The 56,952-nt window shown below is 72.2% G+C and carries 46 protein-coding genes and 1 pseudogene (2 of these 47 only partly in view); 21 read left to right on the forward strand and 26 right to left on the reverse strand.

Annotation, left to right across the window (positions count from 1 at the left end):
* From QMZ92_RS00515 to QMZ92_RS00540, 6 genes are all read left to right on the forward strand, one after another.
* Positions 1 to 337, forward strand: the 3' portion of a protein-coding gene (locus QMZ92_RS00515; RefSeq protein ID WP_283295199.1) for a hypothetical protein. Its footprint begins 1,364 nt before the window's first position; only the last 337 of its 1,701 coding nucleotides appear in the window; its start codon lies off the left edge, out of view; it ends in the stop codon at positions 335 to 337.
* 166 nt (positions 338 to 503) lie between these two features.
* Positions 504 to 1,346 carry a nitrilase-related carbon-nitrogen hydrolase gene (locus tag QMZ92_RS00520; protein ID WP_283295200.1) on the forward strand — a complete coding sequence of 281 codons (843 nt, stop codon included), beginning with the start codon at positions 504 to 506 and terminating at the stop codon, positions 1,344 to 1,346.
* On the forward strand, positions 1,343 to 2,623 hold the full coding sequence (locus QMZ92_RS00525; RefSeq protein WP_283295201.1) for an aspartate aminotransferase family protein: 1,281 nt from the start codon (positions 1,343 to 1,345) through the stop codon (positions 2,621 to 2,623). The genes QMZ92_RS00520 and QMZ92_RS00525 overlap by 4 nt, the downstream gene beginning before the upstream one ends.
* An 18-nt stretch (positions 2,624 to 2,641) precedes the next feature.
* Positions 2,642 to 4,045, forward strand: coding sequence for a dihydropyrimidinase (gene hydA, locus QMZ92_RS00530; RefSeq protein ID WP_283295202.1), 1,404 nt, complete (start codon positions 2,642 to 2,644; stop codon positions 4,043 to 4,045).
* A gap of 24 nt (positions 4,046 to 4,069) precedes the next feature.
* Positions 4,070 to 5,071: a TIGR03842 family LLM class F420-dependent oxidoreductase gene (locus QMZ92_RS00535; RefSeq protein WP_283295203.1), complete on the forward strand. Its 1,002-nt coding sequence runs from the start codon at positions 4,070 to 4,072 to the stop codon at positions 5,069 to 5,071.
* Positions 5,072 to 5,125: 54 nt separating this feature from the next.
* Positions 5,126 to 6,667 (forward strand): NCS1 family nucleobase:cation symporter-1, encoded by a 1,542-nt coding sequence (locus QMZ92_RS00540; RefSeq protein ID WP_283295204.1) that lies wholly within the window; start codon positions 5,126 to 5,128, stop codon positions 6,665 to 6,667.
* Between the two features lie 107 nt (positions 6,668 to 6,774).
* Here QMZ92_RS00540 and QMZ92_RS00545 read toward each other — a convergent pair whose 3' ends face one another.
* On the reverse strand, positions 6,775 to 7,569 hold the full coding sequence (locus QMZ92_RS00545; protein WP_138052252.1) for an SDR family NAD(P)-dependent oxidoreductase: 795 nt from the start codon (positions 7,567 to 7,569) through the stop codon (positions 6,775 to 6,777).
* Between the two features lie 56 nt (positions 7,570 to 7,625).
* On the opposite strand from QMZ92_RS00545, the gene QMZ92_RS00550 reads away from it, so the two are divergent.
* Positions 7,626 to 9,053, forward strand: coding sequence for an amidase (locus tag QMZ92_RS00550; protein WP_283295205.1), 1,428 nt, complete (start codon positions 7,626 to 7,628; stop codon positions 9,051 to 9,053).
* 5 nt (positions 9,054 to 9,058) lie between these two features.
* Positions 9,059 to 9,673, forward strand: coding sequence for a TetR/AcrR family transcriptional regulator (locus QMZ92_RS00555; RefSeq protein ID WP_283295206.1), 615 nt, complete (start codon positions 9,059 to 9,061; stop codon positions 9,671 to 9,673).
* 120 nt (positions 9,674 to 9,793) lie between these two features.
* Here the strand turns inward: QMZ92_RS00555 and QMZ92_RS00560 are convergent, their stop codons facing one another.
* The gene (locus QMZ92_RS00560) at positions 9,794 to 10,396 is read right to left on the reverse strand and encodes an ATP-binding protein (RefSeq protein ID WP_283295207.1); all 603 of its coding nucleotides are present in this window, start codon (positions 10,394 to 10,396) and stop codon (positions 9,794 to 9,796) included.
* A gap of 189 nt (positions 10,397 to 10,585) precedes the next feature.
* On the opposite strand from QMZ92_RS00560, the gene QMZ92_RS00565 reads away from it, so the two are divergent.
* Positions 10,586 to 11,185: a TetR/AcrR family transcriptional regulator gene (locus QMZ92_RS00565; protein ID WP_283295208.1), complete on the forward strand. Its 600-nt coding sequence runs from the start codon at positions 10,586 to 10,588 to the stop codon at positions 11,183 to 11,185.
* A 215-nt stretch (positions 11,186 to 11,400) separates the two neighbouring features.
* Here the strand turns inward: QMZ92_RS00565 and QMZ92_RS00570 are convergent, their stop codons facing one another.
* From QMZ92_RS00570 to QMZ92_RS00585, 4 genes are all read right to left on the reverse strand, one after another.
* Positions 11,401 to 13,173, reverse strand: coding sequence for an ABC transporter ATP-binding protein (locus tag QMZ92_RS00570; RefSeq protein WP_283295209.1), 1,773 nt, complete (start codon positions 13,171 to 13,173; stop codon positions 11,401 to 11,403).
* A complete protein-coding gene (locus tag QMZ92_RS00575) occupies positions 13,170 to 13,826 on the reverse strand; it encodes a hypothetical protein (protein ID WP_283295210.1) in 657 nt (218 codons plus the stop codon). The genes QMZ92_RS00570 and QMZ92_RS00575 overlap by 4 nt, the downstream gene beginning before the upstream one ends.
* Positions 13,826 to 15,655 carry an alpha/beta fold hydrolase gene (locus tag QMZ92_RS00580; protein WP_283295211.1) on the reverse strand — a complete coding sequence of 610 codons (1,830 nt, stop codon included), beginning with the start codon at positions 15,653 to 15,655 and terminating at the stop codon, positions 13,826 to 13,828. The genes QMZ92_RS00575 and QMZ92_RS00580 overlap by 1 nt, the downstream gene beginning before the upstream one ends.
* 160 nt (positions 15,656 to 15,815) lie before the next feature.
* Positions 15,816 to 16,028 (reverse strand): hypothetical protein, encoded by a 213-nt coding sequence (locus tag QMZ92_RS00585; protein WP_283295212.1) that lies wholly within the window; start codon positions 16,026 to 16,028, stop codon positions 15,816 to 15,818.
* Between the two features lie 852 nt (positions 16,029 to 16,880).
* On the opposite strand from QMZ92_RS00585, the gene QMZ92_RS00590 reads away from it, so the two are divergent.
* From QMZ92_RS00590 to QMZ92_RS00625, 8 genes and pseudogenes are all read left to right on the forward strand, one after another.
* Positions 16,881 to 18,071, forward strand: coding sequence for a hypothetical protein (locus QMZ92_RS00590; RefSeq protein WP_283295213.1), 1,191 nt, complete (start codon positions 16,881 to 16,883; stop codon positions 18,069 to 18,071).
* A 471-nt stretch (positions 18,072 to 18,542) separates the two neighbouring features.
* A complete protein-coding gene (locus QMZ92_RS00595) occupies positions 18,543 to 19,400 on the forward strand; it encodes an inositol monophosphatase family protein (protein ID WP_283295214.1) in 858 nt (285 codons plus the stop codon).
* A gap of 86 nt (positions 19,401 to 19,486) precedes the next feature.
* Positions 19,487 to 19,774, forward strand: a pseudogene (locus QMZ92_RS00600) (peptidase E); the annotation flags it as partial.
* Positions 19,775 to 19,938: 164 nt separating this feature from the next.
* A complete protein-coding gene (locus QMZ92_RS00605; RefSeq protein ID WP_283295215.1) occupies positions 19,939 to 21,360 on the forward strand; it encodes a phytoene desaturase family protein in 1,422 nt (473 codons plus the stop codon).
* A gap of 66 nt (positions 21,361 to 21,426) precedes the next feature.
* A complete protein-coding gene (locus tag QMZ92_RS00610; protein WP_283295216.1) occupies positions 21,427 to 21,948 on the forward strand; it encodes an O-acetyl-ADP-ribose deacetylase in 522 nt (173 codons plus the stop codon).
* Between the two features lie 373 nt (positions 21,949 to 22,321).
* Complete coding sequence (locus tag QMZ92_RS00615) at positions 22,322 to 23,650, forward strand: LCP family protein (RefSeq protein WP_283295217.1); 1,329 nt, start codon at positions 22,322 to 22,324, stop codon at positions 23,648 to 23,650.
* 597 nt (positions 23,651 to 24,247) lie between these two features.
* Positions 24,248 to 25,729 (forward strand): AlkA N-terminal domain-containing protein, encoded by a 1,482-nt coding sequence (locus QMZ92_RS00620; protein WP_283295315.1) that lies wholly within the window; start codon positions 24,248 to 24,250, stop codon positions 25,727 to 25,729.
* 18 nt (positions 25,730 to 25,747) lie between these two features.
* Positions 25,748 to 26,242, forward strand: a complete 495-nt coding sequence (locus QMZ92_RS00625) for a methylated-DNA--[protein]-cysteine S-methyltransferase (RefSeq protein WP_283295218.1) — start codon at positions 25,748 to 25,750, stop codon at positions 26,240 to 26,242.
* Positions 26,243 to 26,360: 118 nt separating this feature from the next.
* On the opposite strand, the gene QMZ92_RS00630 is transcribed toward QMZ92_RS00625, so the two are convergent.
* The 7 genes from QMZ92_RS00630 to QMZ92_RS00660 form a co-directional block, all read right to left on the reverse strand.
* The gene (locus QMZ92_RS00630) at positions 26,361 to 27,116 is read right to left on the reverse strand and encodes an SIR2 family NAD-dependent protein deacylase (RefSeq protein WP_283295219.1); all 756 of its coding nucleotides are present in this window, start codon (positions 27,114 to 27,116) and stop codon (positions 26,361 to 26,363) included.
* A gap of 121 nt (positions 27,117 to 27,237) precedes the next feature.
* Complete coding sequence (locus tag QMZ92_RS00635) at positions 27,238 to 27,729, reverse strand: NUDIX domain-containing protein (protein WP_283295220.1); 492 nt, start codon at positions 27,727 to 27,729, stop codon at positions 27,238 to 27,240.
* Between the two features lie 246 nt (positions 27,730 to 27,975).
* Positions 27,976 to 32,094, reverse strand: a complete 4,119-nt coding sequence (locus tag QMZ92_RS00640; RefSeq protein ID WP_283295221.1) for an SAV_2336 N-terminal domain-related protein — start codon at positions 32,092 to 32,094, stop codon at positions 27,976 to 27,978.
* A gap of 4 nt (positions 32,095 to 32,098) precedes the next feature.
* Positions 32,099 to 33,085, reverse strand: a complete 987-nt coding sequence (locus QMZ92_RS00645) for an AAA family ATPase (protein WP_283295222.1) — start codon at positions 33,083 to 33,085, stop codon at positions 32,099 to 32,101.
* Positions 33,082 to 35,259, reverse strand: a complete 2,178-nt coding sequence (locus QMZ92_RS00650; protein WP_283295223.1) for a VMAP-C domain-containing protein — start codon at positions 35,257 to 35,259, stop codon at positions 33,082 to 33,084. The genes QMZ92_RS00645 and QMZ92_RS00650 overlap by 4 nt, the downstream gene beginning before the upstream one ends.
* A 3-nt stretch (positions 35,260 to 35,262) precedes the next feature.
* Positions 35,263 to 35,646 carry a CU044_2847 family protein gene (locus QMZ92_RS00655; protein ID WP_283295224.1) on the reverse strand — a complete coding sequence of 128 codons (384 nt, stop codon included), beginning with the start codon at positions 35,644 to 35,646 and terminating at the stop codon, positions 35,263 to 35,265.
* Between the two features lie 58 nt (positions 35,647 to 35,704).
* Entirely contained in the window at positions 35,705 to 36,781 is a 1,077-nt protein-coding gene (locus QMZ92_RS00660; RefSeq protein WP_283295225.1) for an ADP-ribosylglycohydrolase family protein, read from the reverse strand.
* A gap of 595 nt (positions 36,782 to 37,376) precedes the next feature.
* Between QMZ92_RS00660 and QMZ92_RS00665 the strand changes: the two genes are divergently transcribed.
* On the forward strand, positions 37,377 to 38,510 hold the full coding sequence (locus QMZ92_RS00665) for a glycerate kinase (protein WP_283295226.1): 1,134 nt from the start codon (positions 37,377 to 37,379) through the stop codon (positions 38,508 to 38,510).
* A gap of 321 nt (positions 38,511 to 38,831) precedes the next feature.
* Complete coding sequence (locus QMZ92_RS00670; protein ID WP_283295227.1) at positions 38,832 to 39,644, forward strand: SAM-dependent methyltransferase; 813 nt, start codon at positions 38,832 to 38,834, stop codon at positions 39,642 to 39,644.
* Positions 39,645 to 39,801: 157 nt separating this feature from the next.
* Here the strand turns inward: QMZ92_RS00670 and QMZ92_RS00675 are convergent, their stop codons facing one another.
* Complete coding sequence (locus QMZ92_RS00675; RefSeq protein WP_283295228.1) at positions 39,802 to 40,704, reverse strand: helix-turn-helix domain-containing protein; 903 nt, start codon at positions 40,702 to 40,704, stop codon at positions 39,802 to 39,804.
* Positions 40,705 to 40,796: 92 nt separating this feature from the next.
* Positions 40,797 to 41,030, reverse strand: coding sequence for a DUF397 domain-containing protein (locus QMZ92_RS00680; protein ID WP_283295229.1), 234 nt, complete (start codon positions 41,028 to 41,030; stop codon positions 40,797 to 40,799).
* Positions 41,031 to 41,197: 167 nt separating this feature from the next.
* Between QMZ92_RS00680 and QMZ92_RS00685 the strand changes: the two genes are divergently transcribed.
* Positions 41,198 to 41,743, forward strand: coding sequence for an ATP-binding protein (locus tag QMZ92_RS00685; protein WP_283295230.1), 546 nt, complete (start codon positions 41,198 to 41,200; stop codon positions 41,741 to 41,743).
* A 292-nt stretch (positions 41,744 to 42,035) separates the two neighbouring features.
* On the opposite strand, the gene pssA is transcribed toward QMZ92_RS00685, so the two are convergent.
* The 9 genes from pssA to QMZ92_RS00730 form a co-directional block, all read right to left on the reverse strand.
* The gene (gene pssA / locus QMZ92_RS00690; protein WP_269727530.1) at positions 42,036 to 42,905 is read right to left on the reverse strand and encodes a CDP-diacylglycerol--serine O-phosphatidyltransferase; all 870 of its coding nucleotides are present in this window, start codon (positions 42,903 to 42,905) and stop codon (positions 42,036 to 42,038) included.
* Positions 42,892 to 43,539 (reverse strand): phosphatidylserine decarboxylase, encoded by a 648-nt coding sequence (locus QMZ92_RS00695; RefSeq protein WP_109296894.1) that lies wholly within the window; start codon positions 43,537 to 43,539, stop codon positions 42,892 to 42,894. The genes pssA and QMZ92_RS00695 overlap by 14 nt, the downstream gene beginning before the upstream one ends.
* 182 nt (positions 43,540 to 43,721) lie before the next feature.
* Entirely contained in the window at positions 43,722 to 44,927 is a 1,206-nt protein-coding gene (locus QMZ92_RS00700; protein WP_283295231.1) for an acyl-CoA dehydrogenase family protein, read from the reverse strand.
* A 3-nt stretch (positions 44,928 to 44,930) separates the two neighbouring features.
* Positions 44,931 to 45,455 carry a MaoC family dehydratase gene (locus QMZ92_RS00705; RefSeq protein WP_283295316.1) on the reverse strand — a complete coding sequence of 175 codons (525 nt, stop codon included), beginning with the start codon at positions 45,453 to 45,455 and terminating at the stop codon, positions 44,931 to 44,933.
* Between the two features lie 5 nt (positions 45,456 to 45,460).
* Positions 45,461 to 46,426 carry an HpcH/HpaI aldolase/citrate lyase family protein gene (locus QMZ92_RS00710; RefSeq protein WP_283295232.1) on the reverse strand — a complete coding sequence of 322 codons (966 nt, stop codon included), beginning with the start codon at positions 46,424 to 46,426 and terminating at the stop codon, positions 45,461 to 45,463.
* A complete protein-coding gene (locus QMZ92_RS00715; RefSeq protein ID WP_283295233.1) occupies positions 46,423 to 48,435 on the reverse strand; it encodes an ethylmalonyl-CoA mutase in 2,013 nt (670 codons plus the stop codon). The genes QMZ92_RS00710 and QMZ92_RS00715 overlap by 4 nt, the downstream gene beginning before the upstream one ends.
* Positions 48,436 to 48,451: 16 nt before the next feature.
* On the reverse strand, positions 48,452 to 49,789 hold the full coding sequence (gene ccrA / locus QMZ92_RS00720; protein ID WP_283295234.1) for a crotonyl-CoA carboxylase/reductase: 1,338 nt from the start codon (positions 49,787 to 49,789) through the stop codon (positions 48,452 to 48,454).
* A gap of 888 nt (positions 49,790 to 50,677) precedes the next feature.
* The gene (locus QMZ92_RS00725; protein ID WP_283295235.1) at positions 50,678 to 51,508 is read right to left on the reverse strand and encodes a TetR family transcriptional regulator; all 831 of its coding nucleotides are present in this window, start codon (positions 51,506 to 51,508) and stop codon (positions 50,678 to 50,680) included.
* 292 nt (positions 51,509 to 51,800) lie between these two features.
* On the reverse strand, positions 51,801 to 53,582 hold the full coding sequence (locus tag QMZ92_RS00730; protein WP_283295236.1) for a 3-hydroxyacyl-CoA dehydrogenase family protein: 1,782 nt from the start codon (positions 53,580 to 53,582) through the stop codon (positions 51,801 to 51,803).
* Between the two features lie 678 nt (positions 53,583 to 54,260).
* Between QMZ92_RS00730 and QMZ92_RS00735 the strand changes: the two genes are divergently transcribed.
* Positions 54,261 to 54,836, forward strand: a complete 576-nt coding sequence (locus QMZ92_RS00735) for a HEAT repeat domain-containing protein (protein WP_283295237.1) — start codon at positions 54,261 to 54,263, stop codon at positions 54,834 to 54,836.
* Here QMZ92_RS00735 and QMZ92_RS00740 read toward each other — a convergent pair.
* Positions 54,785 to 55,243: a GNAT family N-acetyltransferase gene (locus QMZ92_RS00740; RefSeq protein WP_349307694.1), complete on the reverse strand. Its 459-nt coding sequence runs from the start codon at positions 55,241 to 55,243 to the stop codon at positions 54,785 to 54,787. The two genes, QMZ92_RS00735 and QMZ92_RS00740, sit on opposite strands and share 52 nt — an antisense overlap.
* 280 nt (positions 55,244 to 55,523) lie before the next feature.
* On the reverse strand, positions 55,524 to 56,952 hold the 3' portion of the coding sequence (locus QMZ92_RS00745) for an alpha/beta hydrolase (RefSeq protein WP_283295238.1). It continues 161 nt past the right edge of the window; 1,429 of the gene's 1,590 nt are visible here — the last part of the coding sequence; its start codon lies beyond the right edge, outside the window; it ends in the stop codon at positions 55,524 to 55,526.

Consider the following 56,952-nt stretch of genomic DNA (forward strand, 5'->3'; position numbering starts at 1 on the left):
GCTGCCGCCGGAGCGGCTGGCCGAGGCCGCCGGCGCCCTCGCCGGGGCGGGCCGCGACGACGACTGCGGCCGGTTGCTGCGCCAGGGCGTCGCCCGCCCGGCCCGCGAGATCGCCGACGCCGTCCTCGCGCTCGCCGACGCGGGCGGCCGCCGCGAGGCGGACGCGCTGCTCGCGGCCTTCCTCCGGGTCCGCACCCCGGAGGAAGGCGCGCGTATCGCCGCCGCCGACCCCCACCGCCTCGTCCCGCAACTGCTCTCCGCCGCCCGTGCGGTGTCGCCCGGCCGCGAGCGTGATCTGGTGCACGCGCTGCGGGTTGCCGGTCTCATCAGCGCCTGAAAAAGGGCGGCATGCGCTGTATGTCGACCGCTCGGGTGCGAAACATGATCGACACTGCGGGTTGACGACGATGGTCTTGCCCCGGTGTGTGGCGGGGCTTACGTTCTCCTCCTACGCATCGCGTCTACGTGCGTAGAGCTCTGACGTCTTGTCGAAGGAGCAGATCATGACCAACGTCGTACGCGCCGCACTCGTCCAGGCCACCTGGACCGGCGACACCGAATCCATGATCGCCAAGCATGAGGAGCACGCCCGTGAGGCGGCCCGGCAGGGTGCCAAGGTCATCGGGTTCCAGGAGGTCTTCAACGCCCCGTACTTCTGCCAGGTGCAGGAGCCCGAGCACTACCGCTGGGCGGAGCCCGTCCCGGACGGACCCACGGTGCTGCGCATGCGGGACCTCGCCCGGGAGACCGGGATGGTGATCGTCGTCCCCGTCTTCGAGGTCGAGGACTCCGGCTTCTACTACAACACCGCCGCGGTGATCGACGCCGACGGCAGCTATCTCGGCAAGTACCGCAAGCACCACATCCCCCAGGTCAAGGGATTCTGGGAGAAGTACTACTTCAGGCCCGGCAACGCCGGCTGGCCGGTCTTCGACACCGCCGTCGGCAGGGTCGGCGTCTACATCTGCTACGACCGCCACTTCCCTGAGGGCTGGCGTCAACTCGGACTCGCAGGGGCACAGTTGGTCTACAACCCGTCGGCCACCTCCCGGGGCCTCTCCGCGTACCTCTGGCAGCTGGAGCAGCCCGCGGCGGCCGTCGCCAACGAGTACTTCATCGCCGCCATCAACCGGGTCGGCCAGGAGGAGTACGGCGACAACGACTTCTACGGCACGAGCTACTTCGTCGACCCGCGCGGCCAGTTCGTCGGCGAGGTCGCCAGCGACAAGGAGGAGGAACTGGTCGTCAGGGACCTCGACTTCGACCTGATCGACGAGGTGCGGCAGCAGTGGGCCTTCTACCGCGACCGCCGGCCCGACGCGTACGAGGGGCTGGTCCGGCCGTGAGCGACCTGTACGAGCGGCACCGCGCCGTCATCCCCGACTGGGTCGCGCTGTACTACCGGCAGCCCGTGGAGATCACCCATGGCGAGGGCCGGCACGTCTGGGACGCGGACGGCAACCGCTACCTCGACTTCTTCGGCGGCATCCTCACCACCATGACCGCCCACGCCCTCCCCGAGGTCACCAAGGCGGTCAGCGAGCAGGCCGGGCGGATCATCCACTCCTCGACGCTCTACCTCAACCGTCCCATGGTGGAGCTGGCCGAGCGCATCGCCGCCCTGTCGGGCATCCCCGACGCCCGGGTCTTCTTCACCACCTCCGGCACCGAGGCCAACGACACCGCCCTGCTGCTGGCCACCGTGTACCGCAGGTCCGGTCAGATCCTGGCCATGCGCAACAGCTACCACGGCCGTTCCTTCTCGACCGTCTCCATCACGGGCAACCGCTCCTGGTCGCCGACGACGCTCTCCCCGGTGCAGACCCTGTACGTGCACGGGGGGGTGCGCACCCGCGGTCCCTACGCGGGGCTCTCCGACGCCCAGTTCACCGAGGCGTGCGTCGCCGACCTGGAGGATCTGCTCGGCCACACCCACGACGTGGCCGCGCTGATCGCCGAGCCCATTCAGGGGGTCGGCGGCTTCACCTCCCCACCGGACGGGTTGTACGCCGCGTTCCGCGAAGTCCTCGACCGTCACGGGATCCTGTGGATCGCCGACGAGGTGCAGACCGGCTGGGGCCGGACGGGCGAGCACTTCTGGGGCTGGCAGGCGCATGCGCAGAACGGCCCGCCGGACATCCTCACCTTCGCCAAGGGCATCGGCAACGGCATGTCACTGGGCGGCGTGGTGGCCCGGGCCGAGGTGGTGAACTGCATCGACGCCAACTCCATCTCCACGTTCGGCGGTTCACCCGTCACCGCGGCCGCGGGCCTCGCGAACCTCTCGTACCTGCTGGAGCACGATCTGCAGGGCAACGCGCGGCGCGTCGGCGGACTGCTCATCGAACGGCTCCGCGCCATCACGGCCGGGGTCCCCGGTGTGCGCGAGGTGCGCGGACGCGGACTGATGATCGGCATCGAACTGGTCCGGCCCGGCACGGACGAGGCGGCTCCGGAGGCCGTCGCCGCCGTGCTCGAAGCCGCACGCGAAGGCGGACTGCTCATCGGGAAGGGCGGCGGCCACAGCACCAGCGTCCTGAGGATCGCACCGCCGATGTCCCTCACCGTCGCCGAGGCGGAGGAAGGCGCCTCGATCCTCGAACGCACCCTGCGCAGCATCTAGTCCACGCGAGGGAAGACCATGAGCAACCGCACACTGATCCGCGGCGGACTCGTCCTCACGGCCGCCGACGAGACCCACGCCGACGTCCTGGTCGAGGACGGCCGCGTCGCCGCCCTCGCGGCCCACGGGTCCACCGCCGCCGGGAGCTGGACCGCCGACCGCACCATCGACGCCACCGGGAAGTACGTCATCCCGGGCGGGGTCGACGCACACACCCACATGGAGCTGCCGTTCGGCGGCACCTTCGCGTCCGACACCTTCGAGACCGGCACCCGGGCCGCCGCCTGGGGCGGCACCACCACCATCGTGGACTTCGCCGTCCAGACCAGGGGCCAGAACCTGCGCGAAGGACTCGACGCCTGGTACGCCAAGGCCGACGGCAACTGCGCCGTCGACTACGGCTTCCACATGATCCTCTCCGACGTCAACGAGTCCTCGCTGAAAGAGATGGACCTGCTCGTCGAGGAGGGCGTCACCTCCTTCAAACTGTTCATGGCCTACCCCGGCGTCTTCTACAGCGACGACGGGCAGATCCTGCGGGCCATGCAGCGCGGCACCGCCAACGGCGGGCTGATCATGATGCATGCGGAGAACGGCATCGCCATCGACGTCCTCGTCGAACAGGCCCTGGCGCGCGGCGAGACCGACCCCCGCTACCACGGCGAGGTCCGCAAAGTGCTGCTGGAGGCAGAGGCCACGCACCGGGCCGTCCAGCTCGCCCGGGTCGCCGGCGCGCCGCTGTACGTCGTCCATGTCTCGGCCGAGGAGGCAGTAGCCGAACTCGCCGCCGCCCGGGACAAGGGGCTGCCGGTCTTCGGCGAGACCTGCCCGCAGTACCTGTTCCTGTCGACCGACAACCTCGCCGAACCGGGCTTCGAGGGCGCCAAGTACGTCTGCAGCACTCCACTGCGGCCGAAGGAGCACCAGGCCGCGCTGTGGCGCGGGCTGCGGACCGACGACCTCCAGGTCGTCTCCACCGACCACTGCCCGTTCTGCTTCTCCGGCCAGAAGGACCTCGGCCGCGGCGACTTCTCCAAGATCCCCAACGGGCTGCCGGGCGTCGAGAACCGGATGGACCTGCTGCACCAGGCCGTACTCGACGGTCACATCTCGCGCCGCCGCTGGATCGAGATCGCCTGCGCCGCGCCCGCCCGGATGTTCGGCCTCTACCCGAAGAAGGGCACCATCGCGCCGGGCGCCGACGCCGACATCGTCGTGTACGACCCGCACGCGGAGCAGGTCCTCTCGGCCGAGACCCACCACATGAGCGTCGACTACTCGGCCTACGAGGGCAGGCGGATCACCGGGCGGGTCGAGACCGTGCTCTCGCGGGGCGAACTCGTCGTCGATCGAAGGGAGTTCGTCGGCCGGGCCGGCCACGGCGTGTTCACTCCCCGCTCGACCTGCCAGTACCTGAACTAGCGGAACCCGACCCAGGAGGTCTCGGTGGACTTCGGACTCGTCCTGCAGACCGACCCGCCCGCTTCGGCGGTCGTCGGTCTGATGCGGCGCGCGGAACGCAACGGCTTCCGCTACGGCTGGACGTTCGACTCGGCGGTGCTTTGGCAGGAGCCGTTCGTCGTCTACAGCCAGATCCTGGAACACACACGGAAGATGCACGTCGGCCCGATGGTCACCAACCCCGGGACCCGGACCTGGGAGGTGACGGCCTCCACCTTCGCCACCCTGAACGACATGTTCGGCAACCGCACCGTCTGCGGGATAGGCCGTGGTGACTCCGCGATGCGGGTGGCCGGCCGCAAGCCCAACACCCTGGCCCGGCTGGGCGAGGCGATCGGGGCCATCCGCGATCTCGCCGAGGGGCGCGAGGCGGTCGTCGACGGGCAGCCCGTACGCATCCCGTGGGTGCGGGACGGCCGGCTGCCCGTGTGGATGGCGGCGTACGGGCCGAAGGCGCTCGCCCTCGCCGGGCAGAAGGCCGACGGCTTCATCCTCCAACTCGCCGACCTCTACCTCACCGAGTGGATGGTCAAGGCGGTGCGGGAGGCGGCCGCCGACGCCGGCCGCGACCCGGACGCGATCAGCATCTGCGTGGCCGCGCCGGCGTACGTGGGCGACGACCTCGAGCACGCCCGCGACCAGTGCCGATGGTTCGGCGGGATGGTCGGCAACCACGTCGCCGATCTGGTCTCGCGCTACGGGGAGCAATCGGACATGGTGCCGGAGGCCCTGACCGCGTACATCAAGGAGCGGCAAGGGTACGACTACAACCACCATGGCCGGGCCGGGAACGCGTCCACGGACTTCGTGCCCGACGAGATCGTCGACCGGTTCTGCCTCCTCGGCCCGCCGTCCGCGCACATCGAGAAACTGCGGGCGCTGCGGGACCTGGGCGTCGACCAGTTCGCCGTCTACAACATGCACGACGCGAAGGAAGCGACGATCGACGCCTACGGCGCGGAGATCATCCCCGCACTCGACCGCTGACGGGCACCGAACTCCCCCACGCGACCGCCCGACCTCTGCTGAAGGGTCAAGGCCATGACCGCGACCGTTCCCCCGGCGTCCTCCCCGCCCCCTTCCGACTCCGGCCGGCTCACCGACGCCCACGGCCGGGTGGAACTCGCGCCCGGCGCGGTCCCCGCCGGAGGCCGCTTCGTCAACGACGACCTGCTTCCCGTACCGCTTGCCAAGCGCCACTGGACCACGTACAACTTCGCGGCGCTCTGGGTCGGGATGGCCCACAACATCCCGTCCTGGCTGCTCGCCTCCGGGCTCGTGGCGCTCGGCATGGACTGGAAACAGGCCGTGTTCACCATCGCGCTGGCGAACGTGATCGTGCTGTTCCCGATGCTCCTGACCGGTCACGCCGGTCCCAAGTACGGCATCCCCTTCCCGGTGCTCGCCCGCGCTTCCTTCGGGCTGCGCGGTGCCAACCTCCCCGCACTGATCAGGGCCGCGGTCGCCTGCGCCTGGTTCGGCATCCAGACCTGGATCGGCGGGCAGGGCATCTTCGTCCTGCTCGGCACCGTCTTCGGCGGCTGGACCGAGGTTGCCGAGATCGCGGGCCAGCCCTGGACGCTGTGGCTCTGCTTCGTCATCTTCTGGGCCTTGGAACTCGCCATCATCCACCGGGGCATGGAGACGCTGCGCCGCTTCGAGAACTGGGCGGCGCCGTTCGTCATCGTCGGCGCACTGGTGCTGCTGGTCTGGATCGCGATGAAGGCCGGCGGCTTCGGGCCGCTGCTCGACCAGCCCTCCGAGCTCGGCTGGGGCGAGGACTTCTGGCCGGTGTTCTTCCCCTCCCTCATGGGAATGATCGCCTTCTGGTCCACCCTGTCCCTGAACATCCCGGACTTCACCCGCTTCGGCGCCGGCCAGCGCGCCCAGGTCTGGGGCCAGACGCTGGGACTGCCCACGACGATGACGCTGTTCGCACTGCTGTCGGTGTTCGTCACCTCGGGTTCCCAGGCCGTCTACGGCGTGCCGATCTGGGACCCGGTGCAGCTCGCCGCGAAGACGGACAACGTCTTCGGCCTGCTGTTCGCCCTGGTGACCGTGCTGATCGCGACGATCTCCGTCAACATCGCGGCGAACGTCGTGTCCCCCGCGTACGACCTGGCGAACCTCGCCCCGCGGTTCGTCAACTTCCGCACCGGGGCGCTGATCACGGGTGTCGTCGGCGTGCTCATCATGCCGTGGAAGCTGACCGAGACGCCCGAGCTCTACATCTTCACCTGGCTCGGTCTGGTGGGCGGGCTGCTCGGCACGGTCGCCGGCATCCTGATCGCCGACTACTGGATCGTCCGCCGCACCCGTCTGGAGCCGGCGGACCTCTACCGCCCGGAGGGCCGCTACTGGTACTCGTCCGGCTGGAACTGGCGTGCCGTCGCGGCCTTCGCCGCCGGCGGGATCCTGGCCGTGGGCGGTTCCCACTCCGCCCCCGGGAAGGGCCCGTTCCCCGCGGAGGGGCTGATCCCCTTCCTGAAGCCGCTCGCGGACTACGGCTGGGCGGTGGGACTCGCCGCCTCGCTGCTGCTGTACACGCTGCTGATGCTGCCGGAGCGCGAAAGGCACCGCTGAGAGGACATGACCCGGGGGCCCGGACCGCTCCCCAGCGGTGCGGGCCCCGGGCGTCGGTAACGCCCGCCCCGTACGGGGGTGGTATACGGGGCGGGCCGGTGGCGGCCTCAGCGCTTGTCGCGCTGGGCCGCCACGACGGTGCGGACCGTGCGCTCGGCTCCCCCCGAACGGCGCTGGACTCGCTCGGAGAAGCCGGGGAACTGGCCGCCGATCGCGCTGAGGATCCTCATCTCCGGCGGTGCGACGTTCACTTCGGCCCGGTTGCGCTCGATGGCGCGCACCACCCCGGTGACGACCTGACGGGGTGAGACGGTGCGCATTCCCGCGGGCGGCTCGGCGCCTGTCGCGGCGAACATCCCCGCGTCCCGGACGAATCCGGGCTGCACGAGCGACACTCCGACCCCGTGCTCGTGCAGGTCCTGCCGCAGCCCGAGCGCGAAGCCCCGCAGGCCGAACTTGGTTGCGTTGTAGAGCGCGGAATGCCTGGTCGCCGTCTTGCCCGAGATGGACCCGACGAACACGAGATGGCCCCGGCGCGCCTCGACCATGGCCGGGGCGAGCAGCCGGGCCAGCATGGCCGGCGCGCGGAGGTTGACCGCCAGGGCGCGGTCGATCTGGCCGGGGGCGTAGTCGAGCAGTTCGCCGCTGGACGGCAGAGCGGCGTTGGCCAGGAGGATCTCCGTCCCCGCCGCTTCTGCGGCGAGGCGTTCCACGTCCTCGGGGTCGGCAAGGTCGGCGACGACGGCGCGGGCTCCGTACTCCTTCGCCAGCGGCTCGAGCGCGTCGCGCCGGCGCCCGGTCAGGATCAACCGGGCGCCCCGCCGGGAGAGTTCGGCGGCCAGCGCGGCGCCGATACCGCCGGTGACACCGGTGAGGAGAACGGTTGATCCGTTGATGCGCATCTGGTTACCCTCCAGTTCTGTTCGTTCGAACGAACGATAAGGAGCACAGGGTGGTCATGTCCACAGCGGATTTCTCCGGCCTCGCCGAGCAGGCCCGGAAACTGAAGGAAGGCCAGACCACCTCGGTGGAACTGGTCCGGGCGGCGCTCGGGCGCATCGAGGCCAGTCAGCCCACCCTCAACGCCTTCCGGCACGTCCGCGCCGAGTCCGCCCTCGCCGAGGCCGAGGACGCCGACCGGCGCCTCGCGGCGGGAGAGCGGGCACCGCTGCTCGGCGTACCGCTCGCCGTGAAGGACGACACGGACGTGGCCGGGCTGCCCACCCACTTCGGCTGCCGGGGCGAGCGGGCCCCCGCGGTCGCCGACGGAGAGGCCGTACGGAGACTGCGCGCGGCCGGCGCCGTCATCGTCGGCAAGACCAACTCCTGCGAGCTCGGACAGTGGCCCTTCACCGAGGGTCCGGCCTTCGGCGCCACCCGCAACCCCTGGTCCACGGACCACACCCCCGGCGGTTCCTCGGGCGGCTCCGCGGCCGCCGTCGCGGCGGGTCTGGTGCCCGCGGCCCTCGGCTCGGACGGCGGCGGCTCCATCCGCATCCCGGCCGCCTGGACCCATCTCGTCGGCATCAAGCCGCAGCGTGGCCGCGTCTCGCTGCACCCCCAGACCGACGCCTTCCACGGACTCACGGTCAACGGCCCGCTGGCCCGTACCGTGGCCGACGCCGCGCTGCTGCTCGACGCCGTCCAGGGCCCCCACCCCGAGGACCTGCACCGGCCCGACGCCGTGGACGCCTCGGCCGCCGCCCGCCGCGAACCCGGCCGGCTGCGCGTCGCCCTCGCCTGGCGGCCGCCGCTCACCCTCAGCGGCGCCCGGCCCCACCCCGAGGTCCGGCGCGCCGTCTCCGACCTCGCGGAGGCCCTCGCCCGACTCGGCCACCACGTCGAGGAGGCCCGGCCCCGATACGGGCTGATGGGCCTCGGCTTCGTCTCCCGGGGCACCGCGGGCGTGGCCGAGTACGCCGCCCTCCACCCCGAACCGGCGCTGCTCGACCCGCGCACCCGCACGGCGCTGCGCAACGGCAGACTGCTCGGCGGGCCGATCGTCCGGGCCGCCCGCGCCCGTGAGACACGCCAGCACCGCCGTATCGGCGCGCTGTTCGACACCTACGACGTGCTGCTGACCCCGACCACCGCCGCACCCCCGCCGCGCATCGGCACCTTCGACGGTCTCAACGCCTGGCGCACCAACGCGGCGATCGCCGCCGTCTGCCCGTACGCCTGGCCCTGGAACGTCCTCGGCTGGCCGGGCGTCAACGTCCCCGCGGGATTCACCTCCGACGGCCTCCCCGTCGGCGCGCAGCTGCTCGGGCCGGAGGGCACGGAGGAACCGCTGATCTCGCTCGCCGCCCAGCTGGAGGCCGACCGGCGATGGTACGAGCACTGCCCCGACCCGCTGAGGCCGAGGAGCGCCCCGGTGGAACAATGACGCGCATGCCCAGCCAGACCAGCGCCTCCGCGGAGCCCGCCGCACCTGCCATACCCCCGACCCGGCAGCGCATCATTCGCGCCGTCCTGCGCATCATCGGCCAGGACGGCATCGCTGCGGTCACCAACCGGCGGATCGCCAAGGAGGCCGGGGTCTCCCTCGGCTCGGTCACGTACCACTTCGCCAGCCAGCACGAACTGCTGCGTGAGTCGCTGCTGCATTTCGTCCGTGAGGAGACGCGCCGCTTCACGGAACTCGCCGACACGGGTGAGGCGGACGGCGTCGACGTCGACGGCGCGGCCGCGCTGGCCGCCCAGGTCGCGGACGGCACGGTCTTCGACAGCGAGCACATCGCGCCCTTCGAGCTCTACATCCAGGCGGGCCGCGACGAACGGCTGCGCGAGGCTGCGGCCGAGTGCTTCGGCGCGTACGACCGCCTCGCCGTCCAGATCCTCACGGCCCTCGGTGTGCCCGAGCCCCAGCGTCTCGCCGCCCACACCGTCGCCCTTGTCACCGGACTCCAGCTCCGCCGCCTGGCCACCGGCTCACCGGCCGAGGAGCTCACCGACGCCCTGCTCCTGCTCGTCCGCGGCGCGCTGAGCGAGGACGCGGGGCACTGAGCGAGGGACGGGACGCGGCCGGGCCGACCGGACACCGGAGGTCATCCGACCGCAAGGGACTCCGCGCATCCCTTCGTGGTCCCCTCGACGCCTCCGTACGAGGCGCCGCGGCGTGCTGCGTCAATCGGCTTCCGGCGCGGTGGCTGCCAGTTCGAACCACGTCGTCTTCCCTGTGGCAGTGAGGCAGCTCCCCCAGGTATCGGCAAGCGCGTCGAGGAGTCCGATACCGCGTCCCCCTTCGTCCCAGCCGTTGGCCGCGCAACGTACCGGGCCGTCGCTGTTCGTGTCCTCCACCTCGCAGCACAGGCGGCCGCCGCAGACCGCCAGGTTGAGCCGCAGGGGGCCGCGAGTGTGGCACACGGCGTTGGTGACCAGTTCGCTGACCAGTAGCTCTGCGGGCGCCTCCAGGTCGTGGAGGGCCCAGTCCGCCAGCTGTGCGACCACGAGACGCCGCGCCCGTGGGACCGAGGTCGGTTCCCGCCGCAGGGGCCAGGAGGCTTCTCGGTCGCCGGCGCGTGCGCGGGGGGCGTCCAACGGCAGCAGCGGTTGCAGGGCGCGGGACCAGAGAATCTGCTGTCGGGCGGTCCATGAGAGCGGCCGGGGCGAGGGTCTCCGAGCGAAGGGCGATGTCCTCTTCGGGCTCCGTCCATGCCGACGGAGGGGGAGTCGGTCGCACAGCTCCTTGCAGGATCCTCGTGTGTGGCCGTTGGCCCGAGAGGCCATGGGAACCAGTCCTTTTCGTGCTGCCTGCGGTACCGGGCGTGCCGGTGGACGGGGCGGGGGCTGTACCTCGCCATCGCACTGAAACTCGCAAAATAACTGTAGCGGGTATTACGCTCCAATGGGATGGAAAGGGATTTATCGGGCGCATGCCGCCCGGTTCGCCGTGCGTCCCCCAGCAGAGGAGGCGCGATGCCACGCTCGCCAGACCTGGCCAAACGGCGTGAACTGCTCGACAGGATCCGTGCCTATGTCATCCGCAACGGCCTGTCCGGGCTGTCGCTCCGCCCTCTCGCCAAGGCCCTGGGCACCAGCGACCGCATGCTCCTCTACTATTTCGGCACCAAGGAGCGCCTGGTCGCCGAAGTCCTCGCCGTGGACGAGGACCGTCCTCTGTCGCGCGTTCGTGATCGGCTCGAATCGACAGGGCCGCCAGAGGACGCCGCTGGCGTGCGTCGCTTCATGGAAGAGGTGTGGCAGGACTTCACCGCCCCTGGCCTCCGGGCGGCATTCCCTCTCTACCTCGAGGTGATGGCGGACAGCCTGCTCCATCCCGAGCGGTACGGGCCGGTGATGCGCGACACCATCGGCCAATGGACGGATCTGCTGAGCTCCGTCCTCCTCGGCATCGGCGTGCCGGAACACCGCGCCCGGAGCCACGCCGTCCTCCTGACCGGCGCCGTCTTCGGACTCCTCATGGCGCCGATGGCCGACGCACGCTGGGACAGCGCCACCACGGCCTATCGCGACCTTCTCGACAGCCTTGAGCCCGTCTGGCGCGCCGCACGATGATCTTCCACCCCCCGTCCCGCTTGCCGTTCCTGCCGGGTGAGGCTGCGGGCCCGTGCCGGACTCGCCCCGTCCCACGGTCCGGGGACCGCTCCACCTGCCGGAGACCTGCCGGCGCTCGTGAACCGGCAGGCAGCCGCGCTGCGGAGTCGCCGGCCTTCCGACAGCGGGGCGGCCGGCGTCGGCGGTGACACATCCCAGCGCGACGAGCCTCTCCGTCATCCGGCCTCGAAGGGTCGCCCGGCCAGGGCGTGCGCTTCCGGAACCGGTGCGAACTGCCGTACGACGAGCCGTCGGTAGAGGTCGTCGCGTCGCATCAGGTCCCGATGTGTGCCGACGGCGCGCACCCGCCCGGCCTCCATGACGACGATCCGGTCTGCCTCCACGACGGTCGACAGGCGGTGCGCGATGGTCACGACGGCGCGATCCCGGGCGATGGAGGCGACGGCCCCGCGCAGTTCCGCCTCGGTGTCGGCGTCCAGGTTGGCGGACGCCTCGTCCAGGAGGACGATGGAGGGCCGCGACAGCAGTGCCCGGGCGACGGCCAGGCGCTGCCGCTCCCCGCCGGAGAGTCCGTGACCCCGTTCGCCGAGATCGGTGTCGAGCCGATGGGGGAGGGACTCGACCGCCTGGTCGAGCCGTACCAGCCGCAGCGCTTCGGCGATGTCGTCCTCGCTCGCCGAGGGGCAGGCGTAGATCAGGTTGTCGCGGACACTGCCACGCATCAGCGGGTGGTCCTGCTCCACATGTCCCGTCAGTCGCCGCACCCGGTCGAGCGGCATCGAGGCGGCGTCCGCGCCGTGGAGGAGGACGCGCCCGGAGTCGGGCTCGTAGAATCGCTCGACAAGTCGGAAGAGGGTGCTCTTGCCGGCGCCCGACGGGCCGACGATCGCGGTGAGTCCGCGCGCGGGCACGCCGAACGACACCTCGTGCAGTGCGTTCCGTCCGCTTCCGCCGTAGTGGAACGACACCCCCTCGAATTCCACGGCGTCATGCCCGCTCCGAGGTCGTACCCGCGTGGCGGGGTCCGGGGGCCCGCTCTCCTGCGGCAGGTCGGCGAGCTCCCCGAGGCGGTCGATCGCGGCCCGGCCCTGCTGGAGCCGTCCTATGGAGGTGAACGTCGTGAGCAGCGGTGAGACCAGGTAGAAGAGGTACATGATGAAGGCGGTCAGTGCGGCGAGTGAGAGGTCGCCAGTGGCGACACGGGCCATGCCCCACGCCACGACCGCGGTCAGAGCGACCTGCGAGCCGACGTTGATCGCCGGGCCCAGGCCCGCGGACAGGACGGAGACCCGGATACCGGAGCGCCGGGCCCGTCCGGCGAGACCGTCGAGGGTGTCCGCCTCGCGGGCCTCGGCACACGAGGACTTGACCGTCGACATGATGCCCAGCACGCGTGCGACGGCGGTGGCGTAGCGGCTGGTGTCGGTGCGGTTCGCCACCGCCTGCTTCCTGATCCGGCGGGCCAGGACGACGCAGGCCAGGCCGGCGGCACCCAGGCAACCGACCGTCACACCGAGGAGCCGCAGGTCGATCAGGGCCATCAGGGTGAGGCACCCCAGTACGCCGAACACGCTGCTGGTGATCTGTGTGAGAGCCGAGGACATCGTGACCCGCGCCATCGAGGTGTCCGTCACCAGACGGTTCAGCAGGTCTCCTTCCGCCCAGCGTTGGAAGTCCGGCAGCCGCGCGCGCAGCACCCGGCGGGCGAGCACACTGCGGATGTCGAAGACGAGGTTCTCACCGAGTGTGCCCATCGTGTACCCGTGGAGACCGGAGAGCAGGGCGCCGGTGGCGAAGAGCAAGGCGGCCAGCAGGACGGGCCCGCCGGGCGAACCGCCTGACGACACGGCCTGGATGATCCTTCCGATGGCCAAGGGCTGCAGCAGCGACACGCACGCGGCCAGCAGTCCGAGGGTGAGGCCCGTGGCGAGCCGTTTCCGGTGACTGCGGAGGACGTGCCGGACGCTGATGACCGGAGTGGGCCTCACTCCCGCTCCTTCCGACGGGGCGGCCTGGCCCCGGTCGGCCGCCGCCGGGGGTTCTCCACCGGTTCGCGCGGACGGACGTCCGACGCGTCGTGCGTCACCGGGACGAAGGGAGAGGTGAACCTGTACTGCAGTTCCTCGCTCTCCTCGTATCCGCCCGACTGGACGATCAGGAACTGGTAGCCCGTGACGTGCGGCCAGTCGGGGTCCGACTGCCGGATGTGCCGGAGGACGAAGGCGTTCATGAGGCGGTAGGCGACCGAACCCGTCAACTCCAGCCCCTTGTTGGTGCGGTTGGTGAAGTCGTTGCACAGGTCCAGGAAGCCCTTCTCCCGGCGCCGGGCGGGATCCCAGATCACATGGGTCCAGCTGCGTCCCGTGATGGTGGAGGCACGCTTCCACAGTGACGCCTCACCGGTGCCGGAGAGCGTCCGGTACAGCAGGTGGCAGTCGTGCTGAGCGGGATGGGGTGCGAAGAAGCGCCAGTTCGGGATCAGCACGTTCATCCTGTCGTACCGGCGCAGGCGGTCGAAGGTACGGACGGGGTGCTGACTCAGTACGGTCGCGCCGATCCACACCGCGAACCCCGCTTCGGCGGCCCGCGCGACCCAGAGCCGGCCCGACGACGTCCATGCGGCGCGCAGTGCCCCAGGCATCAGGACGCTCCTTCCGGTCCCAGTGACGTGGTGAAGGCCACGACGTGTGCGGCCACCCTGCGGGCCGGCTCCGGGCCCGTTACCAGTTCGCCGTGCCCGACCCCGTCGATCACCAGGAGGCCGCCCCGTGGGGAGGAGTCCACGATCTCTTGGTGGAGCTCGGCGTTGACGCCGTCCTCACGGTGGGTGCTGCCGGCCGCGATCAGAAGCAGTGGGACGGACACCTCCGGGAGGGATCCGTCGTGGTTCAGGAATTCCGCGTGGGTGGCCTTCCACTCGCGCAGGGCGGTCTGCCAGAGACCGGCGTCACGGTACTGGTCCAGCACCCGGCGTCGGGCATCCGGCGGCAGCCAGGACAGCCAGCCGGGTTCCGGCAGCAGCGCCCCCAGGCCGCACCGGAGCGAGGTCGGCATCGTCAGGAACCGGCCGGCCAAGCGCCGCGCACCGTTCGCCTGCGCGGCGGAACGGTGGAGTTCGCCGGGGTGGCTCGGGTCCAGCAGCACCGCACCGGTGGCCTGGCCGGGCAGTGCGCTGAGGTACCTCAGAGCCAGGTACCCGCCGAGCGAATGGCCGACGAGCACCACGGGACGGTCGGGGCAGACCGCCCGGACCAGGGCGGCCAGGTCATCGACGGAGGAGCGCAGTGTGTACGGGTCGGCCTGGTCGTAGCTACTGCTGCCGTAGCCGGCCCGGTCGTACGTCAGGACCGGGAAGTCCCTCTCCAGGCCGCGCCGCACGTTGGTCCAGCGCGCGGCCGTGGCCATCAGGCCGGTCAGGCACACGAGGACCGGGCGGGCGGCGTCCGACTCCTGGAGCGGTTCGGTCAGCCGGTAGCCGAGGCGGTTGCCGGACGGCGCGGTGAAATGCCGCTCGCTGTCATCGCCGGCCAGGACACGGCGACGCCTGAGCCACTGGGACCCGGCCGCGGCGAGGGCCGCGGCGCCGAGCAGGCCACCGGCGAGCCGTGGAGTGTTGTCGCCGCGGGCGGGGGCGGAGCCGTTCCGGTCCTCGGTGCCCTGGACGGTGTAGAGGACGGCGGGATAGGTGGAGAGGAAGGCGGGGAGGAACCGCCCAAGGCCCATCACACGGGTGTTCACCAGATGGAACGCGCCGGTCGCGGTCAGGAGCGCCGACGCGTACCTGCCCTGCCGGTAGTACACCAGCGGGAATCCGCATTCCAGCGCCAGCACGCCGTGGGTCAGGACCTTCGCAGCCCGCGGGTACTTGCGCATGAGGCCGTGGACGTCCCGGTCACCATAGTTCTCCGTACGCATGATGCCCGGCAGCGCCGTCCCCGATCGCCAGTCCGGCCCGGGGAGTTTGACCAGACCGGACACGGCGTACGAGAGCGTCGACTGCAGCGCGACGAACCAGAGGCAGGCGTCGGCCAGACGAGGGTTCCCGCGTCCGATCCTCGCGACGGCCATGGAGAACTGGACCAGAAGGGAGAGCTGGTCGGAGCCGTCGGTGCCGTACATGTGCCGGGGATGGAGCGCCACGGAGCTGAGCGCCAGATAGGCGTCGGCGCAGGCCCGCCACCGCCCTTGGGACTTCGACGCCACCAGGGACGCGGCGGCTGCCACCCGGCCGACGTGCAGTACACGCGTGACCACGGGATTGCCGAGAGTGTCGAGGCTCCGGCGCACAGGGGCCGGAAAGTCCGCGTAGTGGTCGCGGACGACGCGCCAGTCGTTGAACCCCCCCGTTGCCCGGTCATCCTCGGTCGTCAGTATTTCCAGGCTGCTCACAAGATGGGTGAAGGCACTCGTGCGTTCGGCCATGGTGATGGCCTGTCGCCGGCCGATGAAAGATTCGGGTATTTTTCTCATGGATGGTGTTCCCATGGCTGCGAGGAGTTTTCTCGGGTCCGTCCCGCGGCGCGGAACGCGCCGTTCGCTCCGCGAAATATCCATCGGATCCGTACGGCATGAGCGGGGTTCGCCCTGACCGCAACTCGGCGCCGCGGGACAGCCCGTCGAATCGGTGGTGTCAGGCAACGGTCGCCGGGCAGGCCTCCAGCGTGACGTCGAGGGCGTCGGCCGCGACCTCTCCCGCGGGCTGCGTCGCCGCGTTGACGAAGTTGTTCATGTCGTTGAATATGTTGAGGACCGGCTCCGAGCCCTTCACCTGAACTGCCTGCTCAGCCAGGATCGGGACCTCGGCGAGTGTGGAGTCGTTGTTGACTCGGTGAAGAAGTTCCATCGTGGTCTCCTTTGTGGATGGCCGCTCTTTTACAGGAGTTGGGCGAGGGTCGAGTCCATCGAATCCCAACTGCCCTTTCGGACACGATCCACCGTAACAGTGGAATAGTGGGGCGCCAGGCCTCACGGTGGACGTTTGCTATGCCTTTGCTGAAGCGAGAACTTGGTAGACGATTCTTTTATGGTCCACTCACGCGGGGACATGAATTCAACGTCCGGCCGCCATGTCGGGCGTAGGTGGAGTCCGGCGCGCGAGGTCTGCAGGACGAGGGCGTAGTGCACCTGTCGTCCGGGTTCTCCGTGGTGTACTCGGCCGTGTCCCAGCGGATGCCGTCGACGGGTTCGCCGGAGACGAGCGGACTCCGGAGGCGGCGCTCACGAGTCCGTCTCCCGGCCTCGCCCGGCGGAGCCGGTGGCCTGCCGTACTCCGGTCGGAATGACGACCACTGACGCCATCCACCGGAGGGTTCTGAAGAGCCGAGTGATCTCGGACCCACCTCGAACCTGAAACCGGTGCATAGGCCAGGAAGATCGCGCGTCCCTAGAGTTCCCGTCGTCTCGACCGGACGACCACTGGTCTACGAGATCAACACCGAGGGGGCGTTCCGATCGGGATCGTAGTTTCGACCAACTGGCACGCCGGTGCTGTGCGCATGCCGCAGCGCGGCGCAGGCCGGTTGGTCAATCCGAAATCCTTGTGCATGCCGGCCGGCGTTCCGACGTCCAAGAGGCGCAGCGGGTGCACAACGCCTGCCGCTCCGACGTTCGCAGCCCCGGAGGCGCGCATCAGTCACGGCCGCAGTACGTCCTCCCGGACGGCGGCCGTACGTACAGAAGGGGTGTCAAGTCAGGTATGAGCTCCATTTCACCTACCCGGAAAACGGCGAACCAGAGCAGCGGGCGGTGGACCACCCGGTCGCTGTCCGCGCTGGCGGCGGTCCTCGTCCTCGGTACCGCAAACGCCTTACCCGCGCAGGCCGACACGATTCCGCAGGCCGCCGCCTCGGCCCCACCCGCAATGTTCAGCGGCATCGCCAACCGCCACTGCGCGCAGTGGGTCGACGCACCCCCCAACAGATCCGACTGGTTCTGCAGGAGCACGTTACAGGGCCTGAGCGACGAGATAGGCGCGCGGGGGCTCCACAAGCTGATCGATTTGTACGACTTCGGATCGAACCATCAGTTGAGCGTGGTCTCCGGCAGCCCCGCCTCGTACTGCGGCCACAGCACGTCGTACCGGCTGGTTCCCTACCTCAAGGACTTCACCAGCTACATCCCCTACACGGACTGCGCGCCGACGTTCATGTCCGGATCTGACGCGTCATCCGCATCCGTGAAGGTCGGCTGGCCGTCATCCGGAGTGGGTCAGCGCAGCAACCACGTCCGGTTGGGCTTCTCGGTCGGATACATGAAGCTGCAGTTCGGATGGAAGGAGAGCGAGGCGCGGAAGGTCTGCGTCGATTCCCCGGGGTGCACCTTCGAAGCGGATACCGCCGAGGACACGAAGTGGATGCCGTCCGAGCCGCTGAACGGCGCCGACATCAGGAATCTCGGTGAGACGGAGTCCCAGACGGGGACCTATTCGTTCTCGACGACCCTCAGCGAATCGCGCGAGGTGTCGCAGACCATCTCCAAGGGAATAGAGAGTGAACTCGGCCTGTCCAAGGGCGTCGTCTCGCTCGGCGCCACCGTGCAGGCGTCCATCGAGAACACCTATGGAACATCGTGGGAGGAAAGCAGTACCTACACGTGGGAAACCAGTGTCACGGTGCCTCCGCTGTCGAGGATCGTCGCCTTCGTCCAACGTCCCGCCACGAGGTACACCGGCCACTACGTACTGCCGACCGGTCAGGTTGTGCCCCAGGAGTTGGTGCTCCCGAGCGGCAGTGCGTCCAAGCGGTCGGCCCTGTACTCGTACGTCCCGCAGTCCCTCAACGAGAGGGATCCTCTGGTCACTCCGGAACAATGGAACGAGCAGCGGTTCCCCACTCCCACACCCGTCCCCACCCCGACACCTCGCTCGGAACCGCCTGGCCGTCTCTGAGTGGTGTCCATGGCAGTCCGAGGCGACGTGGCGCCCGGGCGCGATCACGTCGGCTGATCCGTGGGGTGGTCCCGCCGCCGCGCTGAGCCGCCGACAGCCCCGGTGACAAGTGGCAACACCTGGACGAGGTCTTCAGCACGGCCAACGGGGGGCAGGACCGTGGCGGGCCCCGACCAGGACGGCAGCCTTGGGCGTCCTGGTTCCGGAGTCCGTGGCGGAGCTGCGCCGCCGCGGCCACGACGTCACGGTCGGCGAGCCCCGGTCGGAGGGCAGGCTGTGCGCGGTGGCACGGGACCCGGCGACCGGTGTGCTGTCCGCCGCGGCCAACCCGCGCGGCATGCAGGGCTACACGGTGGGCCGCCGAGCCGGCACCGGGCGTTCACCCCGGCGTCGCCGGGAGTCGGCCAGGTGTCCGCCGACCGGTCATCGGGCGGCGGCGGGAATGTCGGTCCGGCGTGCTTAGCTGGACGTATGACCGAAGAGTTTCTGTCCGGGACGACCGGAAACCCCTGGGAGTCCGGGAACCTCGCCCTGGTCGAGGAGGCGGTGCGCAAGGCGGCCGCCTCCGAGATCATGCCGCGCTTCCGCCAGCTCGCCGTCCACGAGATCGTCGAGAAGAACGGCCCGCACGACCTGGTGACCGTCGCCGACCGCAACGCCGAGGAACACCTGACGGCGTCCCTGACGGCCCTGCTGCCCGGCTCGGTCGTCGTGGGCGAGGAGGCGGTCCACGCGGACCCGGCGGTGTACGAGGCGCTCCGGGGCGACGCGCCGGTGTGGATCGTCGACCCCGTCGACGGCACCCGTCAGTTCGTCCACGGCGACCCGGGCTTCTGCACGCTCGTCGCGCTGGCCCTGCGCGGCGAGGTGCTGGCGTCGTGGACGTACGCGCCGGCGCTCGACGAGATGGCGGTCGCGGTGCGCGGCCACGGCGCCCGCGTCGACGGCACGGGGATACGGTCGGGCGCGCCGGAGCCCGGTCAGGTCCTCCAGGTGGCCATGTCCCACCCGGACTTCACGACGCCCCGGGAGAAGCGGGCCCTCCTCGCGCTCCGTACCGAGGGCGTCCGCTCCCGGCCGTGCGGCTCCGCGGGTCTGGAGTACCTCGCGGTGGCGCGCGGCGAGCTCGGCGCGGTCGCCTTCTCCTGGGAGAACGCGTGGGACCACGCGGCGGGGCTGCTGCTCGTCGAGGAGGCCGGCGGCACGGACCTGACGCTGACCGGCGACCGGTTCCGCGTCACGGGCGGCAACGCGCTGCCGTTCACGGCGGCGCGGGACGCGGCGACGGCACGGTTCGTCCACGAACTCCTCGTCTCCGGCGCGGAGTAGGGAGTAGGAGGGGCACAGAAGCGGGCCCTTCTCGCGCTCCGTACCGAGGGCGTCCGCTCCCGGCCGTGCGGCTCCGCGGGCCTGGAGAGCTGCGACCGCTCACCGACGCCCTGGGGTTCCTCCCCTACGGCAACGGCGTGCACTACGACAGTGACCCCGGACGCCGCCCGCTGGTGCACCGGCTGGTCGCGGACGGCACCCTGCCGGTCACCCACTGCACCGACGACGGCGTCGGCCTCGTCTACCGGGGCACCGAACTCGTCGAGGCCGTGAGCGAGCAGCCCGGCAAGGGCGCGTACATCGTCGTCCGGGACGGCGACCGGGCGGTCGAGGAGCGCATCGCCCCGCGCCGGCTGCCGACACCCGGCCCCTGAACGCGGTCCGGCCCGGAAGGCATCCGGCAGCCGACCCCTCACCCATGTGCACCAGAGCCCACTCATGCCCCGCCATCCGACAGCAGCGCACAACCCCCGGCGGCGTTGCCGGTGCGGGCGAATATCCTGGATACCTGGCCACCGGCTGACGAAGGAGTCCCAAGGTGCCGTCGATGCTCGATGCCGTCGTCGTGGGGGCGGGGCCCAACGGACTGACCGCAGCCGCCGAGTTGGCGCGCCGCGGGTTCTCGGTCTCCGTGTTCGAGGCCCTGGACACCGTCGGCGGCGGCGCCAGGACCGAGGAGCTCACCCTCCCGGGCTTCCGCCACGACCCCTGCTCGGCGGTGCATCCGCTGGGCGCGGGCTCTCCCGCGTTCGACGCCATGCCCCTCGCGCGGTACGGGCTGGAGTGGCTCCAGCCGCCACTGCCCATGGCCCACCCGTTCGACGACGGCACCGCCGCCGTCCTCTCCCGCTCGGTCTCGGAGACCGCCGCCTCGTTCGGGCCCCGTGACGCGGGGGCGTACCGCCGTCTGGTCGCTCCGTACCTCGGCAAGTGGGAGACCCTCGTCCGGGACTTCATGTCCCTGCCGCTCAGCGCCCTGCCGCGCGATCCGCTGACCCTGGCGCGCTTCGGCCTCGACGGCCTCCCTCCCTCCTCATGGCTGATGCGCAGGTTCCGCGACGACCGGGCCCGTGCCCTGTTCGCCGGACTCGTCGCCCATGTGATCGGCCCGCTGACCGGCATCGGCACGGGCGCCGTCGGCCTCGTCTTCGCGCTCGCCGCGCACTCCGTCGGCTGGCCACTGCCGCGGGGCGGCTCGCAGTCGATCTCCGACGCCCTCGCCGCGTACGTACGCGACTGCGGCGGCACGATCCACACCGGGACCGAGATCAAGCGCCTCGACGACCTCCCGCCCGCCCGCGCCTACGTCTTCGACACCTCGCCCACCGCGCTCGCCCGGATCGCGGGCCTGGGCCGGGTCTACGACGGCTACCGGTACGGGGCGAGCGTCTTCAAGATCGATTACGCGCTGGACGGGCCGGTTCCGTGGACCGCAGAGGCAGCGCGCCGCGCCGGCACGGTCCAGATCGGTCCCGGCAGCCGCGAGATCGACACGGCGCTCCGCCAGGCTTCCGGCGGCCGCGCCCCCGGGACTCCGTTCCTGATCACCGCGCAGCCCACCCTGGTCGACCCCTCCCGGGCGCCCGAGGGCAAGCATGTCTTCTGGGCCTACGGTCACGTGCCGAACGGCTGGGAGGGCGACCTCACGGACGCGATGGAGCGCCAGATCGAGCGCTTCGCCCCGGGCTTCCGCGACCTGGTGCTCGCCCGCGCCGTCGCCGGGCCGCCGCAGCTGGCCGCGCGCAACGCCAACTACGTCGGCGGCGACATCGCGTGCGGAGCGGCGACCGGCCTCCAACTGCTGCTGCGCCCCAAGCGGACGCTGTTCCCGTACCGGACACCGCACCCCGCGGTCTTCCTGTGCTCGTCGGCGACCCCGCCGGGCCCGGGCGTCCACGGAATGTCCGGTCACAACGCCGCCAAGGAGGTGTGGCGGCATCTGCGCGGCGGCGACCGCTGAGCGGGTCACCGCGGTCCCCGCTGTCGTCGATCGACGGGACATGGCGGACGGCGGCATGATGGTGCCATGACCGGTCACCCCACGATCAGACTCGTCCGCGGTGACATCACCGAGCAGGTCGTCGACGCCGTCGTCAACGCCGCGAACTCCTCCCTCCTCGGCGGCGGAGGGGTCGACGGGGCGATCCACCGGCGCGGTGGGCCGGAGGTCCTGGAGGAGTGCCGGAGACTGCGGGCCTCCCACTACGGCAAGGGCCTGCCGACCGGCCAGGCGGTCGCGACCACCGCCGGGCGGCTCCCGGCCCGCTGGGTGGTCCACACCGTCGGCCCGGTCCACAGCCGCTCCGAGGACCGCTCCGGGCAGCTGGCCTCCTGCTACCGCGAGTCCCTCCGCGTGGCGGACGAACTCGGTGCCCGTACGGTCGCGTTCCCCGCGATCTCCACCGGCATCTACGGCTGGCCCATGGACGACGGCGCCCGGATCGCGACCGAGACGGTGCACAACACGACGACGACCTCGGTGGAGGAGGTCCTCTTCGTCCTGTTCGACGAACCGGCGTACGAGGCGTTCGCGGCGCACACGGGCTGACCCCGCACCGGCACGGTGTGGTACGTCCCCCGCGTCCGGCGCGGCACGGTGCGGTGCCCGTCGCGTCCGGGGCGACGCGGACGCGACGCGGTTCGGCACGCCCAGGGGCGTGCACCGTCGCAGGGCACCCCGGACCGGACCCCGGAGGCAGTACCCTCTGCGCCCGGCCCCTGCGCCCGGCCCCTGCGCCCGGCCCCTGCGCCCGGAGGCCAGTACCCCTGAGCCAGGATCTCGTCCCGGCCGTTCCGTCCGTTGGCCAACGCGGGTGACCGCCGCCCGCCGGGACGGCGCGCCCCGGTCGCCTGACAACGGATGTGCCGATCGTCCGGTTAACGTCACGCGTATCGAACGACGATCCTCCCGGGGGTTTCCGATGCGCCGTCTGACCGCAGGACTCACCGTGCTGGCCGGACTCGCCTCCTGGCCCTGGCTCGGCGCGCAGACCGCCCCCGCCGCGGACGGTCCCGCCGCCCGGGACACCGGCCGTGGCACCAACATCCTGATCGTCGGCATCGACAGCCGCACCGGTCTGTCGGCCGGCGAGAAGCGACGCCTGCACGTCGGCGGCGAAGGATGCGACTGCACCGACGTGATGATGCTCGTTCACCTCTCCGAGGACCGGCGCCGGGCGAGCGTCGTCTCGATCCCCAGGGACAGCTACGTCGAGTACGCCACTCCCGAGGGCACGACCGGGGCGGCCCCCCGCGCGAAGATCAACGGAGCCTTCAAGATCGGCCGCGGTCCGCTGGCGGTGCGAACCGTCGAGAAGGTGACGGGCCTCAGCGTCGACCACTACCTGGAGACGGGTTTCACCGGATTCGAACAGGCCGTCAACGACCTCGGCGGCGCCACCGTGTGCTCGGACAAGCCGCTCAAGGACGAGAACTCCGGCCTCGACATCACCGCGGGCACACACCACCTCGACGGGAACAGGGCGCTCGGCTACGCCCGGGCACGGCACCTCGACCCGCCGGGGGACCTCGGCCGGGTCCGCCGCCAGCAGCGTATGCTCGCCGACCTGCTCGAGGGGCTGACCGTCCGCGGTGCGCTGACCGACCCCGTCAAGGCGGCTGACACGGCACGCCGGCTGCTCAGGTCCGTGCGCACCGACGCCGGTACGGGCGTGAACGACCTCATCGGCATCGGCTGGACGCTGGGGCGGCTGCCCGCGGACCGCATGGAGTTCGCCACCGTGCCGATCGCCCACTTCGACCACCGCGTGCCCGGCGTGGGTTCCACGCTCCTCTGGCACGAGCAGCGCTCCCGGGCGCTGTGGGAGGCCCTGCGCGCCGACCGCCCGATCACCGGGGACACCCGAATCCTGCCCGTTCCCGAGACCCGCGCCGAGACCAACCCCGCCCGGATCAAGGTGCGCGTCGACGACGCGAAGGTCGCCACGGCGCTGCGGCGCAGCAGGTTCGTGGTGACGGACACCTCGGCGTCCGCCCCCGCCGAGCGGCCCGCGGGCCCGCCGGTGATCACCTTCCCGGCCGGGCGAGAAGCCGACGCGAACACCCTCGCCGCCGCCCTCCCCGGGGCCCGCCTGCGGGCGGCTACCCGCGCCGACGGGATCTTCGACGTCACCGTCGGCTCCGAGCCCGTCGTGGTCAAGACGGTCACCTACGACCGCAACGTGGCCGAAGGCGCGCCCGTCACCGCGGACCGCCTCCGCTGCGCCGGCCCACCGCCCCCGGCGTCGTAGAACGGCAGACGCACTCCCGGGGGCCCCGGACGGCCGCCCGGCACCATCGGCGAGCACGGCCCGGGAGCCTTCGGGCCCGCCGGACGGCCGCCCGGCGCCCATGACCTGATCGCTCGGGCGGGTGCGGCTGCCCCGGTGTCCCGCGGGCCGTCGGGCCGAGCGGCCCGCAGTGCGCAGCCGCGGATTCCGGGACCCGGGTGCGTTCGCCGCCCCCGTCCGGGCCGTAGGGGTGCACCGGCCCCTCCCGGTCGCCGCGGCTCCCGGCTTCCGGGCGCCCCGGCGCGCCGTCTCGTTCGGACCCGGCCGCTCTCCTCCGGGGCGCCGCGGTGCGCAGGGCGTGACGGTGGCGTCTGGGTGCCTCTCCGGGCTGCCGCCGCAGGGCCCCCTGGGGCGGGGATCCGGGGTTCGTTCGCGTCCGCTCCGCCCCGCCCCGGCCGTCGAACGGCTGTCCCGGCCGCCGCAGACGCCGGCTGGTACGCCCCGCCGACGGCGGCTGCGAGCCGCCGTCGGCCCCTCCCCAGTGATGTCGTTTTTTCGCCAGCGTCACCCCTCACCATGGACGATGCTGGAGCCATGCCTTCCGACGTGCACACGTCCATGCACACCGACACCGAGCGCTGCGTACGGGCCGTACGGTCCCGGGACGCGCGGTTCGACGGGTGGTTCTTCACCGCAGTGCTGACGACCCGGATCTACTGCCGGCCCAGTTGCCCCGCCGTGCCGCCCAAGGCCGAGAACATGACCTTCCACCCCAGCGCGGCCGCCTGCCAGCAGGCCGGGTTCCGGGCCTGCAAGCGGTGCCGCCCGGACACCAGTCCCGGATCGCCGGAGTGGAACGCCCGCGCCGACGCCGTCGCCCGTGCGATGCGCCTGATCCAGGACGGCGTCGTCGACCGGGAGGGCGTGACCGGTCTCGCGGCCCGGCTGGGGTACTCGACGCGGCAGGTCGAGCGGCAGCTGCTCGCCGAGGTCGGCGCGGGCCCGCTGGCTCTGGCCCGGGCCCAGCGCGCACAGACCGCGCGGCTCCTCGTGGAGACGACGTCGCTGCCGATGGCCGAGGTGGCGTTCGCCGCCGGCTTCGCGTCGATCCGGACCTTCAACGACACCGTCCGCGAGGTGTTCGCAATCGCCCCCGGCGAGCTGCGGACCCGCGCCGCGACCCGGCGCGGCGGGGCGCCGCTCCCGGCCCCGCCCGGCGTGCTCACGCTCCGGCTCCCGTTCCGAGCGCCTCTCAACCCCGACAACCTCTTCGGCCATCTGGCCGCGACCGCCGTGCCCGGCGTGGAGGAGTGGCGCGACGGTGCCTACCGCCGCACGCTCACGCTCCCGAACGGTCACGGCATCGTCTCCCTGTCCCCGCGCCCGGACCACATCGCGTGCCGGCTGTCCCTCACCGACCACCGCGACCTGACCTTCGCCATCAGTGTCTGCCGCCGGCTGCTCGACCTCGACGCCGACCCCGTCGCCGTGGACGACCAGCTCCGCACCGACCCGCTGCTCGCGCCGCTCGTGGACAAGGCGCCGGGGCGGCGCGTGCCGCGCACCGTCGACGCCGCCGAATTCGCGGTGCGGGCCGTCCTCGGCCAGCAGGTCTCCACCGCGGCCGCCCGCACCCACGCCGCCCGGCTGGTCACGGCCCACGGCACCCCCGTGCAGGACTCCGAGGGCGGCCTCACCCACCTCTTCCCCGCTCCCGAGGCCCTGGCCGACGTCGCCCCGGAGACACTCGCGTTCCCGCGCAGCCGGCGCACCACCCTCACCACGCTGTTCGACGCCCTCGCCGGTGGCACGCTCCGCCTCGGCCCCGACAGCGACTGGAACGAGGCCCGGGCGCGGCTCTCCGCGCTGCCCGGTTTCGGCCCCTGGACCGTGGAGGCCATCGCGATGCGGGCGCTCGGCGACCCGGATGCGTTCCCGGCCACCGACCTCGGCATCCGCCACGCCGCAGCCGCACTCGGGCTGCCCCCGACGCCCGCCGCGCTCGCCCGCCGCGCTGCCGCCTGGCGGCCCTGGCGCGCCTACGCAGTCCAGTACCTCTGGGCCACCGGCGACCACCCGATCAACCGTCTCCCCACCTGAGGAAGCAGAGAACGCGCCATGAGCCGCACCCACACCGTCACCGACAGCCCGTACGGCCCGCTCACCCTCGTCGCCACCGACTCCGTCCTCAGCGGTCTGTACATGACCGAGCAGCGTCACCGCCCCGGCGAGGAGGCCTTCGGCGAGCCCGATCCCCGGCCCTTCCGCGAGGTGGTCCGCCAACTCGACGCCTACTTCGCGGGTGAGCTGAAGGACTTCGACCTGCCGCTGCACCTCGCGGGCACGCCCTTCCAGCGCACCGTCTGGGAACAACTGCTGCTGATCCCGTACGGCGAGACCCGGACCTACGGCGAGCTCGCCGGGGCGCTCGGCAACCCCGGTGCCTCCCGCGCCGTCGGCCTCGCCAACGGGAAGAACCCGATCGGGATCATCGTTCCCTGCCACCGGGTGATCGGCGCCTCCGGCAGCCTTACGGGATACGGCGGTGGGCTGGACCGCAAGCAGCGGCTACTGGCCTTCGAACGGGGCGTGCCCGGCGACGGGCTGTTCTGACGCCCGCACCGGCGGTCGTGCCGTCCCACCCTCGCGATCGCGCTGCCCCACCCGGACGACCGAACGGGCCGGAGCCCTGCCTGCAGCACCCGGCAGCGGCTCCGGCCCGGACTGCCCGTCAGCCCCGGCCGGGAGGCCGTTCACCCGGGGCCGCACCTTGGCTCAGGCGCCGCAGCAACTCCGGCAGCGCCGAGCCGATCGGCTCACGCACGACCTCGTCGGCGAGTTCGTCGTACGGTGTCGGCTCCGCGTTCACGATGATCAGCCGGGCCCCGTGCTCCGCCGCGATGCCGGCCAACGAGGCCGCGGGCTGCACCTGGAGGCTGGACCCCACCGCGATGAAGACCTCGCAGGCCTTGGCGATGCCCATCGCCTCCCCGAGCACCACCGGGTCGAGACGCTGGCCGAACATGACCGTCGCCGACTTCAGGATCCCCCCGCAGGAGACGCACGCCGGATCGGCCTCTCCGGCCTTCACCCGCTCCAGCGCGTCCTCCATGGACGAGCAGGCGTGACAGCCGGTGCACACCACCGTCCGTGCCGTGCCGTGCAGTTCGAGTACCTTGCGGTCCGACACCCCCGCCATCTGGTGCAGTCCGTCCACGTTCTGCGTGATCACCCGGAGCGCGTGCCCGCTGCGCTCGAACTCGGCGACGGCGAGATGCGCGGAGTTCGGCTTGGCGTGCAGGACGGGGCCGTCGAGACGCATGCGCCACGAGCGGCGGCGGATGTCCGGATCGGACATGTAGTGCTCGTAGGTGACCAGCTTCTCGGCCTCCGGATCGCGCCGCCACAGCCCGTTGGGCCCGCGGTAGTCGGGAATGCCGGAGTCCGTGGAGATACCGGCTCCGCTGAGAATGGCGACCATGGTCATGTCGCGAGCGTACGCAGCGGACCGCGATGCGGGCGACCGGAATTCCCTCCGCCCCACCGGGTCGCTCCGCCGCCCGCCCGCCGGCTTCGCGCCCGGTCCCGGCTGCCCGACCCGCCGCCGGTCAGGTCGCCGGGCGGCCGTCGACCAGTTCGACCGGAGCCGTGTCCGCCGCCAGGGTGTCCAGCGCGGCGAGCACCCGCAGAGCGAGCGGGCCGAGCAGGTAGAGGGGGATGTCCTCCCGCGGCACGAGCTTCCACGACACCAGCTCCTCCTCCTGGAGCGTGATCGCCGAGAGACGCTCGTCGTCGAGCACCCCGCCGTCGTAGACGTACGCGACGATCGGCGGGCGTCCCGGCCCCCGGACCCAGTCGACGGCGAGCAACCGGCCCGGCTCGACGTCCAGGCCGATTTCCTCCAGCGTCTCCCGCCGTGCGGCCTCCCGGGGCGTCTCCCCGGCGTCGGACTCGATCGTCCCGCCCGGAAGCGCCCACCCTGCACGGTAGTTGGGTTCCACGAGCAGGGCCCGTCCACCGGCGTCCCGGAAGAGGGTCGCGGCCCCCGAGAGCACGCGGGGGAGGGTGGCGATGTAGGCGGCGTATGCGTCGGTGGTCACCCCCGGGAGCGTAGTCGGCGCGTGAGAGCCGGTGATCGTGGTCCTGCGGGACCGGGTCACGAACAGGCGCGTTGTCGGCGAGCGGCCGTCGAGGGCGGTCGGCGGTCACGGGCGGACGGCGGGGGCCCGGCGCACGAGCAGGCGGCGTGCGGGGCCCCGGGTACGGACGGGCGCCGGGCGACGTGTCCGGGAGGCGCCGGAGTCCACCCGGGCGACCGCTCCGGGTGACCCGTCCCGGGGCAGCCCCTAGGAACGGCTCCCCGGCGGCTCGCGCGGGATCCTCCCACCACGCGCCCGCTGCCGCGCCGTCGCGCCGTCGCGTGCGGCCGCCACGGTGTCGGCATGGCCGGCGCCCAGGGTGCGGGTCCAGCCCGCCGCCAGCGTCCCGTACAGCTCGGCGGCCTCCTCCCACCGCTCCAACCGGGCGGCCGTGCGCGCCAGTTCGCGGAGGGTGACGAGGGTGTCGGCGTGCAGTTCGCCCAGTTCTCCGGTGCGGGCGCGGTGGGTCTCCCGCGCCACCCTGTACGCCTCGGTGAGCCGGCCCAGCGACCCCAGTGTGGCGGCGACGCCGTGCCGGCACCGCATGGTGTCCTCGTGTGTCGGGCCCTGCACCCGCTCGCGCTTGGAGAGCACTTCGAGGTACAGCGTCAGTGCCTCGCTGTGGCGGCCCAGCAGCCCGAGCGCGCCGGCCGCCTGCTGACGGGCGTCCAGCGTGCCCCTGTGGTCGCTGCCGAGCACCCGCGCCCGGACGCGGGCGACGTGCCGGTACTCGTCGAGGGCCTCCGCGTTCCTGCCGAGTGCCAGCAGGGCGGAGGCGTGCTCGTGGCGGGAGTCCAGGGTGGCCTCGTGCCCGGCGCCCAGGGCCTCCTCCCGTGCGGTGAGGGCGTCACCGAGCATCCGCAGGGCGAGTTCCGCGCGCCCCTCGCGCAGCAGCGTGACCCCGTGGGCGTGCCGCTCGCCGTGGTCCCACTCACGGACGGGCCCGCCGTCCGCGCGCACCGGGCTGAAGGGGACGGGCGGGCCTCCGCCGTGGTGGAGCCGGGCACGAGGTGCCGTGAGTTCGACCGTGTACGAGGGGGCGAGCAGGTCCACGAGCGGGCTCCGTCCGGTGCGCTGTGCCACGAGGACATGGACGCCCGGGCAGCCGCTGAGGGCTCTGATCTCGCCGGCCAGGGCGAAGAAGGACTCCTCGGCGCCGGCGATCCGGTCGAAGTCGTCGAGGACGACGAGGAGCCGGGGCAGGCCCGCCGACCTGGACGCCGTCCCGCGTCGCCGGCGCTCCTTGAGCAGCAGCCCGGTCAGCTCGCGCAGCCGCTCGGGGCGGCCGCCGACGCTGTCGCACCACACCACGTGCGGCAGCGCGGCGAGTCGGGAGCCGGGCAGCGCGCCGTCGCGGCCCGCGCAGACGACCGTGAGGGTGTCGGGCGCGCAGGACTCGGTGAGCCCCTGCACGATGCCGGAGAGCAGGGCCCGGCGCTCGGCGTCCGCCCCGCCCCGCACGAGGCCGTGCGGTCCGACGCCGCCGTGCTCCGGCCCGTTGACGTCGAGCGGGACCGGCCGTCCCGCGTCGTCCCGGCCGAGCGGGACGGCGGGGAGCGCGGGGAGCGGGGGGCGGCTCTCCGGGGCGAACGCCCACAGCAGCTCTTCCGCCGAGGGGCGGGCGGAAGGGTCCTGGGCGACGCAGTCGGCGAGCAGCGCGGACACCTCCGCGGGCACTCCCGGGACCGGTGGAACGGCCGTGCTGGAGAAGGACGTTCCCCACTGACCGGTCACGGCCGCGAGGAGGAGCGACCCGACCGCGTACATGTCCGAGGCCCTGGTGGGCCCTTCGGGGGAGCCGGTGAGCTCGGGCGCCTCGTACTCGACCGGCTGGACGAACATCCGCCGGTGCGGACTGTGCGCGCCGTCCACGGACGCGGTCATCCAGCCCGTGATGCGGACGTCGTCGCCCGCGATCAGAACGGAGCTGGGCAGCAGCGTGCCGTGCACCAGGTCCTCGCTGTGGGCCTGCGCCATGGCTGCGGCGAACTGCCGTCCCACGGAGAGGAACCGCTCGGGGGAGAGGGCGCCGTCGCGGGCGCGGCGGGTGAGCAGGGTGTCGGCGGGCTCGCCGGTCACCGGGTTCGTCAGGCACTCGGTGGCCAGCCATCCCGTTCCGCTGCGGGTGCTCACGCCGAGCAGCCGCGGGGCGTGCGCGGCGCCGAGCCGGATCAGCGCCTCTGCCTCGGTGGTCAGCAGGTCCACGGCCGTGTCCCGGTCCAGGGACTCGGGGACTCGGAGCAGGACGTACGAGGCGTGGTTGCCGGCCGTGCCGAGGAAGACGCCGATCCGCGGCCAACCGCCGAGTCTGCGGGCAACGAGCCGGTACGGGCCGGCGGTACGCGGTACCTCCGCGGGGTGCCGCGACACCCAGGCAGTACCGGGCCGGTCGACGAACGACGGCGGCACGGGGGACGACGGCGCCTTCGCGGCACTCGGCGCTCCCGGCGCCCCTGGCGGCGCCTCCGTCTGCGCCGCCGGTCCCGGCTGCGGAGCCCGCTCCCCGTGCGCCGGTGTCGCGGCAGCCGGACCGTTCGCCTCCCGGGCGTTCGGCGGTTCGGTGGGAGAGGCCGGATCCGTGCGGACCGGACCCGTGCCGGCGGGGTGCGTGCGGACCGGATTCTTGCGAACCCGATCTGAGCCGGCCGGCTCCGCGTCCGCCGACACCGTGCCGGACGGGACCGGCATGCCCAGCCGGCGCCGCAGTCGCGCGTCCACCCAGCCGAACGGCAGCGTGTCCCCGGCCACCATGTCCCCGCCCGAGGGGTGCGGCAGCCACGCCGGGAATCCGGCCGTCCCGTCGACGAGCTCGGCCATGCGCAGGGTGACGGCGCGGGTGGTGCGGACCAGGTCCGAGGGCGGGACCGTGTCCAGCAGGATGCGTCGGGCGTCCTCGGCGAAGTCGAACCCGCGGTGCTGCGGCAACAGATCCCGCTCCGGCCGGTCGGCCCCGCGCATCAGCCCGCCGAGGAAGACCTCAGCCAGATGGCCCGTGTCGACGTCGGGCCCCAGCGCGTCCTGGACCAGCCGCATCGCGGGCACCGACACCGGCGCCACCGCCGCCAGATGCGCCGCCAACCGGTAGGCCTGGGGGGACGACGCGTTCCGGAACCTCAGCAGACCGTCGCCGCCGCCCGTGCGCGTCGCGGCGTAGGGACGAGCCGGGGTGCGCGGTGCCAGCAGCGGAAGCACCACCGAGGTCCCGGACGAGCCGACGAGCCGCGCCCAGGCCCCCACCGAATCGGGATCCGGAGCCAGCACCGGCACGGGGACCCCGGTGTACGGGGCGAGTTCGGGCGGCAGCACCGGGTCGGCCACCCTCCACGTGCGGTTCGCCGCGCCACGCCGCAGGGTGGTCACCCGCCACGGCTCGGCGCGGATGCCCGAGCCGGCCCAGAGCCGATGCGGCAGGGCGTGCAGTACGGCCGTCGGGCCGAGCGCGGCGGCCCGTTCCAGCGCGCGGTGCATCCGGCCGTCCCGCCAGGCCGGCCCCACACCGTCGCTGACGACGAGCAGCAGGGTGTGCCCGCAGGGGTCCGCGACCGCGGTGAGCGGGAGGGGTGCCGGGTCCGGGGCGAAGGGACGGTGGCCCAGTGCCGGAGCGCCGGGGCTTCTGCTGTCGAGCGAGTAGACCCGGATGTCGCGGAACGCGCCGCTGCGCTCCAGCAGTCGCCGGATCTCGGCCGCGAGCCGCTGCCACAGCAGCATCGACACCCCGTCGTCCACGACCAGGGCCAGGTCGAGCCAGCGGGTCCGGGCGGGACGCAGCACCACGTCCGGCAGCCCGGTCTCGGCCATGGCGGCCACCGTGGCCGGCTCGTCCAGCTCATGGGCCCGCCCGTCCGGGCGCAGCTGCTTCAGGGGCCGGAGCGCCCGGCCCAGACGCAGTTCGGTCGAGGCCAGCACCCGGGCCTCCGGGGCACGAACCGGCACGGCGGGGCGCGGCGCCACCCGCGTCGACGGGTCCGAGCCGCGCGGGCGGGTGTTCCGGACGTACGGCGCCCCGTGCAGTCCGGTGCCCGGGGGCGGACCCGCCGGGCGGCCGGGACGGGGGCCACCTCCCGCGCCGGGGGCGACGGCCTGCCCGTCCCCCGGCGGTCCGGCGGACGACGTCCCGCGGGAGTGCGCCGCCCCGCCCGGCACCCCGGTCACGCTGTCGTCGGGGGGAGTCAGGGGTGGCTGTGGCGCGGAGCCGGCCGCGGCGGCGCCGAGCGCCGCCGACGCACCGGGCGGCAGCCGCTCCGCCAGCCACACCGCGTCCAGCAACTCCTCGTGGGCCAGCTCGATCCCGCTGTCCCCGAGAACCCGCCGCAGCTCCCGCCACACCCGGCTACACCGTCCCGCCGAGCCGGTGCAGTACGGCGTCCAGCAGCCCGTCGGCGTCGAGGTCGACCCCGCCCCTGCGCAGGAACACCGCGTTCAGCAACTGGTCGGTGGCCAGCTCCCCGCGTCCGCGCCGGGCCAGGAACGCGTGCAGCAGCTCGTCCGCGCCGTCCGGCGCGGCACCGTCGCCCAGATGGGCCCGGACGATCTCCACCAGCCGCTCCTCGTCCGGCTCGGGAAGGTCGAGCCGGACGCAGCGGCGCAGGAACGCGGGCGGGAAGTCCCGCTCGCCGTTGCTGGTGATGACGACGACGGGGAACTCGGAGCAGCGCACCCGGCCGCGCACCACCTCGGTCCGCGTCCGGGGATCGGCGGTCAGCACCTCGACGGCGGCCTGCTCCTCGGGCAGCCGCGCGAGTTCCGGGATCTCGAACTCGCCCTCCTCGAAGACGCCGAGCAGGTCGTTCGGCAGGTCCACGTCGCCCTTGTCGAGCTCGTCGACGAGCAGCACACGGGGCCGGCGGCCGGGGACGAGCGCCGTGCCCAGCGGCCCGAGGCGCACATAGGAGCCGATGTCCGGCCCACCGGCCCCCTCACCCCGGTCACGGCGCAGACTGGTCTCGCGCAGCCGGCCGATCGCGTCGTAGCGGTAGAGGGCGTCCTGGAGCGTGGCCCGGCTGTTGACATGCCAGCTCAGCACCCGGCCGAGCCTCAGCTCGTGGGCGACGGCGTACGCGAGGGACGACTTGCCGGTTCCGGGGCGGCCGGTCACCAGCAGCGGCCGGCGCAGATGCAGCGCGGCGTTGACGACGTCGGCCTCGGCGTCGCCGATGAGGTAGGGCAGCGCCCGGGGCGCGCCGGTCTCCCGGGCGCTCCCGGCCGCGCCGTCGAAGCGCCGCCACGGCGGAGGCTCGGGGAACGCCACTTCCCGGTCCCGGCCGTCCCCCCGGAACAGCCGCCAGCCGTCCCCCACCTCGCCCTGACGCCCTGTCATCGGATGTCCGCTCCTTCCGCGGGGTCCAGCAGTTCGAGCCCGCCGGGCAGCGGGAGCTCGGTGTCCTCCCACACCAGCGAAGGACGTGCGCCGCCGGGGGCCTGGGCGCCGTAGCGCTCCGCCCGGAAGTGCCGTACGCGCTCGGGGAGCTGGTGCAGCGGACCGGCGGGCGTGACCGCGTCGAGGCGGTGAGCGTGCTCGTGCCCCTCCGCCTGCCGGTCCCAGAGCACCACGGGCACGCCCACGGCCAGGCACAGCTGCACCAGTCGCTCGCGGTCCCGGGGCGGGCCGTGCACCACGACCTGGGCGGTGTCCCGGTGGGTGCTGGCGAGCAGCGAGTACACCCGCTCGGGGGAGGAGGAGGTCCGCTCGTCCACGACCAGCGGACCGGTGTGGCCGCTCTCCCAGCGCCGCCGCAGTTCGGCCTCGCGCCGCGGGGCGCGGGCGCTCACCTCGGGGCACCGCATGGCGACCCGGTACGTCACACCCAACGGCACCCCCCGCAGGAAGTCGAACGGGCTGCCCGCTTCCCACTCGTCCACGTCGAGTTCGAGGCCGTCCCGGCCGACGACGACGTCGATCTGCTCCACGGGAGGGCCGCCGTCCGCCGCGCGTTCCGCGGACTCGCGGATCAGCCGGCCGATCTCCGCGGGGCTCCGGGGCCGGTCCGCCGCGACGAGCCGGGCGGCCGTGCCGTCGCCGCGCACCTCCCACACCTCGCACCGGAACCGTCCCTCGCCGTCGGCCGGCGCACCGCTGAGCTCCGCCACGAGGCGGACGACGGGGGAGGGGCGGTGCGCGGCCCAGGCCGCGGCGTCGCCCCGGCGCTGCGAGAGTGCGGCCCGGTGCACGCCGAGCCGCCCGGCGACGCGGTCCGACCACGCGGTCAGTGCCCGGGAGGGCCCGGCGGACGCACCCGCCGCCGCGTACTCGACCAGCTTGAGCAGGGCGGGGACCGGCGCGGTGCCGTCCGGGAGGGCGCCCCCGTCGCGATAGGCCTCGAGCTCGGTCACGACCGGGCCGATGTCGTCCGCGGACAGCCGGGGCGCGGCCAGCGGCTCGGGCAGCGGTGTGTAGCGGAGGGCCTCGCGCGCGGCGCGCGGCAGGAGCGTCGCGTCGGCGGCCACGAGATCCGCCAGCTCGGCGACGAGCAGACGGTGTTCGTCCACCGACAGCAGCCGTGCCCCGGCCAGCTGGCCGGCGATCAGCAGCCGGTCCAGGCTGTCGCGGCCCGCTCCCGGCGCGGCCGCGGCCGCGAGCGACTCGCTGAGTGTCGCCAGCGCCCGCTCCTCGGCCGCCAGCACCGCCGCCAGCTCCTCCACGGACGGGGCGGAGTCCCCGGCCGGGGGCTCGTACCCCAGTGCCGCCGCGAGTGCCCGCGCATGCTGGGCCCGGCGTACCGGATCACCCAGGAGCCGCCACAGTTCGGCGGCCAGCGCGCCCGGCGCGGGGTCGTCACGGCCCGACCGGCGGTGCACCGCGCAGTCCTCCAGCACCTCCGCCGCGCCCGCCCGCCGCAGCTCCTCCCGCACCGTCCGCCACGGCACCGCCCAGCTGCGGCGCACCGTGTCCTGGGCGCCCAGCGGACGCCCGCGTTCCGGAAGTACGTGCGCCACGACCAGTCCGACCACGGTCTCGTCGGACAGCGACCAGAGCGGACCACCGCTGAACCCGGGGCCGATCGCCGCGCCGGACAGGTCGCCGTCGAGATAGCCGACGGCGTCCTCCTGCAGCTTGACCCGGGTGTCCGCGAAGGTGATCGCGGCTCCGCCGCCGTGCCAGGCCCGCAGCTCCTGGCCCTCGGCCATGTCGCGCCAGACCACCGGACGCGGTCCCGGCGGGGCGGGCTCGGTCAGTTCGAGGACCGCGAGGTCGCCCCGCCACACCGTCGTGGACGCGGCGGGCCGGGCCGGCACCCACACCGAGACCCTGGCCGCCCGGTGCTGGGGGCCGGGCCCGCGGTCCCCCGAGCCGTGCAGGGCGACGGTCAGTTCGGCCGCCTCGGGCGGCCCGCTCTCATAAGGATCCCGCCCGAGCGCGTCGTTCACCACATGGGCGCAGGTCAGCACCCGGTGCGGGGACAGCAGTGCCGCTCCGCCCGCGGCCGTGCGCCCGTCGGCGTACATCACCGAGAGGCGCGTGGCCGGGGCGGTCGGCCGTGTGAACCAGCCCATGGATCAGTTCTGCCGCTCCCCGGGCTGCCAGGTGGCCGACACGGTCATGGTCGCCTTGCCGTTCGCCCCGACGATGCCCAGCTTGAGGTCCTGGCCGATTTCCACCCCGAACGCGACCGTGATCTCGGACGGGGGGTTGTCGGCCCCCGCCACCGCGGAGTGGATCTCGTCCAGCAGCGGACCCATCGGGCGCAGCGCGGTCCGCAGCGCCTCGGAGGCACGGGCCGCGGCCCGTCCCTCCCCGCCGCCGCGGGCCACGGGAACCACGGCGCCGAAACCCTCCGGGAGATCACCGGATCCGGTGGGCCCCGGAGGCACGGCCGGCGCCTCACCTGCCCCGGCCAGCTCCATCCGCACCTGCGAACCATCAGTCAGTGCAACATCCATGTACTCGGGCACCCGGCCATTCTCCCGGTCGGCGCGGACGCGGGGAGGTATTTTCCGGTCAGGCTGCGGCCAAACGAGCGGTTCGGTCCGCGAGTTCACTGATTCGTGTGCCGTCGAAGCCGAACACGGCACTGCGCACGCGGTCCTCCAGCGGTCGGGTCCACTGCGGCGGAATGCCGGCGGCGCCGCACAGCACCCCGGCCACCGAGCCCGCCGTCGCCCCGTTGGAGTCGGTGTCCAGTCCGCCGCGCACGGTCAGCGCGAGCGTGGAGGTGAAGTCCCCCTCGCCGTAGAGCAGTCCGGCCGTGATGACGGCGGCGTTCGGGACGGCGTGGATCCAGCCGAGGCGGCCGGTCTCCCCGTCGAGTTCGTCGAGCGCGGCGGCCCAGGGCACGCCGGCGTCGTACAGCGCCGCCGTACGGCGGACGGCACGGGCGAACCTGCTGCTCGCCGGAACCCTGGCGAGGGCCGTCTCGATCGCATCCCGGGCATCGGCGGCCGTGAACGCCGCGGCGATCAGCGCGGCCGCCCACATCGCCCCGTACACCCCGTTGCCCGTGTGCGAGAGCACCGCGTCCCGGCGGGCGAGCGACGCGGCCCGCACCGGGTCGCCGGGGCTGGTCCAGCCGAAGACGTCGGCGCGGATCAGCGCGCCGATCCACTCCTGGTACGGATTGTCGTACGTGGCGGTCAGCGGTGGTTTCAGACCGGCGGTGAGATTGCGGTACGCGGCCCGCTCGGCGGTGAAGGTCTGCAGGAACGGCAGGCGCAGCAGCCACAGTTCGCCGACCTGCTCGGTCGTGAACGTGAAACCGTGGGTCTCCAGCAGATGCAGGCCGAGGATCGCGTAGTCCACGTCGTCGTCCCGGCAGCTGCCGTGGATCCGGCCGCGCACGCACGCGCGCCATTCGGGGCGCAGCTCGAAGTCCGCGGCCGTGCCGGGAGGCGGCTCGGGGAGGTAGTCCGTGAGCGGCAGCGCGCCGGCGGCCCGCAGATAGCGGTCGATCCGGTCACGCGTCCAGTAGTCGCCGCGCTCGACCGGCTTGCCGAGCATGTTGCCCGCGATCCGGCCCAGCCAGCCGCCGAGGATCCGGTCGGCGGTCGTCGGGCCCTGGGGCGTGGCTGGATGCGTCATGACTCGGGTGTACCCCGTCGCGGCTCGGGAACCGGGGAGGCCCGTCCGCGGGCCATCGGGGCGGCGCCGGTCGTGCATGACGCCGAGGACGCACCGGACGGGTCCGGCACGGTGACGAAGCCCTCACCGCGGGTGCTCGCTGCTCCTCGGCGCTCCGCGACGGCAGCCTGCTCGGCGTCCCTCCTCCCCGAGGTCGTCGGCGTCGCCGACGCGCTGCCCGCGCCGTGCGCGGGACCCCGCGGGCGGAGCTGCTGTCGGTGATCCCGGATTCGCGCCCGTGGTCCCCGAGCCGGAAAGCGCCCCGGGCCGGGCCCTACGAGGCACGGGGGCCCTGCCCCTCGGTGCACCGCTGCCCGGGACGCGCCGAAGCCGCCCGCCCGGCGGCCGGGTCCGGTGGCTCCTCGCGGCATGTCCTGACTTCCTCGCGGCTCCCGGACTCCCGGGCTCCCGGGCTCCCGGGGGTTCCGGGCCTCACAGGGTTCCCGCTGCGTCGCAGGCCGGGGGCCATATAGGGCGGATACTGTCCGCTTTCAAAAAGGGGCGGCTGCGGATAGGGTCGGGACGGCGCGACTGCCTGTTCGAAAGCAAGGGATTGATGGTGGCGGACGGAGCAGTTACTGCCGCACGGGTGCTCGTGGCGGCGGACAAGTTCAAGGGCTCGCTCACGGCCGTGCAGGTCGCGGAGCGGGTGACCGCCGGACTCCGGCGTGTCGTCCCGGACCTCGCGGTGGAGACCCTGCCGGTCGCAGACGGCGGCGACGGTACGGTGGCCGCGGCCGTGGCGGCCGGGTTCGAACGCCGTCAGGTCGAGGTGACCGGCCCGCTCGGCGAGCCCGTGACGGCGTCGTACGCCCTGCGCGGCACCACCGCGGTGGTGGAGATGGCCGAGGCGTCCGGACTCCAGCACCTGCCCGACGGCGTCTTCGCGCCGCTCACGGCGACCACGTACGGCTCCGGCGAGCTGCTGCGCGCCGCCCTCGACGCGGGTGCGCGGACGATCGTCTTCGGCGTCGGCGGCAGTGCCACCACCGACGGCGGTGCGGGGATGCTGGCCGCGCTCGGCGCGCGTTTCCTGGACGCGGACGGCGAGCCCGTCGGCCCCGGCGGAGGTGCGCTGATCGACGTGGCGACCGCGGACCTGTCCGGGCTGGACGCCCGCTTCGAGGACGTGCAGCTGGTTCTCGCCAGCGATGTCGACAACCCGCTGACCGGGCCCAAGGGGGCGCCCGCCGTCTTCGGCCCGCAGAAGGGCGCGTCGCCCGAGGACGTCGCCGTCCTGGACGCGGCACTCGCCCACTACGCGTCGCTGCTGGGCCCCGGGCAGGCCGAACGGCCCGGCGCCGGCGCGGCCGGCGGCATCGGCTACGGCGCGCTGGTGGCCCTGGGGGCGGGCTTCCGGCCGGGTATCGAGGTGATGCTCGACATCCTCGGATTCGCCGACGCACTGTCCCGGGCGACCCTGGTCGTCACCGGCGAGGGTTCCCTCGACGAGCAGACCCTGCACGGCAAGGCCCCGGCCGGCGTCGCCGCGGCCGCCCGTGCGAAGGGCATCGACGTCGTCGCGGTCTGCGGCCGGCTCGCGCTCGAACGGGACGCGCTCGCCGGCGCGGGCATCCGACGCGCCTACGCGCTCCTGGAGCTGGAGCCCGATCCTGCGGCCTGCATGGCCCAGGCCGGTCCGCTGCTGGAGCGGGTCGCGGAGTCGGTCGCGAGGGACTTCCTCTCCTGACCGCCTCCTGACGGCGGGACCCGTGCTCCCGGGCCTTGAGCCCCCGGGCCGTTCCCGGGGGCTCCGCCGTGTCCGCGGACGGGATGCCTCGCCGGTGTACGGGGGCGCGCGGGAGGGGCTCGGCGGGCGTTCCGGCGGTGCCGCGGTTCACCGGGGAGAGTGAGGGAGGGCACTCGCGGGTGCCGGGGAGCGCACGACGAATGGCCGAAAGACGGCCCTTGGGCACCCGGGCTGTTCGCCTGACCTGTACCCGCTCCCCACCGCTCCCTAGCATGTGCGTCCTACCCGACCCGATTTCCCATTGACGCGAATGAGGACTGGATGCAGAGCGAGTCGTGGAGCCCGGACGCCATCGACACCAAGGTGCCCAGTGTGGCGCGTATGTACGACTTCTTCCTTGGGGGCGACGACAACTACCAGTCCGACCGCGACGCCTGCGAGCAGTTGCTGGAGCAGGTGCCCAGCACCAAGGTGCTCGCCGTCAACAACCGCCGCTTCCTGCAGCGCGTGGTCCGTACCCTCGCCCAGGACTACGGCATACGGCAGTTCGTCGACCACGGCTCCGGTCTGCCGACCCAGAACAACGTCCACCAGGTCGCCCAGGCCGTCGACCCGGAGTCAAGGGTGGTGTACGTCGACAACGACCCGATCGTGCTGGCTCATGGCCGGGCGCTGCTGGAGGAGAACGACCGCACCGCGGTCATCCAGGCCGACATGAGGGACACCGACGGCATCTTCGGTCACGAGGAGACCACCCGGCTGATCGACTTCGGCAAGCCGGTCGCCGCCCTGTTCGTGTCGGTGATGCACTGCATACCGGACGAGGACGACCCGGCAGGTCTCGTCCGCCGCGTCGCCGAACGCCTCGTGCCGGGAAGCTTCCTGGTGGTCTGTCAGCTCGTCAGCGACCGTCCCGAGATCCGGAAGTTCGTCACGGACTTCATGGCCGAGGCCACCGGCGGGCACTGGGGCCGGGTCCGTGAGGAGCACGAGGTGACGGAGTACTTCAACGGGCTCCAGATCCTGGAGCCGGGTCTGGTCGAGGTCTCGACCTGGCGGCCCGACACCGAACTCGCGCCGGTGCAGCAGACCGACGAGTGGATCGAGTGGGGCGGCGTCGGCCGGTTGGTCTGACGCTCCCCGGACACCGGGCGGCCCGGGGCCGGAGGGTGAATTCGAGGGGCTGCCTGCGCCACGCACCGGGTTGCGGGCGGGGGCTCGTCGGGTCGTCGGACCCGGCACCGGGGTCTCTCCGCCCGCGCCGGGGGCGGAGAGACCCCGGCGCCCGGTACTACAGACGGGACAGCCGCTCCTCGATGAGGGCCAGCGAGTTCTTCGGGGTGAGGGCACAGGCGCCGAGCCGGTCCAGCATGTCCCGGTACTGCTCCACGACCTGGGGCTTCTGGCTGAACGTGCTGTCGGTCAGGTGCTCGATGTAGACGGCGTCCTTCAGATCGTTCAGCGCGAAGCGCAGATAGGTCACTCCCGTGCCGACCCCGACCGAGGCCGTCACGTCCAGTGGGGCGATCTGCAGCGTGATCCGGGGCTCCTGCATGATCGCGGTCAGATGCTCGAGCTGCGCGCGCATGACCTTCGGCCCGCCGACCGTGCGCATCAGCACGGACTCGTCGATCACCGCCCACAGCCGGGGCGCGTCGGGCTGGTCGAGCTGGCGCTGCCGTGCTTGCCGCAGTTCGACCCGGCGGTGCACGTCATGGGCGTAGAGCCGCGCGGGCCCGGACTCGACGACCGCGCGAGCGTACGCGGAGGTCTGCAACAAGCCGGGCACGTAGAAGGGTTCGTATGTACGGATGGTCGCCGCGGCGCCCTCCAGGGCGACCAGCGGGGCGAAGAAGTCCGACAGCACGTCGCTGTAGCTGCGCCACCAGTCGCTGCGCCGTGACTGTTCCACGAGCCGCAGGAACTCGGCGACGCTCTCCTCCCCGGTCACCCCGTAGAGCTCCAGCAGGGCGACGGCGTCGGCCGGCTTGCAGCCGTGCCGGCCCAGCTCGATGCGACTGGTCTTGGAACGGGAGAAGCCGAGGCGGACGTCGACGGCGGAGGGGTCGAGCCCGGCGGCCGTGCGCAGTTCGCGCAGCTTGCCACCCAGGATCACCTTCAGGGCGGTCGGGTTGCTCTCGACCGTTCCCAGTGGCCCGGCGAACAACGACGGGCTCGGTTCTACTGCAGCCATCGTGCGCTCCTGCGGACTATTGAGAAGACGTCGACACTATCCCGTACATCCGTGTGTGAGCCACGGCGAACTGGACGGCGCAGTACTGGATTTCAGCCAATCACGTCATCGAATTCACCGCCGCGCGCCCCCGCGACGAAGGCCTCCACCTCGTCCCGCGTGTAGACGAGGGCGGGCCCCTGCGGATCCCGTGAGTTGCGCACGGCGACCCGTCCGTCGGGGAGTGCTGCCAGCTCCACGCAGTTGCCGGTGGCATTGCTGTGGCTGCTCTTGATCCACTGCACCGAACTCAGCTCCCCCGCCGGCATGCCATTGGTGAACTCCATGCCCAACAACCCCTCTTTGTTCGCACGTGCGTTCGCCCCGTATCTGGTCAATGCAATCCCAGATGCAATTGCATTTCCAGGGGCGGCTCGACAATACTCGGTCAACACCGGCTGCCGCAGCGTCGAACACCCAGGCCTGCAGGGGGACATGACCAGTGACGTTTCACATGTCAACCATCTCAACCACGACGGCCGGGCACGGTGATCGGCGCGCAACAGAGCAGTTCGGCCCGAAACCGCTGCCCGAGAGCCCTCGTGCCACACCCCAGGACCCCGTCCTGGAGGGACTCCCGCCACTCGGTGGGTTCGCCGCCTGCGGGCTGGACGGCGGCCCGCGGAATCCGTGCCAGGCTCGGCGGTTCGTCGCCCACACCCTGCACTGCTGGGAACTGCCCGCCCTCGTGGGGGACATGTCGCTCGTCGTCAGTGAGTTGGTGACCAATGCCGTCCGGCACGCGCTCGTCGCCGAACCGCAGGAGACGCCGCCGGAGTACCCGCTGTGGCTGGGGCTCGTCCGCCACCCGGGACACGTCGTCTGCTCCGTCGCGGACCCGAGCTCCGAACCGCCCAGGCAGCGCGACGCCGATGCCGCGGACGTCGACGGCCGTGGCCTCGAACTCGTCGGCGCGCTGAGCGAGAGCTGGTCCTGGTCGCTCACCGAACCCAGGGGCAAGACGGTGTGGGCGAGCCTGGCCCTGCCCGGCAGGGACTGACCCCCGACTGCTTCGGGCCGCGCCGCGGGCGACGCCTCACGGCTGGACGTGGTGTGGGGACACGCCGTCGTGACCGAGCGCTCCCGGTCCAGCCTTCCCGGCGTTCTGCCCAGCACCCGCACGCGAGCCGGTGCCGGGCGCCCCTGCCCCTGCGCCGGCCCTGGGGTTGCGCGCCCCGTACACCGGGCCGTCCGCCGGCCACCCGGGCCCCGCGCACGGCTCCACGACACAGCACAGGGCCCGGGGCGCATTCCATGCGCCCCGGGCCCTGTGCTGTGTCGTGGAAGAACCGCTACGGAAGTTGTGCCGAGGCCCGCGCCTCGCGCCGGTTGTCCCGGAAGGTGTTCACCCGCCGCGCCGTCGCGAACAGCGGGATCGTCGCCGCCAGCACGATCTGCAGCGCACAGCCGGTCTGCAGCAGCAGCTGGCCGCCCGGCGCGTCGAACGCCCACGCCGCGAGCAGGCCCATCGCCCCCACGATCCAGCTGAGCATCGCGACCGCCAGCTTGCCCCGCGGCTTCGGGTACTCGACCCGGCTCACCATCAGCCAGGCCGCGCCGATGATCGCGAGCAGCGTCGGGATGAACGGCAGCTCGAGCAGCACGATCGACACGACCGTCAGCGCGCCGAAGGGGCTGGGCATGCCCTGGAACATGCCGTCCTTCATCGTCACGCACGAGAATCTGGCCAGTCGCAGCACGACCGCCAGCAGCACCACGATCGCGGCCACCGCCGAGACCTTCTGGTGGGCGTCGTCGGCGACCATGCCGTAGACGAGGACGAAGTACGCCGGGGCCAGCCCGAAGCTGATCAGGTCCGAGAGGTTGTCCAGCTCGGCGCCCATCGGGCTGCTGCGCAGCTTGCGCGCCACGAGACCGTCGAACAGGTCGAAGACGGCGGCACACAGCATGAGGATCACCGCGGTCGCGGCCGAGTGCCGCGCCATACCGCTCTCGCCGCTGCCGACGAGGTGCGGGATCAGGATTCCGGTGGTGGTGAAGTACACCGCCATGAAACCGCACGTGGCGTTACCGAGAGTGAGGGTGTCCGCTATCGACAGCCGCAGCGAGAGGGGCATCTCCTCCGCGTCGTCCGCCGTCCCCGAGCCGGGCTCGGTCCCGTCGACCCAGCCCGCCTGTGTGTCGGGATCAATCACGGTCAATGCGAGTCACCCCCGCGGTCGTGACCTGTCCGACTTCGACCCCGGCTTCGACACCCTCCGGGAGGTAGATGTCGACACGCGAGCCGAAGCGGATGAGGCCGATGCGCTCGCCCTGCTCGACCTTGGTGCCCTGGGGGATGTACGGAACGATCCGGCGTGCCACGGCGCCGGCGATCTGGATCATCTCGATGTCACCGAGTTCGGTGTCGAAGTGCCAGACGACGCGCTCGTTGTTCTCGCTCTCCTTGTTGAACGCCGGAACGAAACCGCCGGGCACGTGCTCGACGGAGGTGACCGTGCCGGCGAGCGGGGCACGGTTGACGTGGACGTTCAGCGGGCTCATGAAGATGGCGACACGGGTGCGCCCGTCCTTCCACGGCATGATGCTCTGCACCACACCGTCGGCCGGGGAGATGACCCGTCCCTGGGCGATCTCGCGCTCGGGGTCGCGGAAGAACCACAGCATGCCCGCCGCGAGTGCGGTGGTGGGCACGGCGATGGCCGCGGCACGCCTCGACCGGCGCGCTCGCGCCAGGCTGAGCGCCGCGGTCGCGACGGTCGGGAGGAGCCACGGCGATGCTCCGCGCGCGAGGCGGACGCGGCCGCGAGGTGCAGAGGTTTGGCTGTGGGGCATGGATGACCTTCGTAGCGGATGATGCCGCGCTGGCAACAAGGGGGACGGCGGCTTTCTGGCGATGTTATCTGTTACGGGCCGCAACTGGGAAAGCCAGAAGCCGAGTCGGTCGGCCGGAAGCCTTCGGCAAAGGCTGCCGGAACGTGATCTTCTTCGCGGCCGAACCGACTCAAAAGCCCCATTCAGCCCTGGAACCGGTATTCCTCGAGCAGCCGGCGCCCGATGATCATTTTCTGGATCTCGGCGGTACCTTCGCCGATCAGCAGCATCGGGGCCTCCCGGTAGAGGCGCTCGATCTCGTACTCCTTGGAGAAGCCGTAACCGCCGTGGATCCGGAAGGCGTCCTCGACGACTTCCTTGCAGTACTCGGAGGCGAGGTACTTCGCCATCCCGGCCTCCAGGTCGTTTCGCTCCCCGGAGTCCTTTTTGCGGGCTGCGTTGACCATCATTGCATGCGCGGCCTCGACCTTGGTGGCCATCTCCGCCAGCTTGAACTGGATGGCCTGGTGCTGGGCGATCGGCTTGCCGAAAGTGTGACGTTGCTGGGCGTAGCCGACGCCCAGCTCGAAGGCACGCTGAGCGACGCCGCAGCCACGTGCCGCCACATTGACCCGGCCGACCTCGACTCCGTCCATCATTTGGTAAAACCCTCGGCCGGTGGTTCCCCCGAGTACGCGATCGGCCGGAATGCGCAGTCCGTCCATGATGAGCTCGGTCGTGTCGACGCCCTTGTAGCCCATCTTGTCGATCTTCCCGGGAATGGTGAGGCCCGGCCGCACCTCGCCGAAGCCGGGCTCCTTCTCGACGAGGAAGGTCGTCATCGACTTGTGCGGGGCCGTGCCCTCCGGGTGTCCTTCGTCACTCCGGACCAGAACGGCCACGAGCGTCGACGTTCCGCCGTTCGTCAGCCACATCTTCTGGCCGTTCAGGACGTACTCGTCGCCGTCCTTCACCGCCTTGGACGTGATGGCGGACACGTCCGAGCCGAGTCCCGGCTCGGACATGGAGAACGCGCCCCGGACCTCGCCGGCCGCCATCCGGGGCAGGAAGTGCTCCTTCTGCTCCCGGGTGCCGTGCTGCTTGAGCATGTACGCCACGATGAAGTGCGTGTTGATGATGCCCGAGACGGACATCCAGCCGCGGGCGATCTCCTCCACGCACAACGCGTACGTGAGGAGGGACTCGCCCAGGCCCCCGTACTCCTCGGGGATCATCAGGCCGAAGAGCCCCAGCTCCTTGAGCCCGTCGACGATCTGCTGCGGGTACTCGTCGCGGTGCTCCAGTTCCGTCGCTACCGGAATGATCTCTTTGTCGACGAAGTCGCGGACCGTCGAGAGGATCTCCTGCTGGACGTCGGTCAGACCGGCGGTCTGGGCGAGTCGGGCCATGGCTTACTTCTCCGCCTTCTTCTCGGGCTCGCTGAGCTCCGGCCGGCCCGGCTGCTCGCCGCCGCGCTCCTTGATGTACGTCTCGGTGGGGACCATCACCTTGCGGCGGAACACGCACACGAGCGTGCCGTCCTGCTTGTAGCCCTTGGTCTCGACGTAGACGATCCCGCGGTCGTTCTTCGACCTGGACGGGGTCTTGTCGAGGACGGTCGTCTCGCCGTAGATCGTGTCGCCGTGGAAGGTCGGCGCCACGTGCCGCAGCGACTCGATCTCCAGATTGGCGATGGCCTTGCCCGATACGTCCGGCACGGACATGCCGAGCAGCAGTGAGTAGATGTAGTTGCCCACGACGACGTTCTTCCCGAAGTCCGTCGTCTTCTCCGCATAGTTCGTGTCCATGTGGAGCGGGTGGTGGTTCATGGTCAGGAGGCAGAAGAGGTGGTCGTCGTACTCCGTGACCGTCTTCCCGGGCCAGTGCTTGTAGACCGCCCCGACCTCGAACTCCTCGTACGTGCGTCCGAACTGCATGGTGCTCACGCCTCCGGGGCTTCGAACTTCGAGGTACGGGTCATACCGGCGGCGCGGCCCTTGCCGGAGATGACCAGGGCCATCTTGCGGCTGGCCTCGTCGATCATCTCGTCGCCGAGCATCGCCGAGCCCTTCTTCCCGCCGGCCTCGGACGTGTAGTACTCGTACGCGTCCAGGATCAGCTCGGCGTGGTCGTAGTCCTCCTGGGAGGGGGAGAAGATCTCGTTGGACGCCTCCACCTGGCCCGGGTGCAGCACCCACTTGCCGTCGAAGCCCAGGGCGGCGGCGCGCTGTGCGACCTCGCGGTACCCGTCGATGTTGCGGATCTGGAGGTAGGGGCCGTCGATCGCCTGCAGGTTGTTGGCGCGGGCGGCCATGAGGATCTTCATCAGGATGTAGTGGTAGGCGTCCGCCGGGTAGCCGGGCGGCTGCTCGCCGACGACCAGGGACTTCATGTTGATGGAGGCCATGAAGTCGGCCGGGCCGAAGATGATCGTCTCGACGCGCGGCGACGCCTGGGCGATCGCGTTGACGTTGTTGAGGCCCTGGGCGTTCTCGATCTGCGCCTCGATGCCGATCTTGCCGACCTCGAAGCCCATGGTCTTCTCGATCTGCGTGAGCAGCAGGTCGAGGGCGACGACCTGCTGGGCGTCCTGGACCTTCGGCAGCATGATGCAGTCGAGGTTCTGGCCGGCGCCCTCGACGACCGTGACGACGTCCCGGTAGGTCCACTGGGTCGTCCAGTCGTTCACCCGCACGACGCGGGTCTTGCCCGTCCAGTCGCCCTCGTTGAGGAACTTGACGATGGTGTGCCGGGCCTCCGGCTTGGCCAGCGGGGCACAGGCGTCCTCGAGGTCCAGGAAGACCTGGTCGGCAGGCAGCCCCTGGGCCTTCTCCAGGAAGCGCGGGTTCGAACCGGGCACCGCGAGGCAGGAGCGGCGCGGGCGCAGCCGGTTGACGGGGCTTGTCATGCGGGGACCTCCAGGGGGTCGAGCTTGTTCGCTTGGCGGATCTCGTCGACGATACGGCCGATGATCTCCGTGATGCCGAAGTCCTTCGGGGTGAAGACGGCGGCCACACCCGCACGCCTCAGTTCCTCGGCGTCGCCGTTCGGGATGATCCCGCCGACGACCACCGGGATGTCGGCGGCGCGCGCCTCACGCAGGCGCTCCAGCACGTCCGGCACCAGCTCGGCGTGCGAGCCGGACAGGATCGACAGACCCACGCAGTGCACGTCCTCGGCGAGGGCGGCGGCGACGATCTGCTCGGGCGTGAGCCGGATGCCCTGGTAGACCACCTCGAAGCCCGCGTCGCGCGCGCGTACGGCGATCTGCTCCGCGCCGTTGGAGTGCCCGTCCAGCCCCGGCTTGCCGACCAGCAGCCGCAGCCGGCCCGAGCCGAGCTCGTCGGCGGTGCGGGACACCTTCTCGCGGACCAGGGCGAGCGGCGTGCCCGCCTCGGCGGCGACGGCCACCGGGGCCGACGACACCCCGGTCGGGGCGCGGAACTCGCCGAAGACGTCCCGCAGTGCCCAGGCCCACTCGCCGGTGGTGACGCCGGCGCGGGCGCACTCGACCGTGGCGGCCATCAGGTTGGCGTCGCCCGCGGCCGCGGCCTTGAGCGCGGCCAGGGCGTCCTGGGCGCGGCTCTCGTCCCGGTTGTCGCGCCACTCGTGCAGCTTGGCCACGACCCGGGCCTCGTTCGCGGGGTCGACCGTCATGATCGCGGTGTCGAGGTCCGCGGTGAGCGGGTTGGGCTCGGTCGTCTCGAAGACGTTGACGCCGACGATCTTCTCGTCGCCGGCCTCGATCCGGGCCCGACGCTCGGCGTGCGAGGACACCAGCTGCGACTTCAGGTAGCCGGACTCGACGGCGGCCATGGCGCCGCCCATCTCCTGGATGTGTTCGATCTCGGCGAGCGAGTCCGCCACGAGGGCGTCCACCTTGGCCTCGATCACGTGCGAGCCGGCGAAGATGTCCTCGTACTCCAGCAGGTCGCTCTCGTGGGCGAGGACCTGCTGGATGCGCAGGGACCACTGCTGGTCCCAGGGGCGGGGCAGGCCGAGGGCCTCGTTCCACGCCGGGAGCTGGACCGCGCGGGCGCGGGCGTCCTTGGAGAGCGTCACGGCCAGCATCTCGAGGACGATGCGCTGGACGTTGTTCTCCGGCTGGGCCTCGGTCAGGCCGAGCGAGTTGACCTGGACGCCGTAGCGGAAGCGCCGCTGCTTGGCGTTCTCGATGCCGTAGCGCTCGCTCGTGATCTTCTCCCAGATGCGGCCGAAGGCGCGCATCTTGCACATCTCCTCGATGAAGCGGACGCCCGCGTTCACGAAGAAGGAGATCCGGGCGACGACATCGCCGAACTTCTCCTGCGGTACCTGGCCGGAGTCGCGCACCGCGTCCAGGACGGCTATCGCCGTGGACATCGCGTAGGCGATCTCCTGGACGGGTGTGGCCCCGGCCTCCTGCAGGTGGTAGCTGCAGATGTTGATCGGGTTCCACTTGGGGATGTTCGCCACCGTGTAGGTGATCATGTCGGTGGTCAGACGCAGCGACGGACCGGGCGGGAAGACGTGCGTCCCGCGCGACAGGTACTCCTTGACGATGTCGTTCTGCGTCGTCCCCTGGAGCCGGGTGGCGTCGGCGCCCTGCTCCTCCGCGACCACCTGGTAGAGCGCCAGCAGCCACATGGCGGTGGCGTTGATGGTCATCGAGGTGTTCATCTGCTCCAGGGGGATGTCCTGGAACAGCCGCCGCATGTCACCGAGGTGCGAGACCGGCACCCCGACCCGGCCGACCTCGCCGCGGGCGAGGACGTGGTCGGGGTCGTACCCGGTCTGCGTCGGCAGGTCGAACGCGACCGACAGACCGGTCTGGCCCTTGGCGAGGTTGCGCCGGTACAGCTCGTTGGACGCCTCGGCCGTGGAGTGACCCGCGTACGTGCGCATGAGCCACGGCCGGTCCTTCTGACGCTCTGTCATCTGATGGACCTCTGACTCAGATGTTCCGGAAGCGGTTGATGGCGTCGAGGTTCTCGGCGCGCATCTCCTCGTCGCGCACGCCCAGGCCCTCCTCGGGCGCCAGGCAGAGCACGCCGACCTTGCCCTGGTGCACGTTGCGGTGGACGTCGTGGGCGGCCTGTCCCGTGTCCTCCAGCGAGTACACCTTCGACAGGGTCGGGTGGATCTTGCCCTTGGCGATGAGGCGGTTGGCCTCCCAGGCCTCGCGGTAGTTGGCGAAGTGGGAGCCGATGATGCGCTTCAGCGACATCCACAGGTAGCGGTTGTCGTACTCGTGCATGTAGCCGGAGGTGGAGGCGCAGGTGGTGATGGTGCCGCCCTTGCGGGTGACGTAGACGCTCGCGCCGAAGGTCTCGCGGCCGGGGTGCTCGAAGACGATGTCGATGTCCTCGCCGCCGGTGAGTTCGCGGATGCGCTTGCCGAAGCGCTTCCACTCCTTCGGGTCCTGGGTCTGCTCGTCCTTCCAGAAGCGGTAGCCCTCGGCGTTGCGGTCGATGATGGCGTCGGCACCCATGGCCCGGCAGATGTCCGCCTTCTGCTCGCTGGAGACGACGCAGATCGGGTTGGCGCCGCCGGCCAGCGCGAACTGGGTGGCGTACGAGCCGAGGCCGCCGCTGGCACCCCAGATCAGGACGTTGTCGCCCTGCTTCATCGCCGCGCCGTTCCGCGAGACGAGCTGGCGGTAGGCGGTCGAGTTGACCAGGCCCGGTGCGGCGGCCTCCTCCCAGCTGAGGTGCTTGGGCTTCGGCATCAGCTGGTTCGACTTCACCAGCGCGATCTCGGCGAGGCCGCCGAAGTTGGTCTCGAAGCCCCAGATGCGCTGCTCGGGGTCGAGCATCGTGTCGTTGTGGCCGTCCGAGGACTCCAGCTCGACGGAGAGGCAGTGCGCGACGACCTCGTCGCCGGGGTTCCAGGCGTTGACGCCCGGGCCGGTGCGCAGCACGACGCCCGCGAGGTCCGAGCCGATGATGTGGTAGGGCAGGTCGTGGCGCTTGGTGAGCTCGGAGAGCCGGCCGTAGCGCTCCAGGAAGCCGAAGGTCGACAGAGGCTCGAAGATCGAGGTCCACACGGAGTTGTAGTTCACCGAGCTGGCCATCACGGCCACCAGGGCCTCACCGGGTCCGAGCTCGGGGACCGGGACCTCGTCGAGGTGCAGGGACTTGCGCGGGTCCTTCTCGCGCGTGGTGAGTCCCGCGAACATCTCGGTCTCGTCCTTGTGCACGGTGACCGCCCGGTACGACTCGGGGAGCGGCAGTGCGGCGAAGTCGGCGGACGTGGAGTCCGGCGACTGGATCGCGTCCAGGATTTCCTTCACGGTGTGCCTCCGGCGAATGGTGTCCCCCCGGCCCGGAGCCGGGGGAGGCGTCTCGCGGACGAGAGCGCTGAGGGGAACGTCGGGGAGTGCTGCTTCTGTGGAGGTGTGCCGTCGGTTCGGCGGGTGGTGCTGGCAGCGCTGGTGTGCGCGGGAGGTTGCCTGTGACGCAGGCGTCCGGGCGCGCGAGCCGTGGGGCTTGCGGGGACAGCCGGCGTACGAGAGTTCTCTGCACGCCGGCCGCCCGGACAACTTCAACGTATGGCACGCCGTGCCAGCTCGCAAGACACTGCGTGCCAACAATTTCACTCACATGCAATCTCCGTGTCACACATGAGCGATGATCGATCGAATTCGGGGCTGACCTGCGTAAACGGCCCTCCCGACAGGTGTTGCGGTTGCGCGGAGTGCCTGTCCGTGTCCGCTCGGTGGCCGCGGTGTGGTCTATGTCATGGACGCGCCCCTGGCTCCGGTGTCGCCCTCGGGTTCCCGGCCGGACCCGCGGCGGCCCTCGCCGGGATCCGTCCGGTGATGGCCGGCCGGGGAGCGCACAGGTGGTGATGCGGGGTCACGGGGACGGCCTCGGGCGCCGCCGGACTGCGGAACTCGTGCCGCTCGCAGCCGTGTTCGTGGAGGACGGGCCGGCGGTCGCGTCCCGCATGCCGCAGCCGTCCGGCGGGCCCGGCCGGTTCGCGTCGGCGAGCCCCCGCGCGGTCGGCGCGCCGTGTCCCGGTTCCCGCGCGGCGTGAGCGCGCCGGGCCGTCCGCGGTCGGCGGGCCGGGATCAGGCCGGCGCAAGGAGCCCGGCGTCCCGGAGCCGGGCGTCCCGGAGCCGGAGGAACCGTACGCCCCGGAGGGCAGCGGCACGGCCGGGCCGCCCGGCGCGACGCCGTCAGCGGCGGCGCAGCGCTTCCTCGATCGTGCGCATCACCTCGGGCAGCGGGGCGTCCGTGCGGGCCACCGCGACCAGGACCTCGTCGCCCGTCCGCACCTGCGCGGCGGCGGGGGCGCGTTCCGCCCCGGCGCGGCCCGCGCCGATACCGGAGCCGAACGTCTCGCGGACGATGGCGAAGGCGTGGTCGAGCTGGGCCTCCACATCGCCCTGGCCGCCCGCCCGCAGCCAGCGCCTCAGCACATGGTTGTGCGCGGTGACCACCGCGGACGCCGCGACTTCGGCGAGCAGCGGGTCGTCGTTGCCGTAGTGGTGGTCGCGCTCGTCGAAGTGGCCCAGCAGATAGCGGGTGAAGAGCCGCTCGTAGCGGGCCACCGAGGCGATCTCCCGCTCCCGCAGCGTCGGTACCTCGCGGGTCAGGCGGTACCGCTCGACGGACACCGCGGGAGACGCCGCGTACATCTTCATGACTTCCTTGATGCCCCGGCACACCGTGTCGAGCGGGTGCTCATGGGCCGGAGCGGCGTTCAGCACGGCCTCGGCCCGCACGAGCGTGTCGTCGTGGTCGGGGAAGATCGCCTCTTCCTTGGAGCGGAAGTGCCGGAAGAAGGTGCGCCGGGCGACCCCGGCCGCCGCCGCGATCTCGTCGACGGTCGTCGCCTCGTACCCCTTGGTCGCGAACAGCTCCATCGCGGCCGCCGCCAGTTCCCGGCGCATCTTGAGCCGCTGGGCGGCGGCGCGGCTGCCCGCGGCGCTCTCGGGGGCGTCGGACGTCGCGGGCGCGGCGGAGTTCCGGGTGGTGCGTCGGTGGGCGTCAGCGGGCTGGGACATGCCCTGAACGTACTGCATCCGCGCAGGGGGTTGCGCCTCCAGGGGAGGGCTGCCCGCTCCGTCCAGCAGCCCGCCCCAGGCCGGGCGGCCGGCACCGGGGTCCGCGGCGTCGCGGGCCGACGGTTGCCGCCCGGCTGCGTCGTCGTCGCGCGCAGCGAGTCCCCCAAGGCCCTTCGGGCCCGGGAGGGGCCCCCGGCGCTCTCCTCCTCCGCCTTGCCGGGCTCGGCCCTCGACCCGCTCGCCGACCCGGGCTCCCCGCCGTCGGCCGCCCGCTCCGTTCGCGCGGCCGGAATCAGCGCCGGGCATATTCGCGGAAGCCGCGGCCCGTCTTGCGGCCCAGGCAGCCCGCGGCCACGAGGTGCTCGAGCAGCGGCGCCGGGGCCAGACCCGGGTCACGGAACTCCCGGTGCAGCACCTTCTCGATGGCGAGGGAGACGTCGAGACCGACCACGTCGAGCAGTTCGAAGGGCCCCATCGGGTATCCGCCGCCGAGCTTCATCGCCGCGTCGATGTCGTCGAGGGTCGCGTAGTGCTCCTCCACCATCTTGATCGCGTTGTTCAGGTACGGGAACAGCAGGGCGTTCACGATGAAGCCGGCGCGGTCGCCGCAGTCGACGGCGTGCTTCCTGATCCTCGCCGTCACCCCGCGAACCGTGGCGTGGACGTCGTCCGAGGTCAGGACCGTACGGACCACCTCGACGAGCTTCATCGCCGGGGCCGGGTTGAAGAAGTGCATCCCGATGACGTCCTGGGGCCGCGAGGTGGCCCGGGCGCAGGCGACCACGGGCAGTGAGGACGTCGTGGTGGCGAGGACCGCGCCCGGCTTGCAGACCTTGTCGAGCGTCGCGAACAGCTGCTGCTTGACCTCGAGGTCCTCGGCGACCGCCTCCAGCGCCAGATCGACCTCGGCGAAGGCGTCCAGCGACCCGGCCGGAGTGATCCGCGCCAGCGTCTCGTCCCGGGCCTCGGCCGTCAGCCGCCCCTTGTCGACGGAGCGCGAAAGCGACTTGGCGATACGGGACTTGGCGGTCTCCGCCTTCTCCTGGCTGCGGGCGGCGAGGACCACGTCGTAACCGGCCTTCGCGAAGACCTCCGCGATCCCGCTGGCCATCGTGCCGGAACCGGCCACGCCGACCGAGCTCACCGGGCGGCCGCCGGCGGACTGTGCGGTCTCCAGCGGGGTCAGCGCGTCGCGGACGACCGTGCCGCTGTCCGGGGCCTCGTAGGTGTAGAAGCCGCGGCCCGACTTGCGGCCGGTCAGTCCCGCCTCGCTGAGCTGCTTCAGGATCGGCGCGGGAGCGTGCAGCCGGTCGTGGGACTCGGCGTACATGGCATCGAGGACGGTGCGGGCCGTGTCGATGCCGATCAGGTCGAGCAGCGCCAGCGGGCCCATCGGCAGCCCGCAGCCCAGCTTCATCGCGGCGTCGATGTCCTCGCGGGAGGCGTACTTCGCCTCGTACATGGCGGCGGCCTGGTTGAGGTAGCCGAAGAGCAGCCCGTCCGCGACGAATCCGGGACGGTCGCCGACGGCGACCGGCTCCTTGCCGAGGTCGTGGGCGAGCGCGGTGACGGCCTCCACGGCCTGCGGGGCGGTCAGCACCGAGGAGACCACCTCGACCAGGCGCATCGCGGGCGCCGGGTTGAAGAAGTGCATGCCGAGAACCCGCTCGGGGTGCGCCGAGTCGGCGGCGAGCCGGGTCACGGACAGCGCGTTGGTGCCGGTGGCGAGGATCGCCCCGGGGCGGACGACGGCGTCGAGCTCCCGGAAGACCTGCTGCTTCAGCTCGTACGACTCGGGCACGACCTCGATCACGAGGTCGGCCTCGGCCGCCGCCTGGAGGTCGGAGAAGGTACGGAAACGGGCCAGGACGTTCCGCCGCTCCTCCTCGGTGAGGCGCTCGCGCTGCACGGCGCGTGCGGTGGACGCTTCGAGGGCGGCGACGGCGTGGCGCGCGGCGGTCTCGCTGACGTCGATGCCGATGACCTCACGCCCGGCCCGGGCGAGCACCTCGGCGATACCGGTGCCCATGGTGCCGAGACCGACGACGGCAATGGTGGAGAGAGGGGTGTCCATCACGGGACTCCAGGAGTGAGTGACGACTGAGGGAGGGCGTACGTGCCGCAGGGCGCCGAAGGCGGTCCGCGTCCGCGGACCGGAGGGGCGCGCGGCACGCGCAGAGTGCGTGTCGCGATGAAGGTGGCGACGGACCCTGTCCCGGAGTCACGCCGTACTGAACTGCCGAACCGACCGACTCTCCCGGGCCGTGGGGCCGGGGAGTCACCCCCGAGCGGCTGCGTCACCAGGCCGCCGAGAGCAGAGCGGGTGTTGCCCGCTCACATGAGATTAACTCGCGGGTAACGAGCGCGCCAGCCCTGCGCGGATGTGATCTGCGCCGCCACCGGGCGAACCGCGCCAGGCGGAACGACGGGCCGCGTTCGTGGACGGCCGGCTACCGGGCCGGTCCGCGGTTCCGGTGCCTTCAGGGCGTGCGGCGTGCGCTGTCCCGATCCCCCCGGGGCGGGGGTGCGGGGTGGCCGTGGGCCCCGGCGCGCGGGCCGCTGCCCGGGGAGGGGGCGGGCCTGCGGCCGGGTCCGCGCCGGGTGACGGCGGGGCCGCGTCGCACGGGTGAGCGGGTCTACGGCCGGGTCGGCAATCCCCGGCGGACCGGGTCGATCGCGCGGCCGCGTCCGCCCGGGGTGGCGATCCGCGAAGAGCCCCACCGGCCGCGGGCGCGGGCCCTAGGCTGCTCGCATGGACGCGGATCTCGAGGATCTTGCCCGCCGCACACGCCGCGAGCTGACCGGGCCGGCGGACGACGAACTGCACAGGCGGCTGACCGCGATAGCGGATCCCGACGCCCTGGCCACCGCGCTGACCCAGACCCAGCTGCCGCTGTGGGCGCGGGAGATAGCCGCATTCCGACTCGGCTGTGCCGGCGACCGCCGTTCCTTCGAACCGCTCGTGCTGCTGCTCAACCACCGGGATCCGGAACGCTGCCTCTCCGCCTCCCGCGCTCTGAGCAGGCTCGGCGATCCCCGTACCGCGGCGGCCGCCGCCGCCCTCGCGACCAACGAACTGCGCGTCGCCTACGCCCTCGTCCCCGTACGGCTCCTCACCACCCTGCGCGCACCCGAGTCCGCGCCGGCGCTCATCACCACCCTGGGCCGGAGACTCGCCCCCGGCGACCCGCACTGGCGCGTCGCCCTCGCCTGCGTGGAGGGGCTCGGAGCACTCGCCGACGAGCGCGCCCGTCCGGTCCTGGAGTCCGCGCTGGCTCACCCCCGACTGTCCGCCGCCGCCTCCGCGGCACTCAGCCGCCTGCGGTAACGCAACTCGGGCACGGCGACACCGGCCACTTCGAACGACTCCTCCGCCCCGTCGGCCAGGAATCCCGCCCTCTCGTAGAAACGGCGCGCCCGCCGGTTCTCCCGGAGCACCCACGGCAGCAGCGCCTGCCTGCCGTCCGACTCGGCCCGGGCCGTCAGGGCATCCAGCAGCGCCCGGCCCACGCCCGTGCCGATCCGGTCCGGCCGGACGTAGAGCGCGTACACCTCGCCGTCGGCGGTCGTCGTGCCCTCGTCGCGGTACGGCCCGCAGCACCCCCAGCCGGCCACCGCGCCGGCGGACTCCGCGACCAGGTGCACCACGCCGGCGCCCTCGGCGGCGGCCAGACGGGCCCGGTGCCGCTCGGCGTCGTCCGCCTCGTCCATGGCGTCGAGGTACGACCGCGGCATGAGCCTGGCCTAGGCGTGCCGCCAGCCGCCGACCCGGACGGCGGCGACCGCCTCGCAGTCGGCTTCCGACATCTCCCTGACGAAAATCCCCGTGTGGCCCACCGGCCCCGGGGCGCTGCCGCGGCCGGTGGCGAGGGGAGGGATGCGGCCCGCGTTCACGGGCCCCATCCTGGCGCACGCCACCGACAGCGCGCCACCGGGATTTCCCGCCGGCGATGCCGGGCCCGACCACCCGGTATCGCCGGGCGCGAACCGGGCGACGCGCTGTCGGACCGGTACGTCAGTTGCGGTGACCGAGGATCCGGTGCAGCGCGGCACCGGCCCTGTCCGCATCCGGCAGGCCCTTGCGCAACCCCGGCTTCAGCGGCTTCGGCTCCTTCCCCGTCGCGCAGAACGCGTCCGCCTCGCCCGTGGCCGCGGCCGGAGGGAGCTTCCCGGTGGCCAGGTAGTCCGTCACATGGCGGTCCATGCAGGCGTTCCCGCTCAGCGAGGTCGCGTGGTTGCCGCCACCCTGCTCGACGACGAGCCGGGAGCCCCGCAGTGCGCGGTGGACGGTGACGGCCCCCTCGTACGGGGTCGCCGCGTCGTCCGTGGCCTGGAGGATCAGCACCGGCGGCACCTTGTCGTTGGTGACGTCCGTCCGGTCGAGTGGTGCCACGGGCCAGAACAGACACGGGGCGTTGTACCAGGCATTGTTCCAGGTGGAGAACGGGGCCTTGGCGTGGGCAGCCCGGTTGTCCAGGAGCCAGGTGCCCCAGTTCCGGGGCCAGGCGGCGTCCCTGCACTGCACCGCCGCGTAGACGGAGTAGGCGTTCTCGCCCTTCTTGTCGACCGCGGCGAAGGTCCGGTACACCTCCAGCAGCGGCCCGGTGTCCCGGCCGCGGGCGAATGCCGCGAACGCGTCCGCGAGGTACGGCCAGAAGCCGTTGTAGTAGCCGCCCGGCAGGAAGGTGTCCTCGAGTTCGGCCGGACCGACCTCGCCCCCCACGGGCGCCTTGGCGAGGGAGGCGCGCATCGCGTACCACGCGGCCTCCACCCGCGCCGGGTCGCTGCCGAGCCGGTACGTCGTGTGGTGCTTCGCCACCCAGGCGGTGAACGCCTTGTGGCGCGCGTCGAATCCAAGGTTCTGGGCCAGGTTGGCGCGGTACCAGACCTTGTCCGGGGCGACCACGGAGTCGAGCACCGCGCGTCGCACGCGCCCGGGGAAGTGCTTGGCGTACACGGCCCCGAGGTAGGTGCCGTAGGAGTACCCGAGATAGTTGATCCTGGCGGCCCCCAGGGCCTGCCGGACGAGGTCGAGGTCCTTCGCCATGCTGACCGTGCTCATGTGGGGCAGCAGTTCGGCGTGCCGGGTCGCACAGCCCAGGGCGAAGGATCGGGCCCTGGAGAGATTCGCCAGCTCGGTCTTCCGGTCCAGCGGCAGCGAGTCGGGGCGTACCGGCTCGAAGTGCCCGGGACGGCAGTCGAGCGCCGGACGCGACCTGCCCACCCCGCGGGGGTCGAAGCCGATCACGTCGTACTGCGCAGCCAGACCGGCGGGCAGCGAGGCGGCGACGAACCCGGCGGTCTTCAGCCCGGAGGCGCCCGGACCGCCCGGGTTGACCAGCAGCGGCCCCTGGAACGTCTTCGCCGTGTGCCGGATCCGCGACAGCGCGAGCGTGATCTTCGTACCCTGCGGCTCGTCGTGGTCCAGCGGCACCTGGAGCGAG

Source organism: Streptomyces sp. HNM0645 (assembly GCF_030056615.1).
Taxonomy (GTDB): Bacteria; Actinomycetota; Actinomycetes; order Streptomycetales; family Streptomycetaceae; genus Streptomyces; species Streptomyces marianii.

What these genes read in the sequence shown, in the direction of transcription:
- QMZ92_RS00520 (WP_283295200.1), top strand. Translation starts at nt 504, where the DNA reads ATGACCAACGTCGTACGCGCCGCACTCGTCCAGGCCACCTGGACCGGC.
- hydA (WP_283295202.1), top strand. Translation starts at nt 2,642, where the DNA reads ATGAGCAACCGCACACTGATCCGCGGCGGACTCGTCCTCACGGCCGCC.
- QMZ92_RS00540 (WP_283295204.1), top strand. Translation starts at nt 5,126, where the DNA reads ATGACCGCGACCGTTCCCCCGGCGTCCTCCCCGCCCCCTTCCGACTCC.
- QMZ92_RS00545 (WP_138052252.1), bottom strand. Translation starts at nt 7,569, where the DNA reads ATGCGCATCAACGGATCAACCGTTCTCCTCACCGGTGTCACCGGCGGT.
- QMZ92_RS00550 (WP_283295205.1), top strand. Translation starts at nt 7,626, where the DNA reads ATGTCCACAGCGGATTTCTCCGGCCTCGCCGAGCAGGCCCGGAAACTG.
- QMZ92_RS00555 (WP_283295206.1), top strand. Translation starts at nt 9,059, where the DNA reads ATGCCCAGCCAGACCAGCGCCTCCGCGGAGCCCGCCGCACCTGCCATA.
- QMZ92_RS00560 (WP_283295207.1), bottom strand. Translation starts at nt 10,396, where the DNA reads ATGGCCTCTCGGGCCAACGGCCACACACGAGGATCCTGCAAGGAGCTG.
- QMZ92_RS00565 (WP_283295208.1), top strand. Translation starts at nt 10,586, where the DNA reads ATGCCACGCTCGCCAGACCTGGCCAAACGGCGTGAACTGCTCGACAGG.
- QMZ92_RS00575 (WP_283295210.1), bottom strand. Translation starts at nt 13,826, where the DNA reads ATGCCTGGGGCACTGCGCGCCGCATGGACGTCGTCGGGCCGGCTCTGG.
- QMZ92_RS00580 (WP_283295211.1), bottom strand. Translation starts at nt 15,655, where the DNA reads ATGAGAAAAATACCCGAATCTTTCATCGGCCGGCGACAGGCCATCACC.
- QMZ92_RS00585 (WP_283295212.1), bottom strand. Translation starts at nt 16,028, where the DNA reads ATGGAACTTCTTCACCGAGTCAACAACGACTCCACACTCGCCGAGGTC.
- QMZ92_RS00590 (WP_283295213.1), top strand. Translation starts at nt 16,881, where the DNA reads ATGAGCTCCATTTCACCTACCCGGAAAACGGCGAACCAGAGCAGCGGG.
- QMZ92_RS00595 (WP_283295214.1), top strand. Translation starts at nt 18,543, where the DNA reads ATGACCGAAGAGTTTCTGTCCGGGACGACCGGAAACCCCTGGGAGTCC.
- QMZ92_RS00610 (WP_283295216.1), top strand. Translation starts at nt 21,427, where the DNA reads ATGACCGGTCACCCCACGATCAGACTCGTCCGCGGTGACATCACCGAG.
- QMZ92_RS00615 (WP_283295217.1), top strand. Translation starts at nt 22,322, where the DNA reads ATGCGCCGTCTGACCGCAGGACTCACCGTGCTGGCCGGACTCGCCTCC.
- QMZ92_RS00620 (WP_283295315.1), top strand. Translation starts at nt 24,248, where the DNA reads ATGCACACCGACACCGAGCGCTGCGTACGGGCCGTACGGTCCCGGGAC.
- QMZ92_RS00625 (WP_283295218.1), top strand. Translation starts at nt 25,748, where the DNA reads ATGAGCCGCACCCACACCGTCACCGACAGCCCGTACGGCCCGCTCACC.
- QMZ92_RS00630 (WP_283295219.1), bottom strand. Translation starts at nt 27,116, where the DNA reads ATGACCATGGTCGCCATTCTCAGCGGAGCCGGTATCTCCACGGACTCC.
- QMZ92_RS00645 (WP_283295222.1), bottom strand. Translation starts at nt 33,085, where the DNA reads ATGACAGGGCGTCAGGGCGAGGTGGGGGACGGCTGGCGGCTGTTCCGG.
- QMZ92_RS00650 (WP_283295223.1), bottom strand. Translation starts at nt 35,259, where the DNA reads ATGGGCTGGTTCACACGGCCGACCGCCCCGGCCACGCGCCTCTCGGTG.
- QMZ92_RS00655 (WP_283295224.1), bottom strand. Translation starts at nt 35,646, where the DNA reads ATGGATGTTGCACTGACTGATGGTTCGCAGGTGCGGATGGAGCTGGCC.
- QMZ92_RS00660 (WP_283295225.1), bottom strand. Translation starts at nt 36,781, where the DNA reads ATGACGCATCCAGCCACGCCCCAGGGCCCGACGACCGCCGACCGGATC.
- QMZ92_RS00665 (WP_283295226.1), top strand. Translation starts at nt 37,377, where the DNA reads ATGGTGGCGGACGGAGCAGTTACTGCCGCACGGGTGCTCGTGGCGGCG.
- QMZ92_RS00670 (WP_283295227.1), top strand. Translation starts at nt 38,832, where the DNA reads ATGCAGAGCGAGTCGTGGAGCCCGGACGCCATCGACACCAAGGTGCCC.
- QMZ92_RS00675 (WP_283295228.1), bottom strand. Translation starts at nt 40,704, where the DNA reads ATGGCTGCAGTAGAACCGAGCCCGTCGTTGTTCGCCGGGCCACTGGGA.
- QMZ92_RS00680 (WP_283295229.1), bottom strand. Translation starts at nt 41,030, where the DNA reads ATGGAGTTCACCAATGGCATGCCGGCGGGGGAGCTGAGTTCGGTGCAG.
- QMZ92_RS00685 (WP_283295230.1), top strand. Translation starts at nt 41,198, where the DNA reads ATGTCAACCATCTCAACCACGACGGCCGGGCACGGTGATCGGCGCGCA.
- QMZ92_RS00695 (WP_109296894.1), bottom strand. Translation starts at nt 43,539, where the DNA reads ATGCCCCACAGCCAAACCTCTGCACCTCGCGGCCGCGTCCGCCTCGCG.
- QMZ92_RS00700 (WP_283295231.1), bottom strand. Translation starts at nt 44,927, where the DNA reads ATGGCCCGACTCGCCCAGACCGCCGGTCTGACCGACGTCCAGCAGGAG.
- QMZ92_RS00705 (WP_283295316.1), bottom strand. Translation starts at nt 45,455, where the DNA reads ATGCAGTTCGGACGCACGTACGAGGAGTTCGAGGTCGGGGCGGTCTAC.
- QMZ92_RS00710 (WP_283295232.1), bottom strand. Translation starts at nt 46,426, where the DNA reads ATGACAAGCCCCGTCAACCGGCTGCGCCCGCGCCGCTCCTGCCTCGCG.
- QMZ92_RS00715 (WP_283295233.1), bottom strand. Translation starts at nt 48,435, where the DNA reads ATGACAGAGCGTCAGAAGGACCGGCCGTGGCTCATGCGCACGTACGCG.
- QMZ92_RS00725 (WP_283295235.1), bottom strand. Translation starts at nt 51,508, where the DNA reads ATGTCCCAGCCCGCTGACGCCCACCGACGCACCACCCGGAACTCCGCC.
- QMZ92_RS00730 (WP_283295236.1), bottom strand. Translation starts at nt 53,582, where the DNA reads ATGGACACCCCTCTCTCCACCATTGCCGTCGTCGGTCTCGGCACCATG.
- QMZ92_RS00735 (WP_283295237.1), top strand. Translation starts at nt 54,261, where the DNA reads ATGGACGCGGATCTCGAGGATCTTGCCCGCCGCACACGCCGCGAGCTG.
- QMZ92_RS00740 (WP_349307694.1), bottom strand. Translation starts at nt 55,243, where the DNA reads ATGCCGCGGTCGTACCTCGACGCCATGGACGAGGCGGACGACGCCGAG.